Raw genomic sequence first — 57,671 nt, forward strand, 5'->3', positions numbered from 1 at the left:
CTGCCCCAGGGCGCACGCGTGGCCTGTCACTACCCGTTGGGAGCGCGCCCATGAGCTTGTTACAGGTCAAGGATCTGGAAGTGCGCTTTGCCGCGTCCGGCAGCGGCCTGCTGGGCCTCAACCGCCAGTGGGTGAGGGCGGTGAACGGGGTGTCGCTGAACCTCGCCGCCGGTGAAACCCTGGGTTTGGTGGGCGAGTCCGGCAGTGGCAAGAGCACCCTGGGCCGGGCAATTCTGCACCTCAACCCGATCAGCGCCGGGCAGGTGTTGTTCGACGGTATCGACATGGCCCATGGCAGCGCCATCGACATTGCCCGACTGCGGCATGAAACCGCGATGATTTTCCAGGACCCCTACGCCGCGCTCAATCCACGGCACAGCATTGGCGAAACCCTCGCCGAGGTACTGCGTGTGCAGCGTAAGGTGGCGGCGCAGCAGATTCCTGAGCGTGTGAATGAGTTGCTCGAACTGGTCGGCTTGCGTCCTGAGCTGGCTTCACGCAAGCCCGGCTCCCTCAGTGGCGGCCAGTGCCAGCGCGTGGGTATCGCCCGGGCGCTGGCGGTGGAGCCGCGCCTGATCATTGCCGATGAATGTGTGGCGGCGCTGGATGTGTCGATCCAGGGTCAGATCATCAACCTGCTGCTGGAACTGCAACAGCGTATGAACCTGGCGATCCTGTTTATCGCCCATGACCTGGCCATCGTGCGACGCCTGTGCGACCGCGTGGCGGTGATGTACTTGGGCAAGATCGTCGAGGAAGGCCCGGTGGAAGCGGTGTTCACCGCGCCGCGTCACCCGTATACGGCAGCGCTGATCCAGGCCATCCCGGAGATCGATCCGCACCGGCCATTGCCTGCGCAGCCATTGCCCGGCGAACCGCCGAGCCCGCTGAATCTGCCGACTGGTTGTGCCTTTCACCCGCGTTGCCGGTATGCGCAAGCCAAGTGTTCCTCGGTATTGCCTCCCACCCATTTCCTGCACGAGCATCGGTACAGTTGCGTGCTTGAAGACCCTTTGCTTTGACCTTCTGCCATTCATTAACAAGGAGTTGTGATATGCACTCGCGCCACTTGAAATTGCTCGCCGCCGCTACCCTCACGGCCTGGTCGCTGACCGCCGGCCTGGCACAGGCCGCCGGTGTGCTCACCATCGGCTGCCGTGAAGACAGCACCACCTTCGACCCGATCAAAAGCGCGCAAAACCGCGACACCTGGGTATTTGCCAACGTCTACGACACCCTGGTGCGCGTGGATAACCTGGGCACCAAGATGGAACCGGGCCTGGCCGAAAGCTGGGACATTTCCAAGGATGGCCTGACCTACACCTTCAAGCTGCGCGAGGCGAAGTTCTCTGACGGCTCGCCGATCACTGCCGCCGACGCCGCATTCAGCCTGCTGCGCATCCGCGACAACAAGGCCTCTTTGTGGAGCGACCCGTTCAGCCTGATCAACACCGCCACGGCCAGCGATGCCAAGACCCTGGTGGTCACCTTGAAAACCCCGGCGGTGGCCTTCCTCTCGCAACTGGCGTCGCCAACGGTGTCGATCCTGTCGGAAAAAGCCATGACCAAGATGGGCGAAGACGCCTACTCGGAAAACCCGGTGACCTCCGGCGCGTTTACTGTGGACGAGTGGCGCAAGGGCGACCGCGTGATCCTGAAGAAAAACCCGAATTTCTGGCAGGCCGGCAGCGTGAGCCTGGACGGCGTGGAATGGGTGTCGGTGACCGATGACAACACGCGCATGCGCATGGTGCAGAACAACGAACTCGACACGGCGATCTTCGTGCCGTTCTCCCGGGTCGAAGAACTGAAAAAAGACCAGAACGTGGTGATTCACGCCGACCCGTCCACCCGTGAAGATCACCTGTTGATCAACCACGAGCACGGCTTGTTGGCCAAGCCGCAAGTGCGCCAGGCCCTGGACATGGCCATCGACAAGCAATCGCTGGTCAAAGCCGTCACTTACGGTCAAGGCACCGTGGCTTATTCCTACATTCCAAAGGGCTCGCTGTACCACTACGCCAACAACCTGCAACGCCCGTACGACCCGGCCGAAGCCAAGAAGCTGCTGGCCGCTGCAGGTGCCCAGGATTTGAAGCTCAACTACGTGGTCAACGCCGGCAATGAGGCCGACGAGCAGATCGCGGTGATCATCAAAGACCAGCTGGCCAAGGTCGGTGTGACCGCCAATCTGCAAAAAGTCGACCCCACCCAAAGCTGGCAGATGCTGGTGGATGGTGAGTACGATATTTCGGTGATGTACTGGACCAACGACATCCTCGACCCCGACCAGAAAACCACCTTCGTGCTGGGCCACGACACCAACCAGAACTATATGACCCGCTACAAGAACGACCAGGTCAAGGCCTTGGTGGCGGCTGCGCGGATCGAGGCAGACCCGGCCAAGCGTGAGCAAATGTATGTGGAGTTGCAGAAACTGGCCAAACAGGATGTGAACTGGATTGACCTGTACTACAGCCCGTACATCAATATCTCACGCAAGAACGTAAGCAACTTCCTGCAGAACCCGTTGGGGCGCTTCACCCTTGAGGAAGTGGTCAAAAACTGAGTATTTGAGTACACCACAAAGCAATGTGGGAGCTGGCTTGCCTGAGATGCAGACACCTCGGTGCTTCAGTGACACCGCGGTGATGCTATCGCAGGCAAGCCAGCTCCCACCTTTGTTTTGCGGTGTGTCAGGGCTTACTGCGCATCGAAGGCCTGGCCATTGATGCCCGCACTGTCCGGCCCCATCAGGTACAGGTACACCGGCATGATCTCTTCCGGCGCCGGCCTTTCCATCGGGTTTTCCCCTGGGTACGCCTGGGCGCGCATGCTGGTGCGGGTGCCGCCCGGGTTGATGCTGTTGGCGCGCACTGCGGCCACATCTTCCAGTTCATCGGCCAGGGTTTGCATCAGCCCCTCGGTGGCGAACTTGGACACGCCATAGGCACCCCAATAAGCACGGCCCTTGCGCCCGACGCTGCTGGAGGTGAATACCACCGACGCATCCTGGGACAGCTTGAGCAACGGCAGTAAAGTGCTGGTCAGCATGAACATCGCGTTGACGTTGACGTGCATCACCCGCATGAAGTTCTCGCCGGACAACTGCTCGATGGGCGTGCGCGGGCCGATGATCGAGGCGTTGTGCAACAAACCGTCGAGGTGGCCGAATGCCTTTTCGATCATCGCTGCCAGCTCATCGTATTGATGGGGCAGGGCGGTCTCCAGGTTGAACGGGATCACCACCGGCTGTGGGTGGCCGGCGGCTTCGATCTCGTCATACACCTGGGCCAGGTTGGCTTCGGTCTTGCCCAGCAACAGCACGGTGGCGCCATGGGCGGCATAGGTCTTCGCCGCTGCCGCGCCAATCCCGCGACCGGCGCCGGTTACCAGGATGATCCGGCCTTTGAGCAGTTCTGGCGGTGCAGAGTAATCAAACATAAACAACCTCAGATTTGAAAACGCTGAATTTCCCTGTGGGAGCGGGCTTGCTCGCGAATGCGGTGTGCCAGTCACTGAATCAGATACTGAAACACCGCATTCGCGAGCAAGCCCGCTCCCACATTTGGATCTCCATCGGTCAGTAAAGTCAGTGAGCCATCAGCAACTGCACAGGGCGTTATCCAGCACCTTGCGCAATTCCAGCGGGTGATCCACCACCACATCCGCGCCCCAGTGGCGGGGGTTGTCGTCCGGGTGGATATAGCCATAAGTGACCGCCGCCGTGCGCGTACCAGCATCGCGGCCGGATTCGATGTCGCGCAGGTCATCGCCCACGAACAGCACGCTGGCCGGGTCCAGGTCGAGCATCTTGCACGCCAGAATCATCGGCTCCGGGTCCGGCTTGCTGTTTTTCACGTGGTCCGGGCAGATCAGCACGGCCGAACGCTCGGCCAGGCCCAGCCGTTGCATGATCGGTTCGGCAAAGCGCACCGGCTTGTTGGTGACCACACCCCAGATCAACTTGGCTTTCTCGATGTCTTCCAGCAGCTCGGCCATGCCGTCGAACAGCTTGCTGTGGACTGCGCAATCCTTGAGGTAACGCTCCAGGAATTCCTGGCGCAGTTCCTCAAAACCCGGCGACTCCGGGTCCATCGAGAAGGTCACCGCGACCATCGCCCGCGCACCACCGGAAATTTCATCGCGGATGTGCTGCGGGTTGATCGGCGCCAGGCCACGGTCGGCGCGCATGGCCTGGCAGATGGCGATAAAGTCCGGCGCGGTGTCCAGCAGGGTACCGTCCATGTCGAAGAGAACCGCTCGCAACTTCACAGGCTTACTCCTCGCGCAGGGTCTGGATCATGTAGTTGACGTCAACATCGTTGGCCAGCTTGTAGTGCTTGGTCAGCGGGTTGTAGGTCAGGCCGATGATGTCCTTGACGGTCAGCCCGGCTTGGCGGCTCCACGCACCCAGCTCGGAAGGGCGGATGAATTTCTTGAAATCATGGGTGCCGCGCGGCAGCAGCTTCATGATGTATTCAGCGCCGATGATCGCGAACAGGTAGGCCTTGGGGTTGCGGTTGATGGTGGAGAAGAACACCTGGCCGCCGGGCTTGACCATACGGAAGCACGCACGGATCACCGAGGACGGGTCTGGCACGTGTTCGAGCATTTCCAGGCAGGTGACCACGTCGAACTGCTCGGGCATTTCCTCGGCCAGGGCTTCGGCAGTGATCTGGCGGTATTCCACGCTCACGCCAGATTCGAGCTGGTGCAACTGGGCCACGGCCAGCGGCGCTTCGCCCATGTCGATGCCCATGACGGTGGCGCCGCGCTGGGCCATGGCTTCGCTGAGGATGCCGCCGCCGCAACCGACGTCCAGCACTTTTTTGCCGGCCAGGTTGACGCGCTCGTCAATCCAGTTGACCCGCAGTGGGTTGATGTCGTGCAAGGGCTTGAATTCGCTCTCGCGGTCCCACCAGCGATGGGCAAGGGCTTCAAACTTGGCGATTTCGGCGTGGTCGACGTTGCTCATGGTGAATCCTCTGAATCTGATAAGTCGGTGTGTCGCGGCTGAACCCAAGGCTTCAGCCGCGTCGTTATTCGCTGTGCCCGCTGATGCGTTGGCCCCAGGCAATGGCCGTGGCGGTCAACTGTTGTTCATCCATGCGGGTCAATTGCCGGTCGTCGAGCAATGGCTTGCCGGCAACCCAAAGGTGTTTCACGCAATCGCGCCCGGTGGCATATATAAGCTGTGAGACCGGATCGTAGATCGGTTGTTGCGCCAGCCCGGAAAGATCAAAAGCGACGATGTCTGCCGCCTTGCCGACTTCCAGGGAGCCAATCTGGCTGTCCAGGCCCATCGCCCTGGCGCCGTTGAGTGTGGCCATGCGCAAGGCGCGGTGGGCATCCAGCGCAGTGGCCGAACCGGCCACGGCCTTGGCCAGCATCGCCGCCGTGCGGGTTTCGCCAAGCAGATCCAGGTCATTGTTGCTGGCGGCGCCGTCGGTGCCGATGGCCACGTTGACGCCAGCCTGCCACAAGCGCTCCACCGGGCAAAAGCCGCTGGCCAGTTTCAGGTTCGATTCCGGGCAGTGAATGACGCTGGTGTCGCTTTCTACCAGTAAAGCCAGGTCGTCTTCGCTGATTTGGGTCATGTGCACGGCCTGAAAGCGCGGGCCCAGCAAGCCAAGGCGAGCCAGGCGCGCCAATGGCCGCTCGCCGGTCTGCTCGATGGCTTGCTGCACTTCAAAGGCGGTTTCGTGAACGTGCATATGGATCACGGCGTCCAGCTCTTCGGCGATCACCCGGATTTTTTCCAGGTTGGCATCGCACACGGTGTACGGGGCGTGTGGGCCGAAAGTGATTTTGATGCGCGGGTGGTGCTTGAGGTCGCCGAACAACTCGATACCCTGGCGAATCGCCTCGTCGGCACTACTGGCGCCGGGGATCGGGAAGTCGAGGATCGGCAGTGCGATCTGCGCACGCATACCGCTGTTGTGCACGCACTCACTGGCGACCTTTGGGTAGAAATACATGTCCGAGAAGCAGCTGATGCCGCCCTTGATCTGCTCGGCAATGGCCAGGTTGGTGCCGTCGCGCACGAACGCTTCATCGACCCACTTGGCTTCGGCGGGCCAGATGTGTTTTTCCAGCCAGGTCATCAGTGGCAAATCGTCGGCCAGGCCGCGGAACAGGGTCATGGCGGCATGGCCGTGGGCATTGACCAGGCCGGGGCTGAGCAGCATGCCGGGCAGTTCACGCACTTCTCGCGCCGCCAGCTTCAACGCCGCGTCCCGTGGCCCGATAAAGGCAATGCAGCCATCGCGGATACCCAGGCCGTGCTCCTTGAGCACCACGCCAGCTGGCTCGACGGGTACCAGCCAGGTCGGCAGCAGCAACAAGTCGAGCGGGGCGGCAGTGGAGGTCATCGCAGGCTTCTTCCCAGGCAGCTATAAAAGAAGGGCGAAGTATACCCGAGCGTCCTGGCTGGCGGATCGCTATAATCGGCGGCTTTTGTTCATGAGTGCGGGGTAAGGGATGCGCGACCGACTGTTGGCTGCAGACAAAGTGAAGGCCATCGAATGGCGTGATGGCGCGCTGCACCTGCTCGATCAGCGCGTTTTGCCGTCCCGGACGCACTGGGTGGCCTGCAGTACCGTTGAGTCGGTGGCCGACGCCATTCGCACCATGGTGGTGCGGGGCGCGCCGGCTATCGGCATCTGCGCCGCCTATGGCTTGGTCCTGGCCGCCCGCGAGCGTATCGCCGAGGGTGGTGACTGGCAGGCTGCATGGGAAGAAGACTACGGCTTGCTGGCCCATACCCGACCGACCGCATCGAACCTGTTCTGGGCCTTGCAGCGCATGCGCGACCGCCTCGACCGCCTCAAGCAGCACGCCGACCCGCTGGTGGCGCTGGAAGCCGAAGCCGTCGCGATCCATGAGAGCGACCGGGAGGCCAACGTGGTCATGGCCCAGTTGGGCATGGAGCGGATTCGCAAGCACCAGGGCAATGCCCAGGCGATCCTCACCCATGGCAACGCCGGGGCGTTGGCCTCCGGCGGCGTTGGCACAGCCCTCGGGGTGATTCATGCCGCGTATCTGGAGGGGCTGGTCGAGCAGGTCTATGTCAATGAAACCCGCCCCTGGCTGCAAGGCTCCCGTCTTACAGCGTGGGAGTTGGCGGGCCAGGGCATCCCGGTGGCGGTGAATGCCGACTCCGCCGGGGCGCATATCCTCAAGACCAAAGGCGTGACCTGGGTGGTGGTGGGGGCTGACTGTATTGCGGCCAATGGCGATGTGATCAGTAAGATCGGCACTTATCAGTTGGCCGTGTGTGCCATGCACCATGGCGTGCGTTTTATGGTGGTGGCGTCGAGTTCGACCCTGGATTTGATGATGGCTACGGGGGAGGATGTTGCGCTGGAGCAGCGCGATATGGGTGAGTTGCTTGAGGTGGATGGGCAGCGGTTGGATATCGCGGCGTTTAACCCTGTGTTTGATGTGACCCCTGCGGACCTGATCGACGTGATCGTCACCGAAAAAGGCATTGTCGAGCGGCCAGACACTGCCAAACTGGCCAAGTTGATGTGTCGTAAGCGCCTGCATTGAGGGTGTCGGTGGCTGTGGGGGCTCTATCGCAGGCAAGCCAGCTCCCACCTTCAACCGTGTTCACACATCAAAGGTGGGAGCTGGCTTGCCTGCGATTGGCCCTTGAAGTCAATAAAACGTCTGCATTCCACCCTCGCAAAAAAGCACCATCGCGCCTCTGAGCCCCTCTCGTCCCCTTCAAGCCTGTCATCCGTCAAATTACTAGCCTCCATGCGCATCAGGGGGATAGGTGCGTGGCGGCGATTGTGATAACATCCGGCGGTTTCCAGGGCTGCCCCGAGGGGTGGCCTATAACGTGCAGATCCGTGTCATAACTCGTTGATTTGTCGTAAGTCGTTGTCAGGCACCGTGCCGGCAGCGGCGAGCTTCGTTCGTCCCGAATGGATGTGACGAGGTTTCACCCGAAAAAGGAATCAGGCTTCTCATGGGCGAACTGGCCAAAGAAATCCTCCCGGTCAATATCGAAGACGAGCTGAAACAGTCCTACCTCGACTACGCGATGAGCGTAATTGTCGGTCGGGCACTGCCTGATGCGCGCGATGGCTTGAAGCCCGTGCACCGGCGTGTGCTGTTCGCGATGAGCGAGCTGGGTAACGACTGGAACAAGCCGTACAAGAAATCTGCCCGTGTTGTCGGTGACGTGATCGGTAAGTATCACCCTCACGGCGACACTGCGGTGTACGACACCATCGTTCGGATGGCGCAGCCGTTTTCCCTGCGCTACCTGCTGGTAGACGGCCAGGGTAACTTCGGTTCGGTGGACGGCGATAACGCCGCGGCCATGCGATACACCGAAGTGCGCATGACCAAGCTGGCGCACGAGCTACTGGCCGACCTGCATAAAGAAACCGTGGACTGGGTGCCGAACTACGACGGCACCGAAATGATCCCGGCTGTCATGCCCACCAGGATTCCCAACCTGCTGGTCAACGGTTCCAGCGGTATCGCCGTGGGCATGGCCACCAACATCCCGCCGCACAACCTCGGTGAAGTCATCGACGGTTGCCTGGCCCTTATCGACAACCCTGAGCTGACCGTCGATGAGCTGATGCAATACATTCCCGGCCCGGACTTCCCGACCGCCGCGATCATCAACGGTCGCGCCGGCATCATCGAAGCCTACCGCACCGGCCGTGGGCGCATTTACATGCGCGCCCGCTCGATCATCGAAGACATCGACAAGGTCGGTGGCCGCCAGCAGATCGTCATCACCGAACTCCCTTACCAGTTGAACAAGGCACGCCTGATCGAGAAGATCGCCGAGCTGGTTAAAGAGAAGAAGCTGGAAGGCATCACCGAGCTGCGCGACGAGTCCGACAAAGACGGCATGCGCGTGGTCATCGAGCTGCGCCGCGGCGAAGTGCCGGAGGTGATCCTCAACAACCTCTACGCCCAGACCCAGCTGCAAAGCGTGTTTGGTATCAACGTGGTTGCCCTGATCGACGGCCGCCCGCGCATCCTGAACCTCAAGGACCTGCTGGAAGCCTTCGTGCGTCACCGTCGCGAAGTGGTCACCCGCCGTACCGTGTTCGAACTGCGCAAGGCCCGCGAGCGCGGCCATATCCTGGAAGGCCAGGCGGTTGCGTTGTCGAACATCGACCCGGTGATCGCCCTCATCAAGGCCTCGCCAACCCCGTCGGAAGCCAAGGAAGCGCTGATCAGCACACCTTGGGAATCCAGTGCCGTGGTCGCGATGGTTGAGCGCGCTGGCGCCGACTCGTGCCGCCCCGAGACCCTGGACCCGCAATACGGTCTGCGTGAAGGCAAGTACTTCCTGTCGCCAGAACAGGCCCAGGCCATCCTGGAACTGCGCCTGCACCGCCTGACTGGCCTTGAGCACGAGAAGCTGCTGGCCGAGTACCAGGAGATCCTCAACCAGATCGGCGAGTTGATCCGCATCCTCAGCAGCGCTGTGCGCCTGATGGAAGTGATCCGCGAAGAACTGGAAGTGATCCGCGCCGAATACGGCGACGTGCGCCGCACCGAAATCCTCGATGCGCGCCTGGACCTGACCCTGGGTGACATGATCCCGGAAGAAGAGCGCGTGGTGACCATCTCCCACGGTGGCTATGCCAAGACCCAACCGTTGGCGGCCTACCAGGCCCAGCGTCGTGGCGGTAAAGGTAAATCGGCTACCGGCGTGAAGGATGAGGACTACATCGCTCACCTGCTGGTCGCCAACAGCCACACCACGCTGCTGCTGTTCTCCAGCAAAGGCAAGGTGTACTGGCTCAAGACCTACGAAATCCCGGAGGCCTCCCGCGCTGCCCGTGGTCGTCCGTTGGTCAACCTGCTGCCGCTGGACAGTGACGAATACATCACCACCATGCTGCCGGTCGAGGAATACACCGAAGGTCACTTCATCTTCATGGCCACCGCCAAAGGCACCGTGAAGAAGACCCCGCTGGAATCCTTCAGCCGTCAACGCAGCGTGGGCCTGATCGCCTTGGAACTGGACGAAGGCGACGTGCTGATTTCCGCAGCCATCACCGATGGCGAGCGCGAAGTCATGCTGTTCTCCGATGGCGGCAAGGTCACACGCTTCAAGGAATCCGACGTACGAGCCATGGGCCGTACCGCCCGCGGTGTACGCGGCATGCGCCTGCCGGAAGGGCAGAAGCTGATTTCGATGCTGATCCCGGAAGAAGGCAGCCAGATCCTCACCGCTTCCGAGCGTGGTTATGGCAAGCGCACCGCCATCAGTGAGTTCCCGGAGTACAAGCGTGGCGGCCAGGGCGTGATCGCCATGGTCAGCAACGACCGCAACGGCCGTCTCGTCGGCGCGGTGCAGGTGCTCGACGGCGAGGAGATCATGCTGATTTCCGACCAGGGCACCCTGGTGCGTACCCGTGTGGCGGAAGTGTCGAGCCTGGGCCGTAACACCCAGGGCGTGACCCTGATCAAGCTGGCCAAGGACGAAAAACTGGTCGGCCTGGAGCGTGTGCAGGAGCCTTCGGAAGTCGAAGGCGAAGAGCTCGAAGGTGAGGAATTCGAAGGCGAGGTTATCGCAGCTGGCGATGACAACGTTGACGAGCCAACCCTCGACGCTGCCGCAGACGAAGAAGAACCGCAGGAATAAGCGGACACACAGGGGGCGGATGAAGATTCGCCCCCTTGTTGTTTGTCCCCTATGAAACACAGCGCCCTTTGCCTGGACGCGGTCCATGTGGGAGCTGGCTTGCCTGCGATGCAGGCGCCTCGGTCATTCAGTGATACCGCGGCGCTGCTATCGCAGGAAAGCCAGCTCCCACAGATGTCCGCTCCAGAATGAGGGCGTTGCTGACATGATTGCAGCCCCACCAGATCAGAGTGAGATTGGATGTGAGCAAGAGAGCCTATAACTTCTGTGCCGGTCCCGCGGCGCTTCCTGAAGCAGTCCTGCAGCGTGCGCAGGGTGAACTCCTCGACTGGCATGGAAAAGGCCTCTCCGTGATGGAAATGAGCCATCGCAGCGATGAGTTCGTGTCCATCGCCAACAAGGCCGAGCAGGACCTGCGCGACTTGCTGGACATCCCATCCCATTACAAAGTGCTGTTCCTGCAAGGTGGTGCGAGCCAGCAGTTCGCCCAGTTACCGCTGAACCTGCTGCCCGAAGGCGGCACTGCCGACTATATCGACACCGGTATCTGGGGTCAGAAGGCTATCGAAGAAGCCTCGCGCTACGGCCATGTCAACGTGGCAGGCACCGCCAAGCCCTACGACTACTTCGCCATTCCCGGTCAGAACGAGTGGAAGCTGTCCAAAGACGCGGCCTACGTTCACTACGTCGCGAACGAAACCATCGGTGGCCTGGAATTTGATTGGGTGCCGCAAGTAGGTGACGTTCCGCTGGTGTGCGACATGTCCTCGGACATCCTCTCGCGCCCGATCGATGTGTCCAAGTTCGGCATGATCTACGCCGGCGCGCAGAAGAACATCGGCCCGAGCGGCATCCTGGTCAATATCATCCGCGAAGACCTGCTGGGCCGCGCCCGTTCCCTGTGCCCGACCATGCTCAACTACAAGGTCGCGGCCGATAACGGCTCGATGTACAACACCCCGCCGGCGTTTGCCTGGTACCTCTCGGGCCTGGTGTTTGAATGGCTCAAGGAGCAGGGCGGTGTGGCGGCCATGGGCAAGTTGAATGAAGAGAAGAAGCGCACTTTGTACGACTTCATCGACGCCAGCAGCCTGTACAGCAACCCGATCAACCTCTCCGACCGCTCGTGGATGAACGTGCCGTTCCGCCTGGCCGATGATCGCCTCGACAAGCCGTTCCTGGCCGGTGCCGATGAGCGTGGCTTGCTGAACCTCAAGGGCCACCGCTCGGTGGGTGGCATGCGAGCCTCCATTTATAACGCTGTCGACATCCACGCCATCAACGCGCTGGTTGCCTACATGGCAGAGTTCGAGAAGGAACACGGCTAATGTCTGAGCAAGAACTCAAAGCCCTGCGCGTACGCATTGACAGCCTGGACGAGAAAGTCCTGGAGCTGATCAGTGAGCGCGCGCGCTGCGCCCAGGAAGTGGCTCGGGTGAAAATGGCGTCCCTCGCCGAAGGCGAAGTGCCGGTGTTCTACCGGCCCGAGCGTGAAGCCCAGGTGCTCAAGCGCGTGATGGAGCGCAACAAGGGCCCGTTGGGCAACGAAGAGATGGCGCGGTTGTTCCGTGAAATCATGTCTTCGTGCCTGGCGCTGGAGCAGCCGCTGAAAGTGGCTTACCTCGGCCCTGAAGGCACCTTCACCCAGGCGGCGGCCATGAAGCACTTCGGCCATGCGGTGATCAGCAAGCCGATGGCGGCAATCGACGAAGTCTTCCGTGAAGTCGCCGCCGGTGCGGTGAATTTTGGCGTGGTGCCGGTGGAAAATTCCACCGAAGGTGCGGTCAACCACACGCTGGACAGCTTCCTCGAACACGACATGGTGATCTGCGGTGAGGTGGAGTTGCGTATCCACCACCACCTGCTGGTGGGTGAAAACACCAAGACCGACAGCATCAGCCGTATCTATTCCCACGCCCAGTCCCTGGCCCAGTGCCGCAAGTGGCTGGACGCCCATTACCCGAATGTCGAGCGCGTGGCTGTGTCCAGCAATGCCGAAGCGGCCAAGCGGGTCAAGGGCGAGTGGAACTCGGCGGCAATTGCCGGCGATATGGCTGCGGGCCTGTACGGACTGACGCGCCTGGCCGAGAAAATCGAAGACCGCCCGGACAACTCCACGCGCTTTTTGATGATCGGCAGCCAGGAAGTGCCGCCCACCGGCGACGACAAGACCTCGATCATCGTTTCCATGAGCAACAAACCCGGCGCGCTGCATGAGCTGCTGGTGCCGTTCCACGATAACGGGATTGACCTGACGCGCATCGAGACTCGTCCTTCGCGCAGCGGTAAGTGGACCTATGTGTTCTTTATCGACTTCATCGGCCATCACCGCGACCCGCTGGTCAAGGGCGTGCTGGAGAAGATCAGTCAGGAAGCCGTGGCACTCAAGGTGCTGGGCTCTTACCCGAAAGCGGTTTTGTGAGGCTTTGACATGAGTGGCAATTTCCTCGCCCTGGCGCAGCCGGGCGTGCAACAACTCTCGCCTTACGTTCCAGGCAAGCCTGTGGACGAGTTGGCCCGCGAGTTGAATCTGGACCCGTCCAAGATCGTCAAACTGGCGAGTAACGAAAACCCGCTGGGCCCGAGCCCCAAAGTGTTGGCGGCGATTCGTGAAGAGCTGGCCGAGCTGACCCGTTATCCCGATGGCAACGGTTTTGCCCTCAAGTCGCTACTGGCGGACAAGTGCCGGGTCGAGTTGAATCAAGTGACCTTGGGCAACGGCTCCAACGACATCCTTGAGCTGGTCGGCCGTGCCTACCTGGCGCCAGGTTTGAATGCGGTGTTCAGCGAGCACGCGTTTGCGGTCTACCCGATTGTGACCCAGGCGGTGGGGGCAGATGCCCGCGTGATTCCTGCCAAGGACTGGGGCCATGACCTGCCGGCGATGCTGGCGGCCATCGATGCCCAGACTCGCGTGGTGTTTATCGCCAACCCGAACAACCCGACCGGCACCTGGTTTGACGAGCAGGCACTGAACGAATTCCTGCAGGACGTGCCCCAGCATGTGCTGGTCGTGCTGGACGAAGCCTACATCGAGTACGCCGAAGGCAGCGACCTGCCCGACGGCCTGGATTTCCTTGCGGCCTACCCGAACCTGCTGGTGTCGCGTACGTTCTCCAAGGCTTATGGCCTAGCGTCGTTGCGGGTCGGTTATGGCTTGTCCACGCCTGTGGTGGCCGATGTGCTGAACCGCGTGCGCCAGCCGTTCAACGTCAACAGTCTGGCCCTGGCGGCCGCCTGTGCGGCGGTGAAGGATGCCGAATACCTGGAAGAAGGCCGTCGCCTCAACGAAAGCGGCATGCTGCAATTGCAGGAAGGCTTTCGTGAGCTGGGCCTGAGCTGGATTCCGTCCAAGGGCAACTTCATCTGCGTCGACCTCGGCCAAGTGGCCGCGCCGGTGTTTCAGGGCTTGCTGCGCGAGGGTGTGATCGTACGCCCGGTAGCCAACTACGGGATGCCGAACCACCTGCGTATCACCATCGGTTTGCCGGCTGAGAACAGCCGCTTCCTTGAGGCGCTGGCCAAGGTTCTGGCCCGTGGTTGATGTCACTGCATTGCAACCTGCTGTGCCTATGATCGGTCGCCTGGTGGTGGTCGGTCTGGGGTTGATCGGTGGTTCCTTCGCCAAAGGCCTGCGTGAAAGCGGGCTATGTGGCGAAGTGGTGGGGGTGGACCTCGACCCGCAGTCGCGCACGTTGGCGGTGGAGTTGGGCGTGGTGGACCGCTGTGAGGCGGACCTGGCCGTTGCGTGCCAGGGCGCGGATGTGATCCAGCTTGCCGTGCCGATCCTGGCCATGGAGAAGTTGCTGGCGGTACTGGCAGGCATGGACCTCGGGCAAGCGATCCTTACCGATGTGGGCAGCGCCAAAGGCAACGTGGTGCGTGCGGCACGATTGGCGTTTGGTGGCATGCCGCCGCGCTTTGTACCGGGCCATCCCATTGCTGGCTCCGAGCAGAGCGGGGTGGAGGCCTCCAATGCGCAGTTGTTTCGTCGGCATAAGGTCATCCTGACGCCGCTTGCGCAAACCGATCCCACGGCGTTGGCGGTGGTGGATCGTCTCTGGCGCGAGCTGGGCGCGGATGTGGAGCATATGCAGGTCGAGCGTCACGACGAAGTGTTGGCAGCCACCAGCCACTTGCCGCATCTGCTGGCATTTGGCTTGGTGGATTCTTTGGCCAAGCGCAACGAGAACCTCGAGATTTTCCGTTACGCCGCCGGCGGCTTCCGCGATTTTACGCGGATTGCCGGCAGCGATCCGGTGATGTGGCACGACATCTTCCTCGCCAATCGCGAAGCGGTGTTGCGCACCCTGGACACCTTCCGCAGTGATCTCGACGCCTTGCGCGACGCGGTGGATGCGGGAGACGGCCATCAACTGCTGGGTGTGTTCACCCGGGCACGGGTGGCGCGTGAACATTTCAGCAAGATTCTCGCACGCCGGGCCTATATGGAAACCGCAGTGAACACCGATGATCTGACCTTCATCGCCAGCCCGGGTGGCCGCTTGAGCGGGCGCATCCGCGTGCCGGGTGACAAGTCGATCTCCCATCGCTCGATCATGCTGGGCTCGTTGGCCGAGGGTGTGACCGAGGTGGAAGGCTTCCTTGAGGGTGAAGACGCCCTGGCGACCTTGCAGGCCTTTCGCGACATGGGCGTGGTGATCGAGGGCCCGCACCATGGGCGCGTGACCATTCACGGTGTCGGCCTGCAGGGCCTGAAGGCAGCGCCGGGGCCGATCTACGTGGGCAATTCCGGCACGTCGATGCGCCTGTTGGCCGGTGTATTGGCGGCGCAGCGCTTCGACAGCGTGTTGACCGGCGATGCCTCGCTGTCCAAGCGCCCGATGAACCGCGTGGCCAAGCCGCTGCGTGAAATGGGTGCGATCATCGAGACCGGGCCGGACGGGCGTCCGCCACTGAGCATTCGTGGCGGGCAATCGCTCAAAGGCTTGAACTATGTACTGCCCATGGCCAGTGCCCAGGTGAAATCCTGCCTGTTGTTGGCGGGGTTATACGCTGAGGGTAAAACCTCGGTGACCGAGCCCGCACCGACCCGCGACCACACCGAGCGCATGCTGCGCGGCTTTGGCTACCCGGTGGCGGTGCAGGGCGCGACGGCGTCGCTGGCGTCGGGGCATGGGTTGACCGCTACGCGTATTGAAGTGCCAGGGGATATCTCGTCTTCGGCGTTTTTCCTGGTGGCGGCCTCGATTGCCGAAGGCTCCGAGCTGTTGCTGGAGCATGTCGGTATCAACCCGACCCGCACCGGTGTGATCGACATCCTGCGGCTGATGGGGGCTGATATCACCCTCGAAAATCAGCGGGAGGTGGGCGGCGAGCCGGTTGCGGATTTACGCGTGCGTGCTGCCGCGCTCAAGGGTATCGAGATTCCAGAGGCCCTGGTGCCGTTGGCGATTGATGAGTTTCCCGTGCTGTTTATTGCCGCAGCCTGTGCTCAGGGCCGCACTGTTTTACGCGGGGCCGAAGAGCTGCGCCTCAAGGAGTCCGATCGCATCCAGGTGATGGCCGACGGTCTGTTGGCTCTGGGCGTGAAGTGTGAACCCACGCCTGATGGGCTTATCATTGACGGTGGCCCGATGGGCGGCGGTGAAGTGCATGCCCATGGCGATCATCGGATTGCCATGGCGTTCAGTGTGGCTTCCCTGCGGGCGACGGCGCCTATTCGTATCCTTGACTGCGCCAATGTTGCTACGTCTTTTCCGAACTTTCTGACACTGTGTGCCCAAGTCGGCATCCGTGTTGCCCAAGAGGCTCAATTGTGAATATCAAAGCACCGGTGATTACCATCGACGGGCCTAGCGGCTCGGGCAAAGGCACAATCGCTGGCATTCTGGCCAAGCGCCTGGGTTGGTGCCTGCTGGATTCTGGCGCGCTGTACCGCCTGCTGGCGTTCGCTGCGCACAACCATGGTGTGGACCTGACCAACGAAGAGCTGCTGACGAAACTTGCCGCCCATCTGGATGTGCAGTTCATTGCGGCGACCGAGGGTCAGTTGCAGCGCATCATTCTGGAAGGTGATGAAGTCAGCGATGTGATTCGCACCGAGAGTATCGGCGCGGGTGCCTCCCAAGTGGCCGCGCTGCCTGCCGTGCGCGAGGCGCTGCTGCAGCGCCAGCGCGCATTCCAGGAGGCGCCGGGCCTGGTGGCCGATGGCCGCGACATGGGCACGGTGGTGTTTCCCGAGGCGCCGCTGAAGATTTTCCTGACCGCCAGCGCCGAGGAACGGGCACGCCGCCGATACTTGCAGTTGAAGGGCAAAGTCGATGGTGTTAGTCTGTCGAGTCTGCTAGATGAGATCCGTGCACGCGATGAGCGTGATACCCAGCGTGCGGTAGCCCCGCTCAAGCCGGCGGCTGACGCCATACAGCTGGATTCCACGGAGTTGTCCATCGAGCAGGTGCTGGAACGCATCATGAGTGAAATCGCCATTCGCGATATCGCCGGGTGATCAGGAAGGCCGCAGGGGACCAGTCATAGTCCTGCGGTGGCTTCTTTTAACTGAAACTGACCCACACCGTCTGGGGTGTGGAGATGGGCGTATTCTTCGCCCTTATCAACAGGAATTAAAATGAGCGAAAGCTTTGCGGAACTCTTTGAAGAAAGCCTAAAAACCCTGAACCTTCAGGCAGGCTCCATCATCACCGGTGTTATCGTTGATATCGATTACCAAGCTCGCTGGGTAACCGTTCACGCTGGTCTGAAGTCTGAAGCTCTGATCCCGCTGGAACAGTTCTACAACGATGCTGGTGACCTGACTATCAATGTCGGTGACGAAGTTCACGTTGCTCTGGACTCGGTTGAAGACGGTTTCGGTGAAACCAAGCTGTCCCGTGAAAAAGCCAAGCGCGCTGAATGCTGGATTGTTCTCGAAGCAGCCTTCGCAGCTGAAGAAGTGGTCAAGGGCGTTATCAACGGTAAGGTTAAAGGCGGCTTCACTGTCGACGTTAACGGCATCCGTGCGTTCCTGCCAGGTTCTTTGGTCGACGTTCGTCCAGTGCGCGACACCACGCACCTGGAAGGCAAAGAACTGGAATTCAAAGTCATCAAGCTCGACCAGAAGCGCAACAACGTTGTCGTTTCCCGTCGCAGCGTGCTGGAAGCAGAGAACTCCGCCGAGCGTGAAGCTCTGCTGGAATCCCTGCAGGAAGGCCAACAAGTCAAAGGTATCGTCAAGAACCTCACCGATTACGGCGCATTCGTTGATCTGGGTGGCGTCGATGGCCTGCTGCACATTACCGACATGGCTTGGAAGCGTATCAAGCATCCTTCCGAAATCGTCAACGTTGGCGACGAGATCGATGTCAAGGTTCTGAAATACGATCGTGAGCGTAACCGCGTTTCCCTGGGCTTGAAGCAGCTGGGCGAAGATCCATGGGTTGCTATCAAAGCTCGTTACCCAGAAAGCACCCGCGTAACCGCGCGTGTTACCAACCTGACCGACTACGGCTGCTTCGCAGAGCTGGAAGAAGGCGTGGAAGGCCTGGTACACGTTTCCGAAATGGACTGGACCAACAAGAACATCCACCCTTCGAAAGTCGTACAAGTCGGCGACGAAGTGGAAGTTATGGTTCTGGACATCGACGAAGAGCGTCGTCGTATCTCCCTGGGCATCAAGCAGTGCAAATCTAACCCATGGGAAGATTTCTCTGGCCAGTTCAACAAGGGCGATAAAATCTCCGGCACCATCAAGTCGATCACCGATTTCGGTATCTTCATTGGTCTGGACGGCGGCATCGACGGCCTGGTTCACCTGTCCGACATCTCTTGGAACGAAGTTGGCGAAGAAGCTGTTCGTCGTTTCAAGAAGGGCGACGAGCTGGACACCGTTATCCTGTCGGTTGACCCAGAGCGCGAGCGCATCTCCCTGGGCATCAAGCAACTGGAAAGCGATCCGTTCTCCGAGTACGTTCAAGAGAACGACAAAGGCGCCATCGTTAAAGGCACTGTGAAAGAAGTTGACGCCAAAGGCGCCATCATCGTTCTGGCCGACGATATCGAAGCGACTCTGAAAGCCTCCGAAATCAGCCGTGACCGCGTTGAAGACGCGCGCAACGTACTGAAAGAAGGCCAGGAAGTAGAAGCCAAGATCATCAGCGTTGACCGCAAGAGCCGCGTGATTCAGCTCTCCATCAAGTCGAAAGACGAAGTGGAAGAGAAAGAAGCTATCCAGAGCCTGAAAGAAGCTGCTCCGGAAGCTGCTGCTGACACCACCATGGCGGCACTCCTGCGCCAGGCAATGGCTAAGCAGAACTAAGTTCTGTAAAGCTGTAGAAAAAGGGCGACTTCGGTCGCCCTTTTTTGTGCCTGAAATTTGATGAAGCAACTGCACCGAACCAAGGCATTCAGCCCAATGTCAGAACTGACTATAGTCTTGAAAACGGCTATTTCGCGCTGCTGACTCAATAAGGGTTTGAATGAACAGAGTTATCGTAATACTCGCCTTGCTCGTGCTTGCAGGCTGCTCCTCCACCAGTGCCAAGACCCACGCCAAGCGTGGCGTCAGTGGCATCGAGATCGACTGCTCTGGCCTGGGCAACAAGTGGGAAAAGTGCGAGAAGCGCGCCGCCCGTGAGTGCAAGATGCAGGGTTACAAGGTTATTACCCGCTCCAGTGATGCGGAGGACGAAGAGGGCGACTACCTGTTCGGCTGGAACCCTGCTGGCGCGGTGACGCGGACCATGTTGGTGATCTGTAAGTAAGGGGTTGACCCCTCGCTGAACGTGTTTATTCAGCCTCAGATAAGTTGACACATGGGCTGTTCAAATTCATCAACTCATGCTAAAACCTTCGGAGCGCTTTTCCTAGCTGCTTGAAAAAGAAGGGAAAAATATGACGAAGTCGGAGTTGATCGAACGAATTGTCACCCATCAAGGGCTGCTCTCATCCAAGGATGTGGAGCTGGCTATCAAGACCATGCTTGAGCAAATGTCCCAATGCCTGGCCACCGGAGATCGCATCGAAATCCGCGGCTTCGGCAGCTTCTCCCTGCACTACCGCGCACCACGCGTAGGCCGCAACCCAAAAACCGGCCAATCCGTCAGCCTCGACGGCAAATTCGTTCCCCACTTTAAACCGGGCAAGGAATTGCGCGATCGGGTGAACGAAGAAGAGGAAGAAGGCGTCTGAGTGTTTTTGGGGAAGGAGAAGAGTATGCGTGGGGTTAAGCGCGTTGTTGCGGTGTTGATTGCAGTGCTTGCAGCGTTGGTGGTTCTGGCGTTTGTGCTGGAAAACCAGCAGGGTGTGGCGCTGTCGTTCCTGGGGTGGAGTACTGCGCAGATGCCGGTGGCGGTGTTTGTGGTGGTGGCTTTGATTGTGGGGATGTTGATTGGGCCGGTGTTGGGGGTGGTTATGCGTAGGCGTCGGGGTAAGGCGGTGGTTTAGGGTTTAGTTTTAGGAGAAAGGGAAGGGCGGGCGACCGTTTGTCAGAAACCATGCCATGTCGCGCGCTTTGAACTGCCTACCTACCTAGCCCTGTTGGTTGCGACAGTTCTCCTAGAAAATCAGAATCGCCTGACAGACATGTCAAGACTTGTAATATGCCAAAGAGATGGCAGAATGGAATCTGTTCTCGATAACAGGCATTTTGTGCGCTCAAAATTTGGCAGAGACGCTAGGTTTTGGCGGCCAACTAATTAGAATAAAAAACGCAATTTTGTCTGCATAACGAGCCCGCAGTTTCTCTTTGAAGGCAGGTTTTTGTTGTGAGTAGTAGCTTCCGCGCCCCCCCGGTACCAACCGCCGCCGAAATTAATTTTTTGACGCTTTTCGATGCTGTAAAACGGCAGAAAAAATTTATATTTTTAGTAGCGTCAACGGTGGCTTTAGCTGCGACCGCTTACGCTTTTTTGGTCACTCCGGAGTATCAGGTCAATAGCCTGCTAAGGCCGGCAGCGATAAATGAATTAGACGCGTTAAATCGTTCGGAGATCTATCAACTCCCTCCCAGTCAGGCCCTTGTTAAAGTGGGGGCTTCACTTGAGTCGTATGAGGTGCGGTTGAATTATTTTCGAAATAATCAAAAACTTTTTCAAAAGTTTGTACGTCCTGGCAGAACGCTAGAACAAAGCTTTGAAGAATTTAATCGTAATGCAATTAGAGTCTCTCTGCCGGATCCTAAAAAAGGCGATCCGCTAAGTTCGTACATCCTTGTGGATATGAATTACCCGAAGGGCGTTGATGGCGTATCTATTTTGAATGGGTTTGTGGATTATGCTATCGACAGTGAGAAAGAAAAAGTAGCGGCTGATTTGAAGGTTATTGTCAGCAATCGTCTTAATGAGCTTTCCGAAAAAATGAATGCCGCACGCGCGAACTATGAAAATGACAAAGCGGCCAGAATTGCAAAACTACAAGAGGGAAGCGACTTAAGTCGCGCTCGACTCGAAGATGAGCGTCGTGCCCTTCGTGCACAATTAAAAACCGTAAGGGCAGATCGAATATCGCAATTGAATGAAGCTATAGGCATTGCCAAGTCTCTAGGGATTAGAAAGCCGGCCACCCCCTCTTCGATGAGCGATGCCGATAGGGCGGGAAGTTCTAGCATTATGCGTACTGAGGTGAATAACCAGCAGACCCCATTATACTTCATGGGCGTGGACGCGTTAGAAGCAGAAAAAACAGCTCTGCAGCGACGCACATCTGATGACTTTACATCAGCCCGAATTGGTGAAATAGATAAAGAACTAAAACTACTAGAAAAAAATCGTGAGATTGAGGTTCTAAAAGATCGTAAGAACGAAGATTTGTTTTTGGCTGGAGTCGAACCTCTTCGTGCAGAATCAGCGAGATTGCGTAATCTTAACATCGATATGAGTCGTTTGAAGTTGGTTGCTATTGATAAGCAAGCGTTAGAGCCGCTTTCCCCGATCAATCCTAAAAAGAAATTATTGATCATTTTTGGTGTATTTCTTGGATTGGCATTGGCGATATGTTTGGCCCTACTTCGGAGTCTTTATACATTTCATAAGGCGGGCTCAAAAAATTCACAAACGGCCTGTCTTGTGTAACAGATATAATTAATATTTATATTCGACATGTTAATTAAATATTCATGTCGAATTTAACCTTGATGGATCCTAAGTTATTGGCAGAGGGTTCACAAGCAATAGTTACATCCTATGCTATTTGCGCTCCCAACCCACATGGGCGTTGCCTCTGCCTATACTGAATGCTGCGGTGTGGCTGATAGGGGAGGGGTAAGCGATGTAGCTGTTTGGGAGAAAAGGGTTGGACTTTTGCATGAAATGGGCTAACAAAAAGAAGTCGTCTAGGGCGCCAAGAGGTGAAAGACCAGGACGGAGCGCCAAGATTCTTCGTTTTTCCTTGTCGCAAACGATGCTGGTTATGCCGCATGTCGATGCTTTGATGGGTTAGCGTGAGGCGTCATTGCCTTGAGTGGGTATGACGATCTATCATGCAGAACGAAAAATAAGATTTCAAGAGATTATTATGGAATGTATGTTTGATTTTGACCTTGATTTAAGCGATCTGCGAGTCCCTAAGCTGCATATGGTCGGAAAAAATAATAATATAAATTCCTTGAATTTAATAAGTGCACTTTATGAGCGTTGAGGCTCAATCCTTAGCTATTACCAAAGATACGCTTTGGTATCTTCTTGCAAAAATTATACCGGCAGTTGCAACTGCTTATGGTATATATTTAATTTCGCAAGGTATCGGGACGGAAGGTTATGGATCCTATTCGACAATGATTGTCGTTAACCTCTTCTTGGCGCAACTTTTTGGCGGATGGTTATACCAAGCAGCAATAGTTGTTGGCTTGCGGTTTAAAAAATTTAATCCAAGCTTTCGAAGCTCTTTGGATTTGCTGTTGTTGCTTTCTATTTGTTTGGCTGTTATTTCTTCTTTAGTTATATTTTATTGTCTTGACTACAATTTGAGCTATATGTTGTGTGGCGCTGCACTATTAGCATCACAAATGATGATATTTTTTTACCAAGCTCAACTTCAAGCTTATAGGTTAGTAAGTCATTTTGTGTGGCTGGTTTTTTTGCAGTTTGGCATTCAAACATTTATGTTAGTAGCGTTTTCTCTGCTGGAGATCATGAGCTTTCAACTCGTGATTTTTAGCGTTTCAGTAGCAGCTTTACTAAGCGCGCTGTGTTATCTGCTTTTTTCAAAAAAACACCTGTCCAGGTCAACTGAAAAGTTGAGACTTAAGAGTATATTAAGATTTACGAAGTTGTCTTGGGTCTATTGTTTTCCCGTAGGTATTTGGTTGGTTTTTTACAATCTCTATAGTTTTTCCGATAGGGTGTTTATGCGTCATATAGGAATGGATCATGAATTAGGTATGTACTCTTCTAGTCGTGATCTACTGCTTGGTGCGGTTAGTATCGTATCAATGCCGATGCTAATGGCACTTCAACCTTTTCTTGTAAGTACCCTGAAGAAAACAAAAAATTTGCACGCGGCGGGCGAGCTAGTTGCAGAAAAAATGAATTTTTTATTGTTTTTTGGAATAATATTAACTGGAGCACTCTTAGTAAACGTAGAGCTGCTTGGTAAAATCATTAATGAAGATGCACGAGAACTGGGTGCTTGGCTCATATTTAGTTCTCTCGCTGTTTTTCTCGGCGCAGCCTCGGTCTATGCGCATAAGGGTATGGAATTAAGTGGTAGATCTTGGGTAATGTCGCTAGTTGGCGGTGTAGTAGTCATAGTTGTCTTATGCATGAACGCTTTTGCTGCATTGGAAAATAGCCTTATGTTTTTTTCGTTGGCGAATTTTTCAGGGCAGTTAATCTATTTTTTAGTTCTTTTGTATTTGTCTAAGGATGTCATGCGGATTAGGTTGGATTTGATGTTCTTGCTTCAGGCAACTTTTGTCGCGGTTATAATGGTGTTGGCGGGCGAGGGTTTTAAGGTCGTCGGTGAGGAACAACAGAATTTTGTGATTTTAAGTAAGTTTTTAGTTTGTGTTCTTGTTATTCTTGGTTCGTTTTTTTTGATAAAAAAAATTCGGTTAGTGTTATTTTCTTTGCTAAGATATTTGGTCAGATAATATGAATAATAATGTCTCTGGGTTTTCTGGTTATAAGTTAAAGGTCGACGTTCGGCATTTAATAATATATATGCTGACGACGCTTATGGCCCTTCCATTGGTTGGCTTTTCATATGGTGAGGTAGCTATGCCGATCGCCTGGCTTGTTGCCTTGTATGGCTTTGTTGTCGCTCTGGTGAAGTTTAGAGTTGAGATGTTGTATTTGTTGGGAGCTATACTTTTTTCTGTCGTAGCAGTTCTAAGTAATTCAACATTTGTTACGGGAGAGCTGTCCATACATCCATTTTTATCGGTATTCTACTTCTTTTTTCCTGTTTTTGGTTATTTTGCGGGGCGTTATCTGGTAAATAATGATTTCAATTTTTATCTTTTTTTAAAGGCGTACACTAATATATTTTTATTCTTTATTTTTATTTTTTCATTGTCGGTGTTCATCTTTTTTGGAGGGATGGTTCGAACAGAAGGGGAGATAAATGGTTGGTTCTTCTGGTTGCCTATATATGGACTTTATGGAGTGCATTCATTTGTAGCGTTCTTATTTGTGTCCTATTATATTATAGTTCATTTTTATAGAACTTTTTCAGGTGTATCGCTGCTACGTTTTCGCTTATTTATTTTTGTTTTCTTATGGTTGACGATATTTTCCTTGTCGCGAGAGGGTGTTTTAGGGCTTGTGGTTGTTTTTATGTTTATGGGGAAAGATATTCTAAAGAGGAACCCTATTGTCTTTGTTATGGGCTCTATATCGGCACTGCTTTTGATGTCAGTGTTGGCCTATCTTGGTTGGTCGTCACTGGAAGGAGTGTGGTCTACCAGAATTGACGGCATGGCTTCGGCGATCGAGCGCGGCGACCTAGATGAACTGAGTAGCGGTCGCTTGACCTTGTATTTTTTAGCTGTAGAACAGTTTCTCAAGAATCCTTTATTTGGAAATGGCTTTTACGGCTTTCAATTATATAATCAAAGTTTCGGCGAATATACGGATCTGACGGGCTGGAGTCCGCATAACTATCTGTTGACTTCAATCTGGAAGATGGGGGTCTTACCGTTAATATTTTTTGCTGGATTTTGGATTTGTATTATTAAGAGCGTTTTTAAGCGCGTTTCCAACGATGAGCGGCGTCTGGTGTTTAGAATGCTAATCGTGCTTGGACTATTAAATATGTTTTGGGATGCTTTCTTAGTGCCAAACGTAATGATCCTGTTTTCGTTCTTTTTAGGCGCTTTAAATCGGAAGCGTGATATGGAGCATGGTGTATGATAACGGTTGTGTATGTATGTGTTAACTACAATGGTAGCCAACTTACGCTTGATTTCGTTGATAGTGTTAAGCGTCAAGTAAGAGCCAATGCGCGTTGTGTCATCGTTGACAATGCGTCGGCTGCGAGTGATCGAAAGATTTTAGAGGATAAACTCGGGAGTGATCCTGATGTGAAACTGATTTTTTCTACTGAAAATCTAGGATATTTTGGTGGCTTGAATCTTGGTATTGCATCTATTGAAAACCCAGAGTTTGTTGTGGTTGGTAATAACGATCTGAAGTTTTCTGAGGATTTTACTAAGCTTGTCCTCGAAAGAGATTATCCACAAGACGTCCTGGTGTTGGCGCCTAATGTGACGACTGCGGACGGTTACCAGCAGAATCCTCACTCTCGTACTAAAGTTGCACGTGGTCGCAAGTTCTTGTACGATATTTATTTTAAATCCTATTACGCGGCACGTGTGCTGACTTGGCTTTCTGGTATTAAAAATAAAATTTCCGGTGGGCGTAATAACTCGTTTGACCAAGCTCCTGGATATGTGCATATGGGGATTGGCGCTTGTTACGTATTGCTGCCAAGTTTTTTCAAGAAATTTAAGCAGTTGGACAATAAAGTTTTTTTGTATGGTGAAGAAGCTATATTGGCTGGTCAGCTCGAGAATGGTGGAGGGAAAATGTACTATGATCCAGACCTGCTAGTTCATCATATGGAAAGCGCTACTTTATCGAAGCTTCCCTCTAGGAAAACGTACGGTTTTGCTAGAGAATCATATCCAGTTTACAAAAAATATCTGTAGGTCTAGTCTATATGTTTTCTAAAAAAGTATTGTTAATCACTGGTGGTACTGGCTCTTTTGGTAACGCAGTTTTAAAACGATTTCTAGATACTGATATTGCGGAAATTCGTATTTTCAGCCGTGACGAAAAAAAACAGGACGACATGCGTAAGCGTTATTCGAATCCTAAGTTGAAGTTTTATATCGGAGATGTTAGGGATTATAATAGCGTATTAACAGCTACTCGAAGCGTTGATTATATCTTTCATGCTGCGGCTCTCAAACAGGTTCCGTCATGCGAATTTCATCCGATGGAAGCTGTCAAGACTAATGTTATCGGTACTGATAATGTCTTGGAGGCTGCCATTCAAAATGGTGTAAAGCGTGTGGTGTGTTTGAGTACGGATAAGGCCGTGTATCCTATCAATGCTATGGGTATTTCCAAAGCTATGATGGAAAAGGTGATGGTCGCAAAATCTCGTAACGTGGATGAGAAAAAGACCGTTATCTGTGGGACGCGCTACGGTAATGTAATGGCGTCGCGTGGCTCAGTTATTCCATTGTTTATCGAGCAGATTCGTGCCGATAAACCTTTGTCGATTACTGATCCTAACATGACGCGTTTCATGATGACTCTCGCTGATGCGGTGGATCTGGTCCTCTATGCGTTTGAACACGGTAATAACGGTGATTTGTTTGTGCAGAAGGCGCCCGCCGCTACGGTTGAAATACTCGCTCATGCTTTAACGGATCTGTTGGGCAAGCCAGATCATCCGGTGCAGATCATTGGTACACGTCATGGAGAAAAGCTTTACGAAGCGCTACTGAGTCGTGAGGAGATGGCCTGTGCTGAAGATATGGGTGAATACTTCCGTGTGCCACCGGATTTGCGTGATCTTAATTACAGTAAATTTGTTGAGCAGGGCGAAGAAAAAATTTCACGAACCGAAGATTATAATTCACATAATACCGAACGCTTGAATGTTCTGGGTATGCAGAATTTACTATTGAAGCTTGACTTCATGCGAGCTATTCAGCGTGGTGAGCATGCCACGCCCGAGGAGTGATCATGAGAGTTCTTATAACAGGCGCGAATGGATTCGTCGGTAGGAATCTGGCTGTCCATTTAGGCGAACGAAAAGACGTCGAGGTATATCAGTTTTCTCGAGAAAATGACTTGCAAGACCTTGTTTTACTCGTAGCACAGGCTGATTTTGTTTTTCACTTGGCAGGCGTAAATCGTCCGCAGGATCCGGAGGAGTTTCAAACCGGAAACGCCGATCTTACACAAGCGTTATCAAGCGCCATTGTAGCCAGTGGGCGTAAAATCCCTGTAGTTTATACTTCGTCGACTCAGGCGGAGTATGAAAATGCGTATGGTGCAAGTAAGCGTGCTGCTGAAGAAATTTTGCGTACTCTCAGTTCCGAGCACGGTTCGCCGGTGTATTTGTTTCGGTTGCCCAATGTCTTTGGTAAGTGGGCGCGTCCAAACTATAACTCTGCGGTGGCGACGTTTTGCCACAATATTGCGCGCGATCTTCCTATCCAGATTAATGACCCTTACGCGAACATTACACTGGTCTATATCGATGATGTAATCGACCGTTTTATTGCCGTCATGGATGGTGTGGTTGCGCCTGATTTATTTAGCGATGTAGTACCACATTATAATATTACAGTAGGCGAGCTGGCGCAGCAATTACAAGCATTCCGCAACAGTCGTGGTACGTTGATCACCGAGCGAGTTGGAGCAGGATTGCCCCGCGCACTTTACTCTACTTATCTCAGCTATTTTCCCCCTGAAAATTTTACCTATGAGGTGCCTAAATATGGCGACTCACGTGGGGAGTTTGTTGAGATGCTCAAGACAACTGATTCTGGGCAGTTTTCTTTTTTTACTGCGCATCCTGGCATCACACGGGGAGGGCATTATCACCATTCCAAAACTGAAAAATTTTTGGTGATACGCGGTGAAGCCTGCTTCAGATTTAGGCATATCGTTTCCGGTGAGTTCTATGAATTATTCACTGACGGAGTGAGGCCGGTGGTTGTTGAAACAGTTCCCGGGTGGACGCACGACATCACGAATGTCGGTGAGGGGGAGATGATCGTTATGCTTTGGGCAAATGAAGTATTTGATCGGGAGCATCCTGATACTTACGCCTTGGCGGTCGGTTCCCAAGCTTGAGTGGAAGACGCGGAGAATGAATATGAAGCAAATGAAAGTTGTAACTGTTGTAGGTACCCGACCTGAGATTATCCGTCTGTCGCGCGTCATGGCTGCTTTGGATGAGCATTGTGAACATATTCTGGTGCACACCGGACAGAATTATGATTACGAGCTTAATCAAATCTTTTTTGATGACTTGGGCATTCGCAAGCCAGACTTTTTTCTCAATGCGGCGGGTGCCAGCGGCGCGGAAACAATCGGTAATGTGATCATTGCAGTCGACCGAGTGCTGGCAGAAGTGAATCCTGAAGCATTGTTGGTGCTTGGGGATACCAATAGCTGCATGGCTGTTATTCCGGCCAAACGTCGCAAGATTCCGACCTTCCATATGGAAGCGGGTAACCGTTGCTTCGACATGCGTGTGCCCGAGGAAATCAACCGACGTATCGTCGACCATACGGCCGACATCAATCTGACCTACAGCACGATTGCTCGTGACTATCTGCTGCGGGAAGGTTTGGCTCCTGATATGGTCATCAAGACGGGTAGCCCGATGTATGAAGTTCTCAATTATTACCGTGAAGGTATAAAGGGCTCAGCTGTACTGGAGCGCTTGGGACTTGAAGCTGGTAAGTTCTTTGTGGTGAGTGCTCACCGAGAAGAAAACATCGACTCTGAAACAAACGTTTTGAAGCTGGTGGGCATACTTAACGGCGTAGCTGAAGCTTACAATTATCCGGTGATTGTCTCCACGCATCCGCGCACGCAAAAGCGATTTGACGCATTGGGCGTAACGTTCCACGACAACGTTCGATTGTTGAAGCCTATGGGCTTCAAAGATTACAACAAGCTGCAACTTGAATCGAAAGCGGTGCTCTCGGACAGCGGTACGATTAACGAGGAGTCATCGATCCTGAATTTCCCTGCGCTGAATATTCGCGAAGCTCACGAGCGTCCGGAGGGTATGGAAGAAGCCGCAGTTATGATGGTAGGGCTGGAGGTTGAGCGGGTTATGCAAGCCCTGCAAGTTCTGGAGTTTCAGGAGCGCGATGATGTGCGTACGCTTCGCCTTGTTAGTGATTACAGTATGCCGAATGTCGCAGAAAAAGTCGTCCGTATCATTCACAGCTACCGCGATTATGTAATGCGAGTGGTCTGGAAAAAATTTGACTGATAAAGGGATCGTGGAATTTCGAGTTTTCAAAGCGTATTCAGCTAACCGGGTGGCGCACGCGAAGTTTGCTAGCCGTCTAGCTGGATATGCCAAACTGACCATGGCTTATATCCCTTCATTTCGCGGTGATGCTGGGCGGGCTATGTATGTAATTCTCGGGAAATTTCACGGGCGACGTTGTCGCCTTCATAAAGCAGTTTTATTCGGGAACGATTACGGATGGCAGTTCGCATTTTGCTTTTGACCCAGTGGTTTGAACCTGAGCCCACTTTTAAGGGCCTCGTATTCGCTCGGGCCTTGGTAGAGCAGGGCTTTGAGGTTGAAGTAGTCACCGGTTTTCCGAATTATCCCGGCGGTAAAATTTATCCCGGCTACAAGATAAAATTGTGCCAGAAAGAAGTCATTGATGGCGTAAAAGTCACACGACTTCCTCTTTATCCAAGCCACGGTCAAAGCGGAGTGGGTCGTGTACTCAATTATTTGAGTTTTGGTGCGGCGAGTCTGTTCTATGGCTTGTTCGGTGCCAAGCGTCCTGATGTTATTTATGCCTACCACCCACCATTGACGGTGGGTATTGCTGCCTGCCTTATTCGTTTTTTTCGACGTACGCCGGTTGTCTATGACATTCAGGACATGTGGCCGGACACGTTACGTGCGACGGGTATGTTCTCAAATCCGAAGGCACTTCAAGTCGTATCTCGTGTGTGTGACTGGGTTTATAAACATGTGGACCAGATAGTTGTCCTGTCTCCTGGGTTCAAGCGTCTCCTGGTGGAGCGTGGAGTGCCGGACACAAAAATAGATATTATCTATAACTGGTGTGCGGAAGATGCTTTGGCTGATGGTCTGAATATCCTTCCTCCGAATTTCCCCGACAAGCCGAAATTCAGGATTCTCTTTGCTGGTACGATGGGTAAGGCCCAGGCATTGGATACCGTTCTGGATGCGGCCAGGATCTTATCCGCGGCCAACACGGAAATTGTATTTGTTTTCTTGGGAGGGGGCGTTGAGGTCGCGCGTTTGAAGCAGCGCGCTGCGGATGATGGTTTGGACAATGTGCTATTTCTGCCTGTGGTTCCTATGAACGAAGCAGGACGTTATCTTAGGGCTGCTGATGCGTTACTGGTTCACCTGAAAAAAGACCCGCTGTTTACCATCACGATCCCTTCAAAAACCCAGGCTTATCTAGCAGCCGGCAAGCCTCTTCTGATGGCTGTGGATGGTGACGCGGCTGAGTTGGTTCAACGCAGCGGCAGCGGCTATATTGCTGAGTCACAGAGTCCTCAAGCGCTCGCTGACGCCGCGTTGGCGTTGAGTCGGGCAAGCCCGATAGAGCTCGACATTATGGCCAAAAAAGGTCAAGATTTTTACCATTCGCAGATGTCCCTCAAAAAAGGAATCGAGGGTTTTACGCGTATTTTTAATCGGTTTTCTAAATAGTCAAAAATGGTCGGTGCTGGGCGTGCCCGGCTTCAAGTGGGTTATAAGGTTTCTAGAATGCTTAAGCGTATTTTTGATATTACAGCTTCTTTTTTTGGGCTTTTATTATTATCCCCGGTCATTGTGTTTGTCGCCTGGAAAATCAGTCGGAAGCTTGGTTCCCCGGTACTATTTCGTCAGGTGCGGCCTGGTCGAAATGGCAAGCCATTTGAAATGGTCAAGTTCCGGACCATGAAAGATGCTGTGGATTCAGCTGGAAATCCACTGCCCGACGTGGATCGAATGACGCCTTTTGGTAGCTTCTTGCGCTCTAGCAGCCTGGATGAGCTCCCGGAGCTTTGGAACGTATTGAAGGGCGACATGAGCTTGGTAGGGCCGCGCCCTTTATTGATGGAATATCTTCCCCTCTATTCAGCCGAACAGTACCGTCGGCACGATACCCGGCCTGGTGTTACAGGGTGGGCTCAAGTTAATGGGCGCAATTCCTTGAGTTGGGAAGAAAAGTTCAAGTTAGATGTGTGGTATGTAGACAACAGAACGTTGAAGCTGGATGTCAAGATCTTATTAATGACCATTCGTAAAGTTTTAAAACGTGACGGTATTAGCGCTGACGGTGAGGTGACGATGTCAAAGTTCACCGGCATCGGACAGTAGCGGTGAGGCGGTTTTACTGAGCTTTGTAGTTGCGCCGCAGATAGGCAATTACTGATTTTATCGATCCAGTGTTGGGGTCGTAGGACAAGAAACGGTGGGGAAACCAAGTGGCTCCAGATAAGAGTTTGATTATTGTTGGATTTAGTGGTTTCGGTAAAGAAGTCTTCTGGTTGGCTTCGCGTCTCGGCGTCACCATTCGTGGTTTTCTGGACGATAATATCGCGATTCAGGGTCACCAATTTGCTTCAGTGCCTGTGTTGGGAATGGTCGACGACTGGCAGCAGTATTCGGATTGCCAGTTTGTCATTGCTATCGGGAATCCGCGTATCAGGAGCAAGGTCAAGGATAAAATGTGTTCAAGGGGCTCCCCTGAGTTTGCAACGCTGATCGATCCTGACGCGATCGTGATGAGTGAGCACGTGACAATTGGGGCCGGAAGTATTATTTGTGCTGGTACTATCGCCACAGTTGAAATCGTCATCGGTCAGCATGTGATCGTCAATTTGAACTGTACGATCGGACATGAGGTTGTCTTTGAAGATTTCGTTACTGTCGCGCCGATGGTGGCCGTATCTGGAAACGTACGAATCTGTCGTAATGCCGAACTGGGGACAGGGGCTTCTATCCGGCAAGGGTTGACCATTGGAAGCGGAGCTATGATTGGAATGGGGAGCGTACTCACCAAAAATGTCCCAGAAAATACTGTTTTTTTCGGGAGCCCCGCAAAAGCAATCAAGACTATTGCGCAGTGACGAGGTTGGCTTAATGGAGGTGCAGAAAATGAGCGTACGGGTTGCAGTCGTAGGGACGGGCGTAATGGGAAAGGGGATTGTTCAAATCCTGGCCCAGTCAGCCTTAGTGACCGCTATCGTATGGAAAGGAAGCACAACCCAACGCGCGGCAAACAGCCTTGGCGATCTGGAGGCTCAATTTGGTCGCATGGTGAACAAGAAGCGACTGTCTGCGGAGGATGCGGCGGCGTTTCTTAGGAAGATCTCTATTGCTGACAGTTACGCCGATCTAGCTGGCGCAGATTGCATGATAGAAGCCGTTTCGGAAAGCATGGCGGAGAAGTCGAAGGTTTTCAGCGAGTTTTCTAACATATGCGGCTCCGAAACCATCCTTGCTTCCAATACTTCCTCTCTTTCAATTACAGAGCTGGGGGCCTTGACAAAGTATCCCTGTAATGTGATAGGTCTTCATTTTTTCAATCCCGCGCCCGTGATGAAGTTGGCCGAAGTGATTGCTGGATTAGGTACATCTGCCCAAACAGTCGAGTGGGCGCTGAATTTTGCCCGCGAACTTGGGAAGGATCCGGTTCTTGTTAATGAGGCGCCTGGATTCATCGTAAATCGTATGTTGATCCCTATGATCAATGAGGCGATTGGTATCCTGGCGGAGGATGTAGCCTCAGCCGAGGAGATTGACAAGGCTATGCGTCTTGGTGCCAACCACCCCATTGGCCCATTAGCCTTGGCCGACCTGATCGGCAATGACGTCTGCCTTTCCATTATGGAAACGTTGCATGATGAAACTGGCGATCCCAAATACCGCGCTCATCCGCTTCTGCGTAAGATGGTTCGTGCCAATCGCCTGGGGCGAAAGTCCTGCCATGGTTTCTTTAAATATTAAGTGTGGGTGTAAGGATGCTCAATTCACCATTTTCTCCCTGGCCGTCTTTCACTACTGAAGAAGCCGATGCCGTTCGGGATGTGATTTTGTCCAATAAGGTCAACTATTGGACGGGTATGGAATGCCGCGAATTTGAAAAAGAGTTTGCTGTCTGGTCAGGTACTGAATATGCCATTGCGCTGGCAAACGGTACTGTGGCGCTTGATCTGGCACTGCAGGCATTGGGAATTGGTTCCGGCGATGAGGTTATCGTCACTTCGCGTACGTTCCTCGCTTCGGTATCCAGTATTGTTAACGCTGGTGCGGTCCCGGTATTTGCCGATGTTGATCGCGACTCGCAAAACGTTACCGCCGACACCATTTCTGCTGTCGTCACCCCACGTACCAAGGCAGTTATTTGCGTTCACTTGGCCGGCTGGCCCTGTGACATGGATCCGATCATGGCACTGGCTGAAGCGCATGACCTGAAAGTGATTGAAGACTGTGCTCAGGCCCATGGCGCCGTTTACAAAGGTCGTCCAGTAGGTGCTATCGGCCACATCGGCGCATGGTCGTTCTGTCAGGATAAAATCATGACCACCGGCGGCGAGGGTGGCATGGTGACAACCAATGACCGTTCCCTTTGGTTGAAAATGTGGGCCTTCAAGGATCACGGCAAAAGCTGGGAAGCTGTGTATGAGCGCGAGCATCCGCCAGGATTCCGCTGGGTTCACGAGGGATTTGGTACCAACTGGCGTATGCTTGAGGCACAGGGCGTTATTGGTCGCATCCAATTGCGCCGCATGCCTGAGTGGCAAGCCAGCCGTTTAGCCAACGCACGCCGTATTTGGAACTGTGCCCAGGGTTTGAGGGGTATTCGAGTTCCTGCTGTTCCTGAAGATTCAGTCCATGCAGCGTACAAATGCTACGTTTTCGTCGAACCTGCGCAGTTGAAGCCGGACTGGAGCCGTGATCGTCTGCTGACTGAGATCAACGTGCGTGGTGTGCCGTGCTACTCGGGTTCATGTTCCGAGGTGTATTTGGAAAAGGCATTCGACAACACAGGATGGCGTCCTGCGAACAGGCTCCCTGTTGCTAAAGAGTTGGGAGAAAACAGCCTTATGTTTCTTGTGCATCCGACGTTGAAGGCTTCCGAAATTGATAAAACCTGTGCCGTGCTCACTGAAGTTATGAATTTGGCGGCTGCGGATTGAGTTTGTACGCGGTTTATTGAGGCGGCGGGCCTGGCTCGCTTTTTCAGTTTCAGAAGCGGCGATGCTTGTTGGGCATCTAAATCAAGTAGTGACATTATCGACGAGTACGTTGGTTTTGGTTGTCACACTGAGAATGTAAGTTGCAGGAGCAGTACGAGGTGGTTGAAGGGGTTATGGAGAAGTTGAGAGCGTTATTGCTGGGGTTACCGCGCCGTCAGAAGCGTCTGATACAGGTTTCTACAGACGTCGTACTGGTGTGGTTTGCGCTGTGGATGGCTTTTGTGGTGCGCTTGGGTATTGACGAGATGGTCAACCCCGTTATTCAGCACCCATGGTTGTTTCTGACTGCCCCAGTGGTCGCAATTCCTCTTTTCATTCGTTTTGGAATGTACCGTGCTGTCATGCGTTACTTCGGAAACGATGCGCTTGTCGCCATTATCAAAGCTGTGAGTCTTTCTTCGCTGATTCTCGGCGTTGTCGTTTATTGGTACAGCAACCATCAGAACGTGGTTCCACGCTCCATTATCTTCAACTACTGGTGGTTGAGCCTGATCATGGTCGGTGGTTTGCGCCTGGCGATGCGTCAGTATTTTCTGGGCGACTGGTTCGCAGCCTCGCAACATGTGCCGTTCACCAGTCGTGACGATGGTCTGCCACGTGTTGCGATTTATGGAGCAGGGGCTGCGGGTAACCAATTGGTTGCGGCTTTGCGCATGGGCAGGGTTATGCGGCCGGTAGCGTTTATCGACGATGACACCAGTATTGCGGATCGTGTCATTTCTGGCTTGCAAGTCTACAAACCCAAGCATATACAACGCATGATCGACGCTACCGGAGCCCAAGAAATCCTGCTTGCGATCCCATCCTCCAACCGTGGCCGCCGCCGTGAAATTCTCGGTTTTCTTGAAGGCTTTCCGCTCCACGTGCGAAGCGTTCCAGGTTTTATGGACTTGGCCAGTGGTCGTGTCAAAGTAGACGATATCCAGGAAGTCGATATCGCAGACCTGCTGGGCCGCGATGCAGTACCTGCCCAGGCCGATCTTCTGGAGCACTGTATCAAGGGGCAAAATGTCCTAGTAACCGGTGCGGGGGGATCGATCGGCTCAGAGCTTTGCCGTCAGATTCTCGCCTTGCGTCCAACGACGTTGCTGTTGTTCGAACACAGTGAGTTCAATCTGTACAGCATCCTTTCAGAGCTTGAGCAACGCGTTGTTCGTGAGTCACTGCCAGTTAAGCTATTGCCGATCCTCGGGTCGGTGCGTAACCAAGCAAAACTGGTAGATGTCATGAAAACCTGGCGCGTAGACACTGTTTACCATGCCGCAGCTTATAAGCATGTGCCAATGGTTGAGCACAACATCGCCGAAGGCGTGTTGAACAATGTGATCGGCACGCTTAATACTGCCCAGGCCGCGCTTCAGGTGGGGGTGTCCAACTTTGTTTTGATCTCCACCGACAAAGCGGTACGCCCAACAAATGTCATGGGCAGTACCAAGCGTTTGGCTGAATTGACCCTACAAGCGCTCAGTCGTGAACCGGCTCCCGTACTGTTCGGTGACAAGTCGAACATCTCTCGCGTCAACAAAACCCGTTTTACGATGGTTCGTTTTGGCAATGTACTGGGTTCCTCCGGCTCAGTGATTCCGCTCTTTCACAAGCAGATCAAGTCTGGTGGCCCGCTGACGGTCACTCATCCAAAGATCACCCGCTACTTCATGACGATACCTGAAGCGGCCCAGTTGGTAATCCAGGCAGGCTCTATGGGCTTGGGAGGGGATGTATTTGTGCTGGACATGGGCGAGCCGGTGAAGATTTTCGAGCTGGCCGAAAAAATGATTCATCTTTCCGGCCTGAGTGTTCGTTCCGAAAAGAATCCTCATGGTGATATCGCAATCGAGTTCTCTGGCCTGCGTCCCGGTGAAAAACTTTACGAAGAGTTGCTGATTGGTGACAACGTTGTCGCTACCCAGCACCCAATGATCATGAGTGCCAACGAAGATCATTTGTCATGGGAAACTCTCAAAGAAAAGCTGACGGAGCTGCTTACGGCTGTGGATGAGGACGATTACACCCGCGTGCGCCAACTCTTGCGCGACACCGTCAGCGGCTATTCCCCTGACGGCGAAATCGTCGACTGGATCTACCAGCAACGTCGCCTGGAGCCGTGAGTTAACACCCTGTTACTCACCCATCTTTGACACCTCCCAAACATCACCTAAGTTAGAAAAGCAGCTTCGGAAAAGCTGCTTTTCTCTTACCGATGTCATGGAGCGTCACCAATGCAAAACCTCTACATTTCCTCCCTAATTTTCGCCTTCCTCACCAGCCTCTCCATCGCCACCACCGCCGCGCCGTCTATCAAGCCAGAACCCCCAACCCCGATCTCCACCCAAATGACCAAAACCGAGCAATCCACCAAGGTCAACCTCAACGCTGCCGACGCCGAAACCCTGCGCCGCGATCTGTTCGGCATTGGTGCTTCCAAGGCGAAGGCAATCATCGCCTATCGCGAGAGCAACGGCCCGTTCACGGCGGTGGATGAGTTACTGGAAGTGAAAGGCATCGGCAAGGCATTGCTGGAAAAGAATCGCGACAGGCTGGTTATTAATTGAGGATCTGAAAAACAGCGGGGAGGGCCGGTCATACACCGGCCTTTCCTTTAACTAACGGACCTTGCGATTTCCTCCAGCATTGGCACGAAACGTGGTTACCTCTTCCTCAGTGATTGTTCAACAATCTCGAGGTAACAATGCCACTCACTTTATCTTTAGCCGACCAGATCGCTCTGGAACTGCGCGCCGACATCATCGGCGGCCAGCTGTTACCTGGCATGCCGCTGATCGAGGTGGAACTGGTCAATGCCTACAACGCATCCCGCAATACGATTCGCGAGGCGCTGCATCGTCTCGGCCAGGAGGGCCTTACTCGCTATATCCGCAATAAGGGCGTCATGGTTCGGCGCTTGGAGCGAGCAGAAGTACGCGACCTCTTCGTCGTCCGCCGCACCCTGGAATTGCAGGCCATAGCCCAATGCGGCCCGCTGACGGACGCTCAATCAGGCCGTATGCAAAACGCCATCGACGCCACCACCCTGGCCCGGGAGCGCGAAGATTGGCGAGCCGTGGCCACCCACAGTCTGATGTTTCACCAACAGATCGTCGCGTTGATGGGCAGCCCGTTGTTCGACGAGTTCTTCGCCCAGGTGATTGCCCAGTTGCGCCTGGCGTTCTGCGCCGCGCCTGACGAGCAACGTTTCCAATCACCCTGGCTGGAGCGTGACCATGAGATATACACATTGCTAACCCGCAACCAAACCCAGGCCGCCAGCGAGGCGATGAGTCTGTACCTGGATGACTCGGAACACCTTTCTCTCGCTTTGTTTGATCAACCTTGATGGAGGAGTGCCCCATGTACAAAGACTATCCCGCCGCGTACCAGGTCAGCAAAGGTTCGGCGTTGCAGGTGGATACGGCGTTCTATGAGCGCATTCGTGATCAGAAAACCCAGCGCACGTTGATCGAACAGTTCGAGGTGCCGATCCGCACGGGGAGGGCGTGGAAGGTGCCGGCGGGGCATGTGTTTCGTGTGACCACGCCGGTGGGTCCGCAGGTGGGGGATTTCAATGTCTGGAACGCTAACGACCCACGCGAACGTTTGTGGGCCGCGCGCACCCGGCAGCTTCAAGGCGCCCATGTCAGCACCCATGATCGGTTGTGGTCGAACCTGCCTTTTCTACGGCCCTTGGTCACGATCACCGATGACAGCCTGGCCAGCTACGGCATTGATGAGCACGGTGGGCGTTTGCACGATTTGTTGGGCACGCGATGCGACCCCTATGTGAACCGTATGTTGACCGGGGAGGACTTTCATCACCATTGCCACTCGAACCTGACCCGTGCGGTATTGCCCCATGGGCTGACGGAGTTCGATGTGCATGACGTGTTGAATATTTTCCAGTGCACCGGGCTCAATCAGGATGACATGTACTTTATGAAAGCCTGTCCGGCGAAGAAGGGCGATTACCTGGAGTTTTTTGCCGAGATTGATCTGCTCTGTGCGTTGTCGACGTGCCCTGGTGGGGATTTGTCGCTACCGATGTGGGGGCCGGATGCGCAGGATCCGCTGACGGTGTGTCGTCCGTTGGGGGTGGAGATCTACCGGTTGGAGGATGAGTTGCTCAATGGCTGGAGCCAACCGGAACGTGCTGCCTACAAGGGGCAGCACGGCTTGCATATTGCCAAGGCGGATTGGGAGTAACCCAATATTCAGCGATCCTGCGCATCCTTGGCATCCGCCTGCGCATTGCGCTCGGCTACGCGTTTACGTTGTTCGTCGGTGAGTTCCACCTTGTTGGCGCTGTCACGCAGCATCATCAGGCCACCGACGATCGACCCGATCGCTACTACCATAATCAACCATGCATACCACGGCATAAGACGCTCCTTGAGGCAGAGGTTCGTGGGGAAATTTCCCACGGTAATCACTGCTTTGAGTGACGGGCTTTCTGAGTAGTTCAGTGTAGGCCCGTTCTGCCTCATAGGCGCTACTGTCCGGTCAACATTGCATCCGCCGGCGCATCGATGCGGTCTTGTGCGGTCATCTGGAAGTAGATGAAACCCACCGCCATGAAGCCCAGGAAGATCAGCCCGATCAAGGCATTGAACCAAGCCATTGCCACCAGGCACACCACCGCCAGTACCAGTGCGATACCCGGCACGATGGGGTAGCCCGGCGCGCGGAAGGTGCGTTCCAGCAGCGGTTCGGTCTTACGCAGTTTGAACAGGCTGAGCATGCTCATGATGTACATGACAATGGCGCCGAACACGGCCATGGTGATCATCGCGGCGGTCAGGGTCATGCCGCCCAGGTTGATCAGGCCGTCGCTGTAGATGGCGGCGATACCCACCACGCCGCCGGCGAGGATGGCCCGGTGCGGCGTCTGGAAGCGTGAGAGTTTGGCCAGGAAGGACGGCAGGTAACCGGCACGGGCCAGGGCGAAGAACTGGCGCGAGTAACCAAGGATGATGCCGTGGAAGCTTGCCACCAGGCCGAACAGGCCAATCCATACCAGCATGTGCAACCAGCCGGAGCTTTCGCCCACCACGGTTTTCATCGCTTGTGGCAATGGGTCGTTGATGTTCGACAGGGTGCGCCAGTCGCCTACGCCGCCAGCGAAGAACATCACACCCATGGCGAGGATCACCAGGGTGAGGATGCCGCTGATGTAGGCTTTTGGAATCGTGCGTTTTGGGTCCTTGGCTTCTTCGGCGGCCATGGCCGCGCCTTCGATGGCGAGGAAGAACCAGATCGCGAAGGGGATGGCGGCAAACATACCGGCAATCGCCGGGGCACTGAAGGTGTCGGAACCGGCCCAGCCATTGAGGGCAAAATTGCTGAAGCTGAACGCCGGGGCGACTACGCCCATGAATACCAGCAGTTCGGCGACGGCCAGCACGCAGACCACCAACTCAAAGGTGGCGGCAAGTTTCACCCCGAGGATATTCAGGCCCATGAACACGATATATGCACCGACGGCGGCGTGCTTGGGGTCGAGTGCCGGGAATTGCACGTTCAGGTACGCGCCAATGGCCAGGGCAATCGCGGGCGGGGCGAAGACGAATTCGATCAAAGTGGCCAGGCCGGCAATCAAGCCGCCTTTCTCACCGAAGGCGCGACGGCTGTAGGCAAAGGGGCCTCCGGCGTGGGGAATCGCAGTGGTCAGTTCGGTGAAGCTGAAGATAAAGCAGGTGTACATCGCGGCGACCATTAATGATGTCACCAGAAACCCTAAGGTCCCGGCGACGCCCCAGCCATAGCTCCAGCCGAAATATTCGCCGGAGATCACCAGCCCGACGGCGATGCCCCATAGGTGCAGGGTGCCCAAGGTGGGTTTGAGTTGTGTGTTCATTGTGGGGTGCTCCCTGAACCGTTTGGAATGATTCAAGGTGTTGCAGTGGTTATGCCAAGCCTCAGAACTATGTCGTAAAGCAGTGCCTATGTCGCCGGGGGGACGGTTTGGCGTTTGAATGTGGCATGAGTTGCACCACATAAGTGCGGTGGTGACTTGGCGGGCGCTTTCGCGGGCAAGCCCGCTCCCACACTTGACCGAGTGTTAACTGAAAGAACGCAGTCGAATGTGGGAGCCGGGCTTGCCCGCGAAGAGGCCCTCCCAGCCACTGCAAATCCCGCTGTAAACCCCGCGTAAACCCACTCTTTACGCCATCTTTACGCCCCACCCACCACCTCGCTCTCGTTCCTTTACACCCCTCCTGCGGACAATGCCCCCACACGCGGCAATCGCCGCAAGACGGGGAGACTTCCATGAGTGTTCTGGACGGGGTGTCACTGCTATTGGCCGTGGCGCTGTTCATTTATCTGCTGGTTGCGCTGTTACGCGCGGATCGGAACTAGGAGCGGCTATGCACAGTTATGACTATTGGCTGATCATCGCCTTCTTTGCCGTGGTACTGGTGCCGGCTCCGTTCCTGGGGCGGTTCTACTACAAGGTGATGGAGGGCCAGCGCACCTGGCTCAGCCCGGTGCTGGGGCCGGTGGAAAGCGCCTGTTATCGCCTGTCGGGTGTGGACGCACAGCAGGAACAAAGCTGGCAGAAATACATGCTGGCCTTGCTCGCATTCAACCTCGCCGGCTTCCTGCTGCTGTTCTCTATTCTGTTATTTCAAGGCTCCCTCCCGCTGAACCCGCAAAATCTGCCGGGCCAGGAATGGACCTTAGCGTTTAATACCGCCGTCAGTTTCATGACCAATACCAACTGGCAGAACTACAGCGGTGAGGCGTCCCTAAGTTATCTAAGTCAGATGGCCGGCCTCACGGTGCAGAACTTCGTCAGCGCCGCGACCGGCCTGGCCGTCCTGGTCGCCCTGTGCCGTGGGATCGGGCGCAAATCTGCCCAGACCCTGGGCAACTTCTGGGTCGACATGACCCGCGCCACCCTCTACTGCCTGCTCCCTTTGTGCCTGGTGCTCGCACTGTTTCTAGTATGGCAGGGCGTGCCGCAAACCTTCGCCCACTATGTTGATGCCGTCACGCTGCAGGGCGTGGACCAAGTGATTCCCCTGGGCCCGGCCGCCAGCCAGATTGCGATCAAGCAATTGGGCACCAACGGCGGTGGCTTCTTCGGCGTGAACTCGGCGCATCCGTTCGAAGACCCGACCGCCTGGGCCAACCTGTTTGAAGTGGCCTCGATCATTCTGATTCCGGTGGCACTGGTGTTTACCTTCGGCCATTACGTCAAGGACCTGCGCCAGAGCCGGGCGATCCTCGCGTGCATGCTGGCGCTGTTCTTGATCGGCGGCGCGACGTCGCTGTGGTCCGAGTACCAGCCCAATCCAACCCTGAACAACCCGGCGGTGGAGCAAACCGCACCGCTGGAAGGCAAGGAAACACGTTTCGGCACAACCGGTACCGTGCTGTGGTCGGTGACCACTACCGCGGCGTCCAACGGCTCGGTCAATGGTATGCAAGACAGCCTCAGCCCTCTGAGTGGGATGGTGGCGCTGGTCAACATGATGGTCGGCGAAGTGATCTTCGGCGGTGTCGGTGCCGGTATGTACGGCATGTTGCTTAACGTGTTGATCGCGGTGTTCCTTGCCGGCTTGATGATCGGCCGCACCCCGGAATACCTGGGCAAGAAACTCCAGGCCAGGGAAGTGCAATTGTTGGTGGTGACCCTGCTGGTGATGCCGGTTGGTGTGCTGGTGCTGAGTTCTATCGCTGCCAGCCTCCCGGGCCCGGCGGGCGCTATCAGTAACCCTGGCCCCCACGGCTTCAGCCAATTGCTGTACGCCTACACCTCGGCCAGTGCCAACAACGGTTCGGCGTTTGCCGGCCTCGGCGCCAACACCCCGTTCCATAACCTGATGCTGGGCCTGGGCATGTTGATCGGCCGCTTTGGCTACATCCTCCCGGTACTGGCCCTGGCCGGCAGCCTGGCGATGAAGAAAGCCGCACCGGTTGGCCAGAACAGCTTCCCCACCCATGGCGCGCTGTTTGTGACCCTGTTGACCGTGACCATTTTGCTGGTGGGCGGCCTGACTTTCCTGCCGACGCTGGCGTTGGGTCCCATCGCTGAACACTTGAGCATGGGCTTCTAGTTAAGGGATATGAAAATGAATATGCCTGCAAAAAACGCGGCCCCGGTCAAACCCCAGGAGCCTGCCAAAACCGCTATCTCGGCCCTGTGGCGCCCGGCACTGGTCCAGGCGTTCGTCAAGCTGGACCCACGCCAACTGCAACGCTCGCCCGTGATGCTGGTGGTGGAGCTGACCGCCATCCTCACCACCGTGTTGTGCTTTGTGCCCGACACCACAGTGCCGACCTTTGTCGCCGTGCAAATCGCCGTGTGGCTGTGGTTCACCGTGCTGTTCGCCAACTTCGCTGAAGCCTTGGCCGAAGGCCGTGGCAAAGCCCGCGCCGACAGCCTCAAGGCTGGGAGCGAAGGCTTGAGTGCCCGTCGCCAGGAAGCTGATGGCAGCTTCAAGGTGGTGCCGGCCACCAGCCTGCGCAAGGGTGATGTGGTGCGTGTGGCTGCTGGGGAAATGATCCCCGGTGATGGCGAGGTCGTCGAAGGTATTGCGGCGGTCAACGAAGCGGCAATCACTGGCGAATCCGCCCCGGTCATCCGCGAGTCCGGCGGCGACCGCTCGGCCGTTACCGGCAACACTCGGTTGGTCTCGGACTGGCTGCTGATCCGCATCACCGCCAACCCGGGCGAGTCCACCCTGGACCGCATGATCGCGCTGGTGGAGGGCGCCAAACGCCAGAAGACCCCCAACGAAGTCGCGCTGGATATCCTGCTGATCGGCCTGACCCTGATCTTCCTGCTGGTGGTGGTGACCTTGCAGCCGTTCGCCCACTTCGCCAATGGCAGCTTGCCTTTGGTGTTCCTGGTCGCACTGCTGGTGACACTGATTCCTACCACCATTGGCGGCTTGTTGTCGGCCATCGGTATTGCCGGCATGGACCGCCTGGTGCGTCTCAACGTGATCGCCAAGTCTGGACGCGCGGTGGAAGCGGCGGGGGACGTGCATGTGTTGCTGCTGGACAAGACCGGCACCATCACCTTTGGTAACCGTCGTTGCTCGGCCGTGGTCGCAGCGCCTGGCGTCAGTGGCCGGGAATTGGCCGAAGGCGCGCTGCTGGCGTCCCTGGCTGATGACACGGCGGAAGGCAAGTCCATCGTTGAATACCTGCGCGCCTTGCACCCCCAGGCCGAGCCGAGCCTGGAGGCGTTGACCGCCGTGCCCTTCAGCGCCGAGACCCGTTTGTCCGGTGTCGACTATCAGGGCCGTGTGTTCCGTAAAGGCGCGGTGGACTCTCTACTGGCGTTTATCGGCCAGCAACGCAGCGACCTGCTGCCTGCGCTGTCGCGGGAAATCGACAAGATCGCCCAGAGCGGCGGCACGCCCTTGCTGGTGTGCGCCGATGGCAAGTTGCTGGGGGCGATCCATCTCAAGGACGTGGTCAAGCCCGGTATCCGCGAACGGTTTGCCGAGTTGCGCAAGCTGGGGATTCGTACCGTGATGGTCACAGGCGACAACCCGCTGACCGCCGCCGCGATTGCCGCTGAAGCGGGGGTGGACGATGTGCTGGCCGAAGCCACGCCAGAGAAGAAACTCGCGCGTATTCGCCATGAGCAGAACGATGGACGCCTGGTTGCCATGTGTGGCGATGGCGCCAACGATGCCCCGGCGCTGGCCCAGGCTGACGTCGGCATGGCGATGAACGACGGCACCCAGGCCGCGCGCGAAGCCGCCAACATGGTCGACCTCGACAGCGACCCGACCAAGCTGCTGGACGTGGTGCAGATCGGCAAGGAACTGCTGGTGACCCGTGGCGCGCTGACGACCTTTTCCATCGCCAACGACGTGGCCAAGTACTTCGCGATCCTGCCGGCGCTGTTCGCCTCGATCTACCCGCAACTGGGCGTGCTCAACATCATGCACTTGCAGAGCCCACAGAGCGCGATCCTCTCGGCCATCGTGTTCAACGCGCTGATTATCGTGGTGCTGATCCCATTGGCCCTGCGCGGTGTGCGCGTGCAGGCGGCGAGTGCGGCGGCGTTGTTGCGGCGCAATCTGCTGATCTACGGGCTGGGCGGGCTGTTGGTACCGTTCGTGGGCATCAAGGCCATCGACATGCTACTGACCGCGCTGCACCTGGTTTGACCTGGCCGCTGATCGTTCCCACGCTCCGCGTGGGAACGCCGCCGCCCCGGACGCTCCGCGTCCCACCGCACCACTGAATTGAGGAGTCTGAAATGTCCAACATCATCCGCCCAGCCCTGAGCTTGCTGGTACTCATGACCCTGATCACCGGCGTGGCTTACCCGCTGGTAGTCACCGGCGTGGCCCAAGTGGCCTTCCCCGATCAAGCCAATGGCAGCCTGGTGCGCGACGCCAGCGGCAAGGTGCGTGGCTCCAGCCTGATCGCCCAGGACTTCACTGGTGACCGCTGGTTTCACCCACGCCCGTCAGCCGGTGCTTTTGCCACCGTGTCCAGTAGTGCCAGTAACCTGGGCCCCAGCAATCCGGCCTTGGCGACTCGCATATTCGAGGACGCCAGCAAGCAGTCAGTGCCTGGCCAGGGCCCGGTGCCACTGGCCTCGCTGACAACCTCCGGCAGCGGCCTTGATCCACACTTGCCACCGCAGGCGATTGCCTATCAACTGGCGCGAGTGGCGGCGGCGCGAAATGTGCCGGTGTCGACCTTGCAGCGGTTGCTGGATGAGCACATCGAAAGCCCGTTGGTTGGCCCGCCCGTCGTAAATGTCCTGGCCCTGAACATGGCTTTGGAAACGTTGTAAGCCTTGCGACCGCCATCGCGGGCAAGCCCGGCTCCCACATTTAGAATGCATTCCACTGTGTGAGCCGGGCTTGCCCGCGATGGCGGCCTTGAAGACTCTCCATCAATACCTGAAGGAACCCCCGAGCATGAGCGACGCCGGCCGCGCCGATGCCCTGTTAGCCGATCTGCCCCGGGACGGCCGTGGCCGGCTTAAAGTCTTCCTCGGCGCCGCGCCCGGTGTGGGTAAGACCTACGCCATGCTACAGGCGGCCCATACCCAACTGCGCCAGGGCGTGCGTCTGATCGCTGGGGTGGTCGAAACCCACGGCCGCGCCGAGACCGAAGCCTTGCTCAGCGGCCTGCCGCAACAACCGCTGTTGCGCAGCGAATACCGTGGCGTGATGCTCGAAGAAATGGACCTCGACGGCCTGCTCGCCGCCAAGCCAAAGCTGGTGCTGGTGGATGAGCTGGCCCACAGCAACGCCCCCGGCAGCCGTCATGAAAAACGCTGGCAAGACATCCAGGAACTGCTCGCCGCCGGCATCAACGTGTTCACCACGGTCAACGTCCAGCATCTGGAAAGTCTAAACGACCAAGTGCGTGGTATCACCGGCGTGCAAGTGCGCGAAACCCTGCCGGACTGGGTGCTGCAAGAGGCCGACGAACTGTTGCTGATCGACCTGCCGTCTCGCGAGCTGCTCGAGCGCCTGCGTGACGGCAAGGTGTATGTGCCCGAACAGGCGCGTGCGGCCATCGATGCGTTTTTCACCCAGACCAACCTCATGGCCCTGCGCGAACTGGCCATGCAAACCGCCGCCGCCCACGTCGACGATGACTTGGCCCAGGGCTACCGCCAACTCGGCCAGGCCGCGCCGGCAGTGCGTGGGCGCCTGTTGGTCGGTGTGGATGGCGATGCGCAAGCCGAACGACTGGTGCGCCATGCCAGCCGCGTGGCCCAGCGTCGGCATTTGCCCTGGAGCCTGGTGCACATCGACAACGGCCGTGCTCGGGATGAGCAATCGCGCCTGCGCCTGCAAAACGCTCAGCAACTGGCAGAGCGGCTGGGCGGGGAAGTGGTGTTGCTGCGCGCTGGGGAAGTGGCCAAGACCCTGATCCAGCACGCCGTTGAACGCCGTGCCAGTTTAGTGCTGGTGGGGCAGTCACGGATGCGCTGGCGGCGGCGCCTGTTCGGTGGCGGCTTGGCGGCACGCCTGTTGCGCAATGCCCGCGGCTTGGAAATCAACGTCCTCGACAGCGATGACATGCCTGCACCGCCACGTCTGCCGGAGGTACGCGGGTTGGTGTGGTTCGATTACGCCCTGGCGGTGGTGGCCACCTTTGTCGCTGCCGCAGTGGCCTGGGCCGTGTCCAGTGCGTTGGCGCTGCCGAACATCTCGCTGGTGTTTCTTGCCGCCGTGCTGCTGGTGGCGGTGCGCAGCAGCCTGGGGCCGTCCCTGGTATGTGCGGCACTGTCGTTTTTGACTTACGATTTTCTGTTTATTCCGCCGAATTTTTCCTTCGCCATCCAGCGCGAAGAAGACGTGCTGACCCTGTTGTTCTTCCTGTTGATGGCAGCGTTGACCGGCAACCTCGCCGCACGCCAGCGCCGCCAGTTGCAGGCGTTGCGCGATACCCAGGAAGAAACCAGCGAGCTGCTCGACCTGTCGCGCAAGCTCACCGCTGCCACCGACCGCCAAGCTGTCATCAGTGCCGCCGCCCACCATCTGCAAGGTTGGAACGACCTCGACCTGTGCCTGGTCAATCGCGACGGGCAGGGCGGCTGGAAGGTCGAGACCGGTGGCCCGTTGACCCTCACCGAAGCAGAACGCGCCGCCGCCGACTGGGCCTGGCAGCATGATCAGCCGGCCGGCATGGGCACCGGCACCTTGCCGTTTGGGCGTTGGTGGTGGTGGCCGTTGTCGGGTGAAGAGGGGCCCTTGGGGTTGCTGGGTGTCAGTGCCAAGCCTGGCCTGGAATTGAGCGGGCAACGTCGTCGCTTACTCACCGCGTTGAGCCAACCGCTGGCCCAGGCGCTGGCGCGGGCACAACTGGGGCAGGAGCTGGAATCGGCGCGCCTGCACGGCGAAACCGAACAACTGCGCAGCGCTTTGCTCACGTCGGTGTCTCACGATTTGCGCACGCCATTGACGTCCATGCGCGGCAGCATCGACAGCCTGCTGGCCCTGGGTGAAGCCATCCCGCTGGAGGATCGCCGCGAATTGCTCGAAGGCACCCGTGATGAAGCCGAGCGCCTGGACCGCTATATCCAGAACCTGCTGGACATGACACGCCTGGGTCATGGTGCGCTGAAACTGGCACGCGATTGGGTGTCGCCCGGCGATATTGTCGGCAGTGCCCTTGGGCGACTGCGCGCCGTGCTGGCGCCGTTGCAGGTGAGCACCGATGTGCCGCCGGAGCTGCCTTTGTTGTATGTGCATGCGGCGTTGATTGAGCAGGCCTTGGTCAACGTGTTGGAAAACGCCGCACGGTTTTCGCCCCCCCAGGGCCGCTTGCAGTTGCGGGCTGGGGTGCAGGATGAGCAGTTGTTTTTTGCCGTGGCGGATGAAGGACCGGGGATTCCCGAGGAGGAGCGGGCGAAGATTTTCGACATGTTCTACACCGCTGCCCGTGGTGATCGAGGCGGACAGGGCACCGGCCTCGGCTTGGCGATCTGCCAGGGCATGGTCGGCGCGCACGGTGGGCATATCAGCGTGGCCGATGGCATTGACGGACGGGGCACCTGCATCACTTTGTTTTTGCCGTTGCCGACACCACCAGTCCTGGAACACAACCTGTAGGAGCGAGCTTGCTCGCGAAGGTCGTTAACGATAATGATGACGTCCTGAATGCACGCGGTGCCTAGAGGTTTTTCGCGAGCAAGCTCGCTCCTACAGGGGGGTGATTTTTTAATGGGTTTTGATGAGACACCATGAGCCAGACCGCGACGATTCTTGTCATTGATGACGAACCGCAGATCCGCAAATTTCTGCGCATCAGCCTGGCTTCCCAAGGCTATAAGGTCATCGAAGCCGGCACCGGCAACGAAGGCCTGGCCCAGGCGGCCTTGAGCAAACCGGATTTGCTGGTGCTCGACCTGGGCCTGCCCGACATGGACGGTCAGCAGGTGCTGCGCGAGTTTCGCGAATGGTCCACGGTGCCGGTGCTGGTGCTGTCGGTGCGGGCCAGCGAAGGTCAGAAGGTCGAGGCCCTCGACGGTGGCGCCAATGACTACGTGACCAAACCGTTCGGCATCCAGGAGTTTCTTGCCCGTGTGCGTGCACTGTTGCGCCAGGCACCGGCCGGAGAGGCCCAGGAAGCCGCCTTGAATTTTGGCCCGTTGACGGTCGACCTGGCCTATCGTCGCGTGCTGCTCGACGGAGCTGAAGTGGCGCTGACCCGCAAGGAATACGCAGTGCTGGCGCAGTTGGCACGCCACCCGGGGCGGGTGATTACCCAACAGCAATTGCTCAAGGACATCTGGGGGCCAACCCATACCGAGGACAGCCACTACCTGCGGATCGTGGTGGGGCACCTGCGCCAGAAGCTGGCGGATGACCCGACCCAGCCACGGTTTATCGTGACTGAGGCGGGGGTGGGGTATCGGTTGCTAGGTGCCTGAATCTGTGGTGCCTGCGCTGGCGCCATCGCAGGCAAGCCAGCTCCCACAGTTGAAATGCATGCCCCTGTGGGAGCCGGGCTTGGCCGCGATGAGGCCATCCGCAATACCCACACGCTCAACTCTGTTCGCTTTCATACCGATCCAACGTATCACTGGCAATCTCCCGCCCCAAAGCAATCAACTCCGGCGCTTTATAGAACTCGAAAAACCGGCACACCCGCTTCGGCACGTTGATCAGCACATCGGGCGGATACCCAGCGATCTTGTATTGCGCCAAGGAGGTTTGCATCACCTCGAAACTCTGGTTGATCAGGTCCAGCAGCGATGCAGGCCCGACGTTGTCGATGATGAACGAGCCGGTCGCCGACTTCGGTGCGCCGGCTTTCTCCGGCGCCGCGGCGGGTTGCTGGGCTTCGGGTTCGGCAGACTCCAGCCACGGGTTGATTTCGGCGGCCTGGGCCTGCAAGGCTTCTTGTTCCAGTTTCATCAACTGCTCGGCCTGTTTGCGGCGAAACGGCAGGTGCGAACCCAGTGACTTGGCCAGGCTGTTGAAGCGGCTCTTGAACGCTGGCGGGCGCTGGATCACCGGCAATTGATAATGCTTCTGGTTGGTGGCGTTGAGGTTGACCGCAATGATCAAGTCACAGTGGCTCGACACCACCGGCACGATGGGCAGCGGGTTGAGCAGGCCGCCGTCCACCAGCATGCGGTTGCCTTGCATCACCGGGGTGAACAGGCTGGGGATGGCCGCCGAGGCGCGCATGGCCTGGTGCAGGCAGCCTTCCTGGAACCAGATCTCCTGTTGGTTGGTGAGGTCGGTGGCGACGGCGGTGTAGGGGATGCGCAGCTCCTCGATATTGATATCGCCGACGATCTTGCGGATTTGCCCGAACACCTTCTCACCGCGAATCGCTCCCAGGCGAAAGCTCACGTCCACCAGGCGCAAGACGTCGAGGTAGTCCAGGCTTTCGATCCAGTTGCGGTACTCGTCGAGCTTGCCGGCAGCGTAGATCCCACCCACCACGGCGCCCATGGAACAGCCGGCGATACAGGCGATGTCATAGCCGCGTCGTTCGATTTCCTCGATCACCCCGATATGGGCGTAGCCCCTGGCGCCACCGGAGCCCAGCACTAAGGCAACACGTTTCTTCATGGCCAGATCCTTCGCAAAACAGGGGCCCACAATGCACCCATCAAGGGGCCTGCTTCAATCCTTGCTGACAGCGCGCAAGATTTTTCCAGGCTGGCGATCAGGCTCGGGTATGCTCTGGCAATAGGTACTACCGATTTCAGGCTAAGGACAAGGCACTTTTCCCTGTAGGCAACGTCTACAGGCTACGACTGAATTTGTATATTTGAGGTGTCATCAATGAAAGCCTGGATCTGTGTGCCTGTGATCGTGCTGGCCTTGGCTGGTTGTGCCGGGAAAACCGCGTATCGCGACAGCTGTGGCTCGCAATTGGACGCCGCCTGGAAAGAACTGGACCTGGCCAAGGCCGAAGGTTTTGCCGGCACTGTCAGCTACTCCAAGGCGTTGTCGCTGTTGACTGGCGCCAAGACTCAGCAGCAGTTTGAAGCGTTCGAGGGCTGCTCCAACAAGGCCGAGAAAGCGCGGTTCTACATTCGTGAGTCTCGCGCCGGGCGATGACCCCGCAGCGGGCAGGATTTTTCATCGGAAAGTGAGGGCAGGATGTCAGCGTTGGTCAATCAGTTAGTCGCTCAGGTCATTGGCCTGGAAGTAGGGTTACTGAGCTGCCAGGCTCGCCTCGCCGCCGTCACTGACGATGAAGCCTTGCATGATTTGCGCACCACGGTACGACGCCTGCGCAGCCTGTTGCGCCCTTTGCGCGGGCTGCCCGGTGTCGAACAGCTTGAATTGGCCGCCAGCACGGTTGGCCAACTGACTACGCCGCTACGCGACCGAGAGGTGCTGGCGGCGTATTTGCATCAGCACGGTTATCACGACGCGGCTGATCGACGCCTGCGTCTGCAGCCCGAGGCTTATCGCCAGGTGGCGCAAAGCCCGGAACTGGCGCACTTGCTGCTGATCCTGGATGCGTTCCCACGGTTTATCCGCGCATCCCAGCACCAGAAACTGCTCAAGGGCTTGCGCCCGCGTATCCAGAAACGCCTGGCCAAGCAATGGCAGGCACTCGATGGCGCCTTGAAGGACCCCGATCATGACCGCCACCGGCTACGGTTGCTGATCAAGCGTGTGCGCTATGCCGCCGAGGCGTATCCCGAGCTGGACAAATTACCCACCAAGGCCCTGTCGCACTTGAAGAAAGCCCAGAGCGCGCTGGGTGACTGGCATGACTGTTGGCAGTGGCTGGCCCAGGCCGGGCACGAGCCTGACTTGCAACCCTGCGTAGCAGTGTGGCAGCGCACCATGCTCAAGGCGCAAGGCAAGGCCGACCGCGTGTTGGACACACTCAGCGCCGAGTGTTTTTAAACCGGTCCGGTTTTTGGCCGGAATAGGCGCTGTGCCTGTGCAATTCGATGGTTAAGATTCCTCCAGGATTTTCTTGATGTGAGGTCGCCATGCGCTTTAGTGATTTGCTCGACGCTGCCCGTAGCAATCCGCTGGATGTCACCATCCCTGCCGAATGGGCCCAGGGCCGGGCCACCTTTGGCGGCTTGGTCGCCGCCTTGCAATACGAGGCGCTGCGCGCCCAGGTGCCGGCTGACCGACCGCTGCGCTCGCTGGCCATCACCTTTGTCGGCCCGGTAGCGCCGGATGTACCTGCCAGCTATCAAGTCGAAGTGCTGCGCGAAGGCAAGGCGGTCAGCCAGTTGCTGGGGCGCGTGGTGCAGAACGGTGAAGTGGCGACCCTGGTCCAGGCCAGTTTTGGCGCCTCTCGCCCCTCCGAAATTGACGTGGCAAGTGAGCCGCCACCGGTATTCAAACATTGGGATGAGTGCCAGGAACTGCCCTATATCAAGGGCGTTACCCCCGAATTCATGCGTCATTTGGCAATGCGCTGGAGTGTCGGTGGCCTGCCGTTTACCGGCAATAAATCTCGCGAGATGGGCGGTTGGGTACGGTTGAGAGGGGATGTAAAAGAAGAGCCACTGACCGAGGCGCACATCCTCGCCCTGGTCGACGCCTGGCCGCCGGCGCTACTGCCACACCTCAAAAAGCCCGCGCCGGGTAGCACCCTGACCTGGACCATCGAGTTCATCCAGCCGCTGCAAGACCTGACCACCCTCGACTGGTGCCAGTACCACGTCAACATCGAACACGCCCGCGACGGCTATGGCCACGCGGCCGCTGCGTTGTGGAGCCCGACCGGCGAGTTGATCGCCCTCAGCCGCCAGACCGTGGTGGTGTTCGCCTGAACCCGCCGGTCAGTGGTGGTGCCGCTGCCGCCAGGCGCGCCACCAGCCACCGCTGAGCACAAAGCGCGGGAAGGTCACGAACTGCTCGACCACCAGGCGCTGCACCGCATCTTTACGATCACTGAACGGCTCACTGGCCTGGGCCTCCAGGCTATGGCCGTGACGCTGCAACGCCAGGCCCGCGACAATGCCAATCACACCGACCGCGAAGCTGGCCAGGCTCAGGCTGAACACGCCCGACACGATCAGCAGAAAACCGACGATAAACAGCGGCACGGCAATCAGGTGCAACGCCAGGTTGGTTGGGTGCTGATGGTTCTGTGGGTACTGACGCCATTGCCAGGCGGGGAGGTTGGGGTGACGTTTGCCCATGGTGGTGAATCCTCTGTCCGTTGAAACAACTTGGACAGAGTTTAGGTTGAGGTGGGCGAGGTGGCGAATTGGGGCTGGCTATGGGGGTCATAGGCTGCAATTTAGGCGGAGTGACCCTCATGCCCAAATGACACAGTCATGATCATCCATGTGTACCAAGAACGTCAGCTCTTTATCGGTTATCCAAAACGGATATCCGGTGGTTTCGCCTAACACAGAGGCTAGCACTCGAGCGTTTTTCATTCTCCAGGCGCTATACGCTGAGTCAAATACCAGCAGAACCAGGCCATTCCCGCTAATGCGATGCGGCATCTCCTTCCAAAAGTCAGGGTTGTGTTCGGTGCTTTTCTCGTTCAGTTCGATGGGATCAAGCACATTGCTCTGCGCTTTGAAGAATTTTCTCGTCAGAGAGCTTATCAACAAGTTGAGTTCGCTCGAATCAAGCTTTCCAGCGTCGAGGTTCAGCGCATTACAGGCTTCGTCTATTTCGTCTTCCAAGTAACTCATCAGGGGACACCTATTCTGGACCGGCTGACAGGAACTAGTTGGAGCAGTATATGGCCTCTTTTGGCTCCTCCGTCGCCTCTCTTTCCAGGTGTTTGATAGCCAATATGAGGTGATTTCGGGCCTTCTTTACTTGGCACGAGCATAGGATCGTCAATATTCACTTCCGCTCCTCTATTGGGACCGGTTTGTACTCGCCATTCTGTTGGAAATGATTTGCCATATTGGTCTTTGCCCCATTTCGATACGCTGTATTCGGACCTGGGTATACCCGTTCTGCGAAAAGCCTCATCGAAACCATCGGTGGGAAAGAGTAGCGCCGTGGGTGTGAATGTGGGAAGGATTCCATTCTGTTAAGCGCAGATCCCCTGTGGGAGCGGGCTTGCCCGCGAAGGCGGTGTGTCAGTCACTGCCTCTGTTACTGCACTACCGCTTTCGCAGGCAAGCCAGCTCCCACTTTTGATCTTCGTTGCTTTGAGTATTGCGTTCGCTTGACTGATCGGCACCAAGGCTTACCTCCGATGTTGTTGGGTCAGTTTGCACATGCATTGGCTGGTTCACAGTTATCGAGGTCAAGTCCCATCCCATATTCGATATTCAGAGTGTCTAGGGTAAGGAGATTTACCTGAACGGCATCAAGACTGTATGAAGTACAAATTAGATGTGGACCCTTCGATTTTCTTGGCTTTGCCCTTTTTTAGGTACGCATTGAACTCACGTTCCAAGGCTTGTTTATCTGTATATTTTTTGTACTTGCTGGGTGTTTCGCATGCGTACATATACAGCCTCCACGAGTCGAAACCGTCGACCCTATCGTCCGGGCCGTAATCAAAGTCGACACATATTTCAGATAAGTAAACACTGCAACCAATACCGTGCAGCTCGTAGGTGACATTTGCAGCGACCGTCCCACGCTGCGGGATTTTTTTGGATCGCCACAGACCAATGATATTTTTGGTTCCAAACACTTGCTCAAGTAAGTCGGTAGCCTTTTTTACTTGTTCCAAATAGTCGGTGATCAAATGTTCCAGAGTTTGAGTTCTCATTTTCTTGGTCTTTCTAGTCTGTCCAATTCTACTGCGTAGCTGTCGGTGCCCTTCAGTAACGTGGGTGAAAAGGGATGAAGTGAGAGGGAATAAATTTACTTAATGGTTGGTAGGTATTTTAATTAAGTTTCTCCCATTTTGTCTTAGGCAGATGTTTTGTAGGATTTATTTACTTTGATTCACTTGCGTTGGCGTCCAAGTTGTAATGCTCTAGGCAGCGAAGCAGCACCTTCATAAATTGCCTGTGATTAGTTATTTCATCGTCAAAATAAGTGTCGAGAAAGTAAAATACGGACTCGAAATTCTCATCCGTATTTAGGTAGTGGTGAAGTGTATCAATATGCCATTGACGCTCTTTGGGTCTGTAGGATAGAAATTCTGGTTTGGTTAATTTGTCAAACAGCTCCGTAAGCTCCTTTTCATCATTGATGTTTTTTGATGCTATGAAGAGCTCTCGTTCAGGGTCGTCATAATTTTCAATGCTGTAGGTGAATAGTAAGCTTTTGATGATTGATAGTTTCGGGGTGAGCTTCATGGCCTAAAACTCCGTGTACGCAGTGATTGGATTGCCGTTGATGTCCAGGATTACAATGGCTTTGCTTTGCTTTCCGTATTCAAAGCTATTTCTTTTGTATCCTTCGCCAATTATTTTTCCCATATTCATCGGTTCTCGAGATGTCTCTAAATTTGTGCGCCTAAGTATAAGTCTGGCACGGTAAATAGCGTTAAGTTGGTCTCGATGGCTGAGGTACCGAGTCGCAGCAGTAGGTATTTTGGGCTCGCCATCTTTGTTTCCGCCAATGTATCTTTCAATTTCTCCTGTGGTCGGATTTTTACCTGATCGTACTCTTTCAAGTTGAGAGCCGCGCGTTGTCTGCGCGCCGTGCTTCTCCAAAAAATGTGCTCTTGGGAACGCTTGCTCTATCTCTTTCAGACGTCTGTAGGCGTTTGCCTCTGCTAGCTCATCAATTCTCGCCTGCCGCTGCGTGCGGGTCAGTTGCGGTAAGGCAGGCTCTCCGTGGTTAACACTCTCCGCAGGATTTGGAGCACTGGTGCTGGCTTTACATCCATCTGCACCTGGACACGTACTTAAGCCTAGCTGATCCACCCACCCCGTAGGGTTGGGCACATACTGGTACCCATTGATCCCCCCCGCCAACTTCACCGGATCAGGTGTCAGGTAACGACCAATATCCGGATTGTAGTAGCGATGGCGGTTGTAGTGCAGGCCGCTTTCCGCATCGAAATACTGCCCTTGAAACCGTAGTGGATTGTCGACTTTGCCCACGTCGAGCCGGGCGATCTGGCCGTAGGCGCGGTAGTGGGCGGACCAGACGATTTCGCCCTCGGGGCTGGTCAGTTCCTGCGGGGTGCCGAGGTGGTCGAGTTGGTAGTGGTAGGGTTTGGTTTCTTTCGGGCCGAAACCTTCCAGTAGTGCCAATGGGCGGAAGCTGTCGGGCTCGTAGAGGTAGCTGCGATGGCGCTCTGCATGGTGTTCGGCTATCAGCTTGTCGCCTTGCCAGAAAAACTCGGTGGTCTTGCCCTCCACGGTCTTGCTGATGCGCCGCCCAAACGGGTCATAGCGATAACTGGCGGTTTGGCCGTTCGGCTTTGTGATGCTGATTAACCGATGCTGGCAGTCGTAGCGATATTCGGTGATGAGTAGCTGGCCTTTGCCGCGCCGCTCACGAATCAAGTTGCCGAAGGCGTCGTAGTCGTAGTGGCGGTCGCCTTGGATCATCAGGCGGTTGGCCGCGACGATGTCCGGGCCGGGGCGGTCTTGCATCAGCAGGTTGCCGGCCGGGTTGTGGCCGAAGCGTTCCTGCACGTCTTGGGAGTGGTCGGCGCGGGTCAGGCGGGCGAGGGGGTCGTAGTGGTAAAGGTGTTCGCCTTTGCGGGTGTCGAGCAGGCGGGCGAGGTTGCCGGCTTTGTCGTAGTCGTATTGGCGCTGGTAGAGGTGGTTTTGTTGCTGCGTTACCGCGTGGGCGTGCAGGCGGTGTTGGTCGTCGTAGTGGTAGTGGCTGAGCAGTGGGCCTTGCTGGCGCTGATGTTCGCGGCCGTTCTTGAACAGATGTGAGGTGAGCACTTCACCGTTGAGTTCGACGGTGGCGAGGTGGCCGCCTTTGTCGTGGTTGAAAGTGACGCGGTTGTTGTCTGGCAGGCACAGGTGTTGAAGCTGGCCGCAGGCGTCGTAGCGGTAGCGCAGGGTGCCCCAGCCTTGGTGTTCGGCGGTGAGGCGGTTTTGGCGGTCGTACTCGTAGGCCAGCGCCCAGTGACCGTCTTCGGCGCTCTGGAGGTTGCCTTGGCGGTCGTAGGCATAATCGATAATGCTGTTATCGGGGAGGGTTTTTCTTACGAGGCGTCCGGCGTGGTCGCGCTCGTAACGGGTGATTAGCTGACTGCCATCGTCGCCGTATTCGGTTTTCTCCAGCAGGTTGCCGTTGAGGTCGTAGACGTAGGCGGTGCGTTGGCCGTCGAAGCCGGTTTCCTGTTGGATCAGGCCATTGGGGTGGTAGTCGAGCTGGTAGGTTTCGCCGACTTCGTTTTCGATTTCGGTCAGCAGTAATCGAACGTTGTCGTAGCGGTATTTGACCTGGGTGCCGTCGGCGTTGATACGGCGGCTGATCAGGTGCAGGCCATTGGCGTATTCGTAGCGGGTGACGTGGCCGAGTTCGTCGCGTTCGGCGATGATTTTGCCGTAGGGGTTGTAGCTGAATTCGCGTGTGGCGCCGCCTGGCAAGACGAGGCGAATCAGCCGACCGACGCTGTCCCATTCAAAGACTGTTTGCGCGCCGTGCTCATCCTCACGGGCGATTTGCCTTCCGAGGTCGTCATAGCGATAACGCTTGATCCCACCATTGGGCAATTGCTCCTCAAGCAACTGCCCACGCTCATTCCACACCAGCCGATGGCAACTGTGATCCGGGTACCAAACCCCCGTCAGTTGCCCGTGTTTGTTGTAGCTGTAGTCGATCGCGCTGCCGTCCGGATCAATCTTGCGGATGACGTCACCCTGGTCATTGCGCTCATATTTCCAAACCGCCTCACCGCGCCTTACAACCCTTACGAAGCCGTTGTCATGCTCGTAAGACGTCGGCTCGTCATCCCCCGGAAACAACGCCACCAAGCGTCCGGCTTCGTCGTACTGATACGCCGTCACCGCGCCCAGCGGATCTTGCTCGACGGTCAGCCGCCCCTCGGCATCGTAGGATTTGAAATGCTGCGCGCCGTCCGGATCGATGCGCTGCACCAACCGCGCCCGCTGGTCATGGACATACACTTCCTGGCTGCCATCGGCGTTATGCACGGTGACACGGCCGTCATCCCCCCAGGCATAGCGCGTGTCCATCTGGGAAAAACTCGCCCAATGCCGGACACACCGCGCCGCTTTGCCAGATCGTTCCCACGCCCAGAAGAAACTCGCCCCACCGGCCAGTTGGCGTTCAAGAATGACGTGCTGATCGTCGTACCGATAACGCTCGCTTTCACCGACAGCATTGGTCGCGCAAACCAGTCGTCCATCTTCGTCATAGGCGTAGGAAACGACGTTCTGCTCGGTCTCCCACACGTAGGGATCACGGCCTTTGGCACGATGAACCTGGTAGTCCACCGCCACGATGCGATCCAATTCATAACGCAGCAGCAGCGAGCGGCCAGCACCGTTATCCAGCCGCTCAATCCGCCCGGAGGGATCACGGCAAATGCGCAGCCGGTTGTCATACGCATCGCTGATCGAGACCAGCACACCATCGCGAAAGTGATAGAACCGCGACGCCTGGGCCAGCACTAACTCATCAGGATCCGAGCCCAAGTAGATCGCTGCTTCCGCCAGGCTATTGGTGATCGCGGGTCGGGCAGATGTGGGCAAGGGCAGGGTAGTCGAGCGGTTCTCATGGTCGGTCCACACCACCGAATCGCCCGACACACAAAGCCTGTGCGCCAGCGCATGACTCCAGCCAAACCCCAACCCGCAATCCACATCCACCGCACTGGTGCGATACAGCCGC

At 56.3% G+C, this 57,671-nt stretch carries 52 protein-coding genes (2 of these 52 running past the window's edge); 39 read left to right on the forward strand and 13 right to left on the reverse strand.

Annotated features, from left to right (window positions below):
- The 3 genes in view from BT199_RS10225 to BT199_RS10235 are tightly spaced (at most 32 nt apart) and all read left to right on the forward strand, a layout consistent with a single transcriptional unit that may run on beyond the window.
- A protein-coding gene (locus BT199_RS10225) for an ABC transporter ATP-binding protein (RefSeq protein ID WP_019820646.1) crosses the window boundary here: on the forward strand, positions 1-54 show its end. The gene continues 903 nt to the left of window position 1, outside the view; only the last 54 of its 957 coding nucleotides appear in the window; its start codon lies beyond the left edge, outside the window; the stop codon is at positions 52-54.
- Positions 51-1,022, forward strand: coding sequence for an ABC transporter ATP-binding protein (locus BT199_RS10230; protein ID WP_020302500.1), 972 nt, complete (start codon positions 51-53; stop codon positions 1,020-1,022). The genes BT199_RS10225 and BT199_RS10230 overlap by 4 nt, the downstream gene beginning before the upstream one ends.
- Before the next feature lie 32 nt (positions 1,023-1,054).
- A complete protein-coding gene (locus tag BT199_RS10235; RefSeq protein WP_014717612.1) occupies positions 1,055-2,569 on the forward strand; it encodes an ABC transporter substrate-binding protein in 1,515 nt (504 codons plus the stop codon).
- A 134-nt stretch (positions 2,570-2,703) separates the two neighbouring features.
- On the opposite strand, the gene BT199_RS10240 is transcribed toward BT199_RS10235, so the two are convergent.
- The 4 genes from BT199_RS10240 to BT199_RS10255 form a co-directional block, all read right to left on the reverse strand.
- Complete coding sequence (locus tag BT199_RS10240; protein ID WP_014717613.1) at positions 2,704-3,444, reverse strand: YciK family oxidoreductase; 741 nt, start codon at positions 3,442-3,444, stop codon at positions 2,704-2,706.
- A gap of 159 nt (positions 3,445-3,603) precedes the next feature.
- Positions 3,604-4,275, reverse strand: coding sequence for an N-acetylmuramic acid 6-phosphate phosphatase MupP (gene mupP, locus BT199_RS10245; protein ID WP_003189759.1), 672 nt, complete (start codon positions 4,273-4,275; stop codon positions 3,604-3,606).
- Positions 4,276-4,279: 4 nt separating this feature from the next.
- Entirely contained in the window at positions 4,280-4,978 is a 699-nt protein-coding gene (ubiG, locus tag BT199_RS10250) for a bifunctional 2-polyprenyl-6-hydroxyphenol methylase/3-demethylubiquinol 3-O-methyltransferase UbiG (RefSeq protein WP_003189760.1), read from the reverse strand.
- A gap of 64 nt (positions 4,979-5,042) precedes the next feature.
- Positions 5,043-6,374 (reverse strand): TRZ/ATZ family hydrolase, encoded by a 1,332-nt coding sequence (locus BT199_RS10255; RefSeq protein WP_072434400.1) that lies wholly within the window; start codon positions 6,372-6,374, stop codon positions 5,043-5,045.
- Positions 6,375-6,483: 109 nt separating this feature from the next.
- Between BT199_RS10255 and mtnA the strand changes: the two genes are divergently transcribed.
- The 27 genes from mtnA to BT199_RS10390 all read left to right on the forward strand — a co-directional run bounded on the left by mtnA (position 6,484) and on the right by BT199_RS10390 (position 38,235).
- Complete coding sequence (gene mtnA / locus BT199_RS10260) at positions 6,484-7,554, forward strand: S-methyl-5-thioribose-1-phosphate isomerase (protein WP_072434401.1); 1,071 nt, start codon at positions 6,484-6,486, stop codon at positions 7,552-7,554.
- A 424-nt stretch (positions 7,555-7,978) separates the two neighbouring features.
- Positions 7,979-10,633, forward strand: a complete 2,655-nt coding sequence (gene gyrA, locus BT199_RS10265; RefSeq protein ID WP_014717617.1) for a DNA gyrase subunit A — start codon at positions 7,979-7,981, stop codon at positions 10,631-10,633.
- 242 nt (positions 10,634-10,875) lie between these two features.
- Positions 10,876-11,961 carry a 3-phosphoserine/phosphohydroxythreonine transaminase gene (gene serC / locus BT199_RS10270; protein ID WP_072434402.1) on the forward strand — a complete coding sequence of 362 codons (1,086 nt, stop codon included), beginning with the start codon at positions 10,876-10,878 and terminating at the stop codon, positions 11,959-11,961.
- Positions 11,961-13,055, forward strand: a complete 1,095-nt coding sequence (gene pheA, locus BT199_RS10275) for a prephenate dehydratase (protein ID WP_003172650.1) — start codon at positions 11,961-11,963, stop codon at positions 13,053-13,055. The genes serC and pheA overlap by 1 nt, the downstream gene beginning before the upstream one ends.
- A gap of 9 nt (positions 13,056-13,064) precedes the next feature.
- Positions 13,065-14,177 carry a histidinol-phosphate transaminase gene (gene hisC / locus BT199_RS10280; RefSeq protein WP_072434403.1) on the forward strand — a complete coding sequence of 371 codons (1,113 nt, stop codon included), beginning with the start codon at positions 13,065-13,067 and terminating at the stop codon, positions 14,175-14,177.
- A gap of 28 nt (positions 14,178-14,205) precedes the next feature.
- Complete coding sequence (locus BT199_RS10285) at positions 14,206-16,416, forward strand: bifunctional prephenate dehydrogenase/3-phosphoshikimate 1-carboxyvinyltransferase (RefSeq protein WP_014717620.1); 2,211 nt, start codon at positions 14,206-14,208, stop codon at positions 16,414-16,416.
- Complete coding sequence (gene cmk / locus BT199_RS10290) at positions 16,413-17,102, forward strand: (d)CMP kinase (protein WP_003189772.1); 690 nt, start codon at positions 16,413-16,415, stop codon at positions 17,100-17,102. Before BT199_RS10285 ends, cmk begins: the two co-directional genes overlap by 4 nt.
- 120 nt (positions 17,103-17,222) lie before the next feature.
- On the forward strand, positions 17,223-18,908 hold the full coding sequence (gene rpsA / locus BT199_RS10295) for a 30S ribosomal protein S1 (RefSeq protein ID WP_003189774.1): 1,686 nt from the start codon (positions 17,223-17,225) through the stop codon (positions 18,906-18,908).
- A gap of 160 nt (positions 18,909-19,068) precedes the next feature.
- Positions 19,069-19,353 (forward strand): hypothetical protein, encoded by a 285-nt coding sequence (locus BT199_RS10300; RefSeq protein ID WP_072434405.1) that lies wholly within the window; start codon positions 19,069-19,071, stop codon positions 19,351-19,353.
- 130 nt (positions 19,354-19,483) lie between these two features.
- Entirely contained in the window at positions 19,484-19,780 is a 297-nt protein-coding gene (ihfB, locus tag BT199_RS10305) for an integration host factor subunit beta (RefSeq protein WP_003189779.1), read from the forward strand.
- Positions 19,781-19,804: 24 nt separating this feature from the next.
- Positions 19,805-20,035 carry a LapA family protein gene (locus tag BT199_RS10310; protein ID WP_072434406.1) on the forward strand — a complete coding sequence of 77 codons (231 nt, stop codon included), beginning with the start codon at positions 19,805-19,807 and terminating at the stop codon, positions 20,033-20,035.
- A gap of 320 nt (positions 20,036-20,355) precedes the next feature.
- The gene (locus BT199_RS10315) at positions 20,356-21,660 is read left to right on the forward strand and encodes a Wzz/FepE/Etk N-terminal domain-containing protein (protein ID WP_083535070.1); all 1,305 of its coding nucleotides are present in this window, start codon (positions 20,356-20,358) and stop codon (positions 21,658-21,660) included.
- Positions 21,661-22,214: 554 nt separating this feature from the next.
- Complete coding sequence (locus BT199_RS10320; protein ID WP_139271607.1) at positions 22,215-23,678, forward strand: lipopolysaccharide biosynthesis protein; 1,464 nt, start codon at positions 22,215-22,217, stop codon at positions 23,676-23,678.
- Position 23,679: 1 nt separating this feature from the next.
- The gene (locus BT199_RS10325; RefSeq protein WP_072434408.1) at positions 23,680-24,939 is read left to right on the forward strand and encodes an O-antigen ligase family protein; all 1,260 of its coding nucleotides are present in this window, start codon (positions 23,680-23,682) and stop codon (positions 24,937-24,939) included.
- Positions 24,936-25,736 carry a glycosyltransferase family 2 protein gene (locus BT199_RS10330; RefSeq protein WP_072434409.1) on the forward strand — a complete coding sequence of 267 codons (801 nt, stop codon included), beginning with the start codon at positions 24,936-24,938 and terminating at the stop codon, positions 25,734-25,736. Before BT199_RS10325 ends, BT199_RS10330 begins: the two co-directional genes overlap by 4 nt.
- An 11-nt stretch (positions 25,737-25,747) precedes the next feature.
- Positions 25,748-26,782, forward strand: a complete 1,035-nt coding sequence (locus BT199_RS10335; RefSeq protein ID WP_072434410.1) for a polysaccharide biosynthesis protein — start codon at positions 25,748-25,750, stop codon at positions 26,780-26,782.
- Between the two features lie 2 nt (positions 26,783-26,784).
- Complete coding sequence (locus BT199_RS10340) at positions 26,785-27,903, forward strand: UDP-2-acetamido-2,6-beta-L-arabino-hexul-4-ose reductase (protein ID WP_072434411.1); 1,119 nt, start codon at positions 26,785-26,787, stop codon at positions 27,901-27,903.
- 22 nt (positions 27,904-27,925) lie between these two features.
- A complete protein-coding gene (wecB, locus tag BT199_RS10345; protein WP_072434434.1) occupies positions 27,926-29,059 on the forward strand; it encodes a non-hydrolyzing UDP-N-acetylglucosamine 2-epimerase in 1,134 nt (377 codons plus the stop codon).
- Between the two features lie 219 nt (positions 29,060-29,278).
- Positions 29,279-30,499, forward strand: a complete 1,221-nt coding sequence (locus BT199_RS10350; RefSeq protein ID WP_003189796.1) for a glycosyltransferase family 4 protein — start codon at positions 29,279-29,281, stop codon at positions 30,497-30,499.
- Positions 30,500-30,556: 57 nt separating this feature from the next.
- Positions 30,557-31,153 (forward strand): sugar transferase, encoded by a 597-nt coding sequence (locus BT199_RS10355; RefSeq protein ID WP_072434412.1) that lies wholly within the window; start codon positions 30,557-30,559, stop codon positions 31,151-31,153.
- Between the two features lie 107 nt (positions 31,154-31,260).
- Entirely contained in the window at positions 31,261-31,905 is a 645-nt protein-coding gene (locus BT199_RS10360) for an acetyltransferase (protein WP_072434413.1), read from the forward strand.
- Between the two features lie 28 nt (positions 31,906-31,933).
- Positions 31,934-32,785: a 3-hydroxyacyl-CoA dehydrogenase NAD-binding domain-containing protein gene (locus BT199_RS10365; RefSeq protein ID WP_072434414.1), complete on the forward strand. Its 852-nt coding sequence runs from the start codon at positions 31,934-31,936 to the stop codon at positions 32,783-32,785.
- A 14-nt stretch (positions 32,786-32,799) separates the two neighbouring features.
- On the forward strand, positions 32,800-33,978 hold the full coding sequence (locus BT199_RS10370) for a DegT/DnrJ/EryC1/StrS family aminotransferase (RefSeq protein WP_072434415.1): 1,179 nt from the start codon (positions 32,800-32,802) through the stop codon (positions 33,976-33,978).
- 173 nt (positions 33,979-34,151) lie between these two features.
- A complete protein-coding gene (locus BT199_RS10375; RefSeq protein WP_072434416.1) occupies positions 34,152-36,146 on the forward strand; it encodes a polysaccharide biosynthesis protein in 1,995 nt (664 codons plus the stop codon).
- Between the two features lie 111 nt (positions 36,147-36,257).
- On the forward strand, positions 36,258-36,590 hold the full coding sequence (locus tag BT199_RS10380; RefSeq protein ID WP_072434417.1) for a ComEA family DNA-binding protein: 333 nt from the start codon (positions 36,258-36,260) through the stop codon (positions 36,588-36,590).
- Positions 36,591-36,727: 137 nt separating this feature from the next.
- Entirely contained in the window at positions 36,728-37,372 is a 645-nt protein-coding gene (locus BT199_RS10385; RefSeq protein WP_072434418.1) for a GntR family transcriptional regulator, read from the forward strand.
- Between the two features lie 14 nt (positions 37,373-37,386).
- Complete coding sequence (locus BT199_RS10390) at positions 37,387-38,235, forward strand: urea carboxylase-associated family protein (RefSeq protein WP_014717638.1); 849 nt, start codon at positions 37,387-37,389, stop codon at positions 38,233-38,235.
- An 8-nt stretch (positions 38,236-38,243) separates the two neighbouring features.
- Here the strand turns inward: BT199_RS10390 and BT199_RS10395 are convergent, their stop codons facing one another.
- On the reverse strand, positions 38,244-38,411 hold the full coding sequence (locus BT199_RS10395) for a DUF2897 family protein (RefSeq protein WP_003172675.1): 168 nt from the start codon (positions 38,409-38,411) through the stop codon (positions 38,244-38,246).
- A 110-nt stretch (positions 38,412-38,521) separates the two neighbouring features.
- On the reverse strand, positions 38,522-39,886 hold the full coding sequence (gene eat / locus BT199_RS10400; protein ID WP_072434419.1) for an ethanolamine permease: 1,365 nt from the start codon (positions 39,884-39,886) through the stop codon (positions 38,522-38,524).
- 413 nt (positions 39,887-40,299) lie between these two features.
- Here eat and kdpF point away from each other — a divergent pair, with 413 nt between their 5' ends.
- From kdpF to BT199_RS10430, 6 genes are all read left to right on the forward strand, one after another.
- Positions 40,300-40,389 (forward strand): K(+)-transporting ATPase subunit F, encoded by a 90-nt coding sequence (gene kdpF, locus BT199_RS10405; RefSeq protein WP_003218754.1) that lies wholly within the window; start codon positions 40,300-40,302, stop codon positions 40,387-40,389.
- 8 nt (positions 40,390-40,397) lie between these two features.
- On the forward strand, positions 40,398-42,092 hold the full coding sequence (gene kdpA / locus BT199_RS10410; protein ID WP_072434420.1) for a potassium-transporting ATPase subunit KdpA: 1,695 nt from the start codon (positions 40,398-40,400) through the stop codon (positions 42,090-42,092).
- Positions 42,093-42,107: 15 nt separating this feature from the next.
- Positions 42,108-44,165 (forward strand): potassium-transporting ATPase subunit KdpB, encoded by a 2,058-nt coding sequence (gene kdpB, locus BT199_RS10415; protein ID WP_175556200.1) that lies wholly within the window; start codon positions 42,108-42,110, stop codon positions 44,163-44,165.
- 92 nt (positions 44,166-44,257) lie between these two features.
- Complete coding sequence (gene kdpC, locus BT199_RS10420) at positions 44,258-44,803, forward strand: potassium-transporting ATPase subunit KdpC (RefSeq protein WP_014717642.1); 546 nt, start codon at positions 44,258-44,260, stop codon at positions 44,801-44,803.
- Between the two features lie 127 nt (positions 44,804-44,930).
- Entirely contained in the window at positions 44,931-47,582 is a 2,652-nt protein-coding gene (locus BT199_RS10425) for a sensor histidine kinase (protein ID WP_072434422.1), read from the forward strand.
- Between the two features lie 131 nt (positions 47,583-47,713).
- Positions 47,714-48,403: a response regulator gene (locus BT199_RS10430; RefSeq protein ID WP_072434423.1), complete on the forward strand. Its 690-nt coding sequence runs from the start codon at positions 47,714-47,716 to the stop codon at positions 48,401-48,403.
- 115 nt (positions 48,404-48,518) lie between these two features.
- On the opposite strand, the gene BT199_RS10435 is transcribed toward BT199_RS10430, so the two are convergent.
- On the reverse strand, positions 48,519-49,556 hold the full coding sequence (locus BT199_RS10435) for a patatin-like phospholipase family protein (protein ID WP_003189836.1): 1,038 nt from the start codon (positions 49,554-49,556) through the stop codon (positions 48,519-48,521).
- A gap of 216 nt (positions 49,557-49,772) precedes the next feature.
- Between BT199_RS10435 and BT199_RS10440 the strand changes: the two genes are divergently transcribed.
- From BT199_RS10440 to BT199_RS10450, 3 genes are all read left to right on the forward strand, one after another.
- Complete coding sequence (locus BT199_RS10440) at positions 49,773-50,051, forward strand: hypothetical protein (RefSeq protein ID WP_003189839.1); 279 nt, start codon at positions 49,773-49,775, stop codon at positions 50,049-50,051.
- 42 nt (positions 50,052-50,093) lie between these two features.
- The gene (locus BT199_RS10445; protein ID WP_014717645.1) at positions 50,094-50,855 is read left to right on the forward strand and encodes a CHAD domain-containing protein; all 762 of its coding nucleotides are present in this window, start codon (positions 50,094-50,096) and stop codon (positions 50,853-50,855) included.
- A gap of 89 nt (positions 50,856-50,944) precedes the next feature.
- Entirely contained in the window at positions 50,945-51,742 is a 798-nt protein-coding gene (locus BT199_RS10450; protein WP_014717646.1) for an acyl-CoA thioesterase, read from the forward strand.
- 9 nt (positions 51,743-51,751) lie between these two features.
- Here the strand turns inward: BT199_RS10450 and BT199_RS10455 are convergent, their stop codons facing one another.
- The 6 genes from BT199_RS10455 to BT199_RS10480 form a co-directional block, all read right to left on the reverse strand.
- Complete coding sequence (locus tag BT199_RS10455) at positions 51,752-52,114, reverse strand: Mpo1-like protein (RefSeq protein WP_003189844.1); 363 nt, start codon at positions 52,112-52,114, stop codon at positions 51,752-51,754.
- Positions 52,115-52,231: 117 nt separating this feature from the next.
- Positions 52,232-52,621: a hypothetical protein gene (locus BT199_RS10460; protein WP_072434424.1), complete on the reverse strand. Its 390-nt coding sequence runs from the start codon at positions 52,619-52,621 to the stop codon at positions 52,232-52,234.
- Positions 52,621-52,962 carry a polymorphic toxin type 47 domain-containing protein gene (locus BT199_RS27665; protein WP_072434425.1) on the reverse strand — a complete coding sequence of 114 codons (342 nt, stop codon included), beginning with the start codon at positions 52,960-52,962 and terminating at the stop codon, positions 52,621-52,623. The genes BT199_RS10460 and BT199_RS27665 overlap by 1 nt, the downstream gene beginning before the upstream one ends.
- Positions 52,963-53,253: 291 nt before the next feature.
- Positions 53,254-53,664, reverse strand: coding sequence for a DUF6896 domain-containing protein (locus BT199_RS10470; RefSeq protein WP_072434426.1), 411 nt, complete (start codon positions 53,662-53,664; stop codon positions 53,254-53,256).
- 169 nt (positions 53,665-53,833) lie between these two features.
- Positions 53,834-54,199 (reverse strand): hypothetical protein, encoded by a 366-nt coding sequence (locus tag BT199_RS10475; RefSeq protein WP_072434427.1) that lies wholly within the window; start codon positions 54,197-54,199, stop codon positions 53,834-53,836.
- Positions 54,200-54,202: 3 nt separating this feature from the next.
- On the reverse strand, positions 54,203-57,671 hold part of the coding region annotated (locus tag BT199_RS10480; RefSeq protein ID WP_072434435.1) for an RHS repeat-associated core domain-containing protein (this coding region is incomplete at its 5' end). 891 nt of the annotated region lie beyond the right edge of the window; 3,469 of 4,360 annotated nt are visible.

Source organism: Pseudomonas sp. NFR02 (genome assembly GCF_900119375.1).
Lineage (GTDB): Bacteria > Pseudomonadota > Gammaproteobacteria > Pseudomonadales > Pseudomonadaceae > Aquipseudomonas > Aquipseudomonas paracarnis.

Excerpts from the sequence above, each read along its gene's own strand:
- BT199_RS10230 (WP_020302500.1), top strand. The coding sequence starts at position 51 with ATGAGCTTGTTACAGGTCAAGGATCTGGAAGTGCGCTTTGCCGCGTCC.
- BT199_RS10235 (WP_014717612.1), top strand. The coding sequence starts at position 1,055 with ATGCACTCGCGCCACTTGAAATTGCTCGCCGCCGCTACCCTCACGGCC.
- BT199_RS10240 (WP_014717613.1), bottom strand. The coding sequence starts at position 3,444 with ATGTTTGATTACTCTGCACCGCCAGAACTGCTCAAAGGCCGGATCATC.
- ubiG (WP_003189760.1), bottom strand. The coding sequence starts at position 4,978 with ATGAGCAACGTCGACCACGCCGAAATCGCCAAGTTTGAAGCCCTTGCC.
- BT199_RS10255 (WP_072434400.1), bottom strand. The coding sequence starts at position 6,374 with ATGACCTCCACTGCCGCCCCGCTCGACTTGTTGCTGCTGCCGACCTGG.
- mtnA (WP_072434401.1), top strand. The coding sequence starts at position 6,484 with ATGCGCGACCGACTGTTGGCTGCAGACAAAGTGAAGGCCATCGAATGG.
- gyrA (WP_014717617.1), top strand. The coding sequence starts at position 7,979 with ATGGGCGAACTGGCCAAAGAAATCCTCCCGGTCAATATCGAAGACGAG.
- pheA (WP_003172650.1), top strand. The coding sequence starts at position 11,961 with ATGTCTGAGCAAGAACTCAAAGCCCTGCGCGTACGCATTGACAGCCTG.
- hisC (WP_072434403.1), top strand. The coding sequence starts at position 13,065 with ATGAGTGGCAATTTCCTCGCCCTGGCGCAGCCGGGCGTGCAACAACTC.
- BT199_RS10285 (WP_014717620.1), top strand. The coding sequence starts at position 14,206 with ATGATCGGTCGCCTGGTGGTGGTCGGTCTGGGGTTGATCGGTGGTTCC.
- rpsA (WP_003189774.1), top strand. The coding sequence starts at position 17,223 with ATGAGCGAAAGCTTTGCGGAACTCTTTGAAGAAAGCCTAAAAACCCTG.
- BT199_RS10300 (WP_072434405.1), top strand. The coding sequence starts at position 19,069 with ATGAACAGAGTTATCGTAATACTCGCCTTGCTCGTGCTTGCAGGCTGC.
- ihfB (WP_003189779.1), top strand. The coding sequence starts at position 19,484 with ATGACGAAGTCGGAGTTGATCGAACGAATTGTCACCCATCAAGGGCTG.
- BT199_RS10310 (WP_072434406.1), top strand. The coding sequence starts at position 19,805 with ATGCGTGGGGTTAAGCGCGTTGTTGCGGTGTTGATTGCAGTGCTTGCA.
- BT199_RS10320 (WP_139271607.1), top strand. The coding sequence starts at position 22,215 with ATGAGCGTTGAGGCTCAATCCTTAGCTATTACCAAAGATACGCTTTGG.
- BT199_RS10325 (WP_072434408.1), top strand. The coding sequence starts at position 23,680 with ATGAATAATAATGTCTCTGGGTTTTCTGGTTATAAGTTAAAGGTCGAC.
- BT199_RS10330 (WP_072434409.1), top strand. The coding sequence starts at position 24,936 with ATGATAACGGTTGTGTATGTATGTGTTAACTACAATGGTAGCCAACTT.
- BT199_RS10335 (WP_072434410.1), top strand. The coding sequence starts at position 25,748 with ATGTTTTCTAAAAAAGTATTGTTAATCACTGGTGGTACTGGCTCTTTT.
- BT199_RS10340 (WP_072434411.1), top strand. The coding sequence starts at position 26,785 with ATGAGAGTTCTTATAACAGGCGCGAATGGATTCGTCGGTAGGAATCTG.
- wecB (WP_072434434.1), top strand. The coding sequence starts at position 27,926 with ATGAAGCAAATGAAAGTTGTAACTGTTGTAGGTACCCGACCTGAGATT.
- BT199_RS10350 (WP_003189796.1), top strand. The coding sequence starts at position 29,279 with ATGGCAGTTCGCATTTTGCTTTTGACCCAGTGGTTTGAACCTGAGCCC.
- BT199_RS10355 (WP_072434412.1), top strand. The coding sequence starts at position 30,557 with ATGCTTAAGCGTATTTTTGATATTACAGCTTCTTTTTTTGGGCTTTTA.
- BT199_RS10365 (WP_072434414.1), top strand. The coding sequence starts at position 31,934 with ATGAGCGTACGGGTTGCAGTCGTAGGGACGGGCGTAATGGGAAAGGGG.
- BT199_RS10370 (WP_072434415.1), top strand. The coding sequence starts at position 32,800 with ATGCTCAATTCACCATTTTCTCCCTGGCCGTCTTTCACTACTGAAGAA.
- BT199_RS10375 (WP_072434416.1), top strand. The coding sequence starts at position 34,152 with ATGGAGAAGTTGAGAGCGTTATTGCTGGGGTTACCGCGCCGTCAGAAG.
- BT199_RS10380 (WP_072434417.1), top strand. The coding sequence starts at position 36,258 with ATGCAAAACCTCTACATTTCCTCCCTAATTTTCGCCTTCCTCACCAGC.
- BT199_RS10385 (WP_072434418.1), top strand. The coding sequence starts at position 36,728 with ATGCCACTCACTTTATCTTTAGCCGACCAGATCGCTCTGGAACTGCGC.
- BT199_RS10390 (WP_014717638.1), top strand. The coding sequence starts at position 37,387 with ATGTACAAAGACTATCCCGCCGCGTACCAGGTCAGCAAAGGTTCGGCG.
- BT199_RS10395 (WP_003172675.1), bottom strand. The coding sequence starts at position 38,411 with ATGCCGTGGTATGCATGGTTGATTATGGTAGTAGCGATCGGGTCGATC.
- eat (WP_072434419.1), bottom strand. The coding sequence starts at position 39,886 with ATGAACACACAACTCAAACCCACCTTGGGCACCCTGCACCTATGGGGC.
- kdpF (WP_003218754.1), top strand. The coding sequence starts at position 40,300 with ATGAGTGTTCTGGACGGGGTGTCACTGCTATTGGCCGTGGCGCTGTTC.
- kdpA (WP_072434420.1), top strand. The coding sequence starts at position 40,398 with ATGCACAGTTATGACTATTGGCTGATCATCGCCTTCTTTGCCGTGGTA.
- kdpB (WP_175556200.1), top strand. The coding sequence starts at position 42,108 with ATGAATATGCCTGCAAAAAACGCGGCCCCGGTCAAACCCCAGGAGCCT.
- kdpC (WP_014717642.1), top strand. The coding sequence starts at position 44,258 with ATGTCCAACATCATCCGCCCAGCCCTGAGCTTGCTGGTACTCATGACC.
- BT199_RS10425 (WP_072434422.1), top strand. The coding sequence starts at position 44,931 with ATGAGCGACGCCGGCCGCGCCGATGCCCTGTTAGCCGATCTGCCCCGG.
- BT199_RS10430 (WP_072434423.1), top strand. The coding sequence starts at position 47,714 with ATGAGCCAGACCGCGACGATTCTTGTCATTGATGACGAACCGCAGATC.
- BT199_RS10435 (WP_003189836.1), bottom strand. The coding sequence starts at position 49,556 with ATGAAGAAACGTGTTGCCTTAGTGCTGGGCTCCGGTGGCGCCAGGGGC.
- BT199_RS10440 (WP_003189839.1), top strand. The coding sequence starts at position 49,773 with ATGAAAGCCTGGATCTGTGTGCCTGTGATCGTGCTGGCCTTGGCTGGT.
- BT199_RS10445 (WP_014717645.1), top strand. The coding sequence starts at position 50,094 with ATGTCAGCGTTGGTCAATCAGTTAGTCGCTCAGGTCATTGGCCTGGAA.
- BT199_RS10450 (WP_014717646.1), top strand. The coding sequence starts at position 50,945 with ATGCGCTTTAGTGATTTGCTCGACGCTGCCCGTAGCAATCCGCTGGAT.
- BT199_RS10455 (WP_003189844.1), bottom strand. The coding sequence starts at position 52,114 with ATGGGCAAACGTCACCCCAACCTCCCCGCCTGGCAATGGCGTCAGTAC.
- BT199_RS10460 (WP_072434424.1), bottom strand. The coding sequence starts at position 52,621 with ATGAGTTACTTGGAAGACGAAATAGACGAAGCCTGTAATGCGCTGAAC.
- BT199_RS10470 (WP_072434426.1), bottom strand. The coding sequence starts at position 53,664 with ATGAGAACTCAAACTCTGGAACATTTGATCACCGACTATTTGGAACAA.
- BT199_RS10475 (WP_072434427.1), bottom strand. The coding sequence starts at position 54,199 with ATGAAGCTCACCCCGAAACTATCAATCATCAAAAGCTTACTATTCACC.